Genomic DNA, 42,057 nt, shown 5'->3' with positions numbered 1-42,057 from the left:
CGGCTTGAGACACTCTTGGACATCTTGTAATGCAAACGCAAGATGGGCGTAGCCTTCGCTGAGGCCGCCGTCGTCGTTATCCCGCTCTTCTTGTGTAGTCGGCGGAAAGATGCCGATGGCGGTGGGACCAGTAATTTCCGCAATTTCCTCATTTTCGGGCAGTGCCGCGCCAGCTGGATTGCCAGCACGACTTCCGCTGAATAAGAGAAGTAGCCCGCCGAGGAGAAGGAGCCGAGTCATTAATCCTGCTCGTAGCGACATCTAACTATTAATTGGGGGGATTAAATTGGGCGACGTATCACCCCGAAATCGTCGGTTTGTCTGGTGGCACAAAATATAACTCCCTGACGATACTCGTCCGGCGACGGATCGGTGTCGTTCAAGCGCCTGGCGGGCGCAGGAGAGTTTGGCGGCATGGGTCGCGAAGCGGGATTGCTGACGACGGCGCGGGAGCAGATCCGTACGCGGCACATGAGCTACCGGACAGAGAAGACGTATCTGCACTGGATGCATCGCTTTATCCTGTTCCACAATCGGCGCCATCCGCGGGAGATGGGGGCGCCGGAAGTCGAGGCCTTTCTGACACACCTCGCGGTCGTCCGCAAGGTCTCGGCGTCCACCCAGAACCAGGCCTTGCAGGCCATCTTGTTCCTGTACCGGCGGGTGCTGGGAATTGAACTGCCCTGGCTGACCAATGTCACGCGGGCACCGCGCGCCCGGCATCTGCCGGTAGTCCTGACGCGGGCCGAGGTGGCGCGGGTGATGGCGGAGTTGCAGGGCAACCATTGGCTGATCGCCGGCCTGCTTTACGGCGGTGGCCTGCGGTTGTCGGAGGCCCTGCGGCTCCGGGTGAAAGACCTGGCGCTGGAACGTGGCGAGGTGCTGGTCCGGGACGGGAAAGGCGGCAAGGACCGGATCACGGTGGTCGCAGCCCAGCTGGTGCCGGTACTGCGTGGGCATCTCGCCCGCTTGCACGCCTGGTTCGAGAACGAGCGGCGAGCAGGCAGGCCCGGCGTGTCGCTGCCGGCTGCGCTGGCCCGGAAGTACCCGGAGGCATCCTGTCAGTGGGGCTGGCAATACCTGTTTCCGTCGGCGACCTTGTGCCCGGACCTCCTGAACGGCAAACCGGTGCGCCATCACATCCACGACAAGTCGGTACAGCGTGCCGTGCAATCAGCAGTGAGGAAGGCAGGGCTGTCGCAGCCAGCCAGCTGCCATACTTTCCGCCATTGCTTCGCCACCCACCTGCTTGAAGACGGCTACGACATCCGCACGGTGCAGGAGCTTCTCGGTCATTCGGATGTGAAGACCACGATGATCTACACCCACGTACTGGGGAAAGGCGCGAAGGGGGTGCGGAGTCCGCTGGACCGGTGACCTGAAGAGCCACCTCCGGACTTTGGGTCCGGAGATGGCGTGCTTTCCTCAGCCAGGCCGGCGCAGCATCTTTTCGATCTCGCCGGAATGCAGTTCTTCGGTGGCGATCTGCGTGCGCGCATATTCTTCGAGCATGATCGAGCGGCCCTCGGTCTGGCTGAGCAGCTTCCGGTACAGGGCCTGTGCGCTGCGCTCGTGTTCGAGACACTTGCGCAGGATTTCGCTCATGTCGTAGTCGTGGCGGTCCAGCAGCTTGCCGATGGCCAGTGAAGGCTTGCCGCCCAGATGCGTGATCATTTCGCCAACCTGCCGCGCGTGCGCCAGGGACTCGTTGGCCTGCGATTCAAACCACGAGATGACCGGAATACGGCTGTAGCCGAAGATCATGAACGAGTAGTGCGTGTAGCGGACCACGCCGGCCAGTTCGGCCTCGAGGATCCGGTCGAGGGTTGCAAGTACTTTCTTCTTGTCGATGTCCTTGTCTGCCACTGCGGTCACTCCCGGTTGATGTTCAGGCCTGATTGTACCCATATCCGGACGCCGGCACGGCAAGCGGCGGCGAATGCGATCATGTTATCGTCACGCTTCACGGACGCCGAAAATCGCATGCAACACCAAAGCACACCCCCGCCAGACCCTGACATCCTGCGCAACGCGCTGACCCGGGTGATCGACCCGGAGGTCGGCATGAATATCGTCGACCTCGGCCTCATCTATGACATCCGCGTGGCAGCGGAAGGCATCGAGATCGACCTCACGATGACCACGCCAGCCTGTCCGATGAGCTCGATGATCGCCGACCAGGTGCGCGATGTGGTCATGGCCGGGGTGCCGGCCGGCACCGAGGTCACCGTGAATCTGGTCTGGGAGCCGCCCTGGGAACCGGCGATGATGAGCGAATACGCGCGGGAGCATTTCGGCTGGCGATGAGCGCAGATCTGCCGCGCCTGTGGCGGGTGCCGCTGTTGATTCTCGGCATGGTCTCGCTGTTCGGGGGTGCGGCCGCCGGCCTGCTGCGCATCGGCTGGATGGCTCCACTGCCCGGCACCGCATCGGTACTCGATCACGGACCACTGATGATCGGTGCCTTCTTCGGTACGGTCATCAGCCTCGAGCGTGCCGTGGCACTCGGCGCACGCTGGGCCTACAGCGCACCACTGTGTGCCGGACTGGGTGGACTCGCACTGCTGGCCGGACTCGGCGATACGACAGGACCTGCACTGCTCTTTGCCGGCAGTCTGTTCATGCTGGCCGGATCGCTGGCGGTGTACCTGCGCCAGCGCGCGCTGCATACCCTGACGCTGGTACTCGGTGCGGCAGGCTGGGCCGCCGGCAATGCGCTGTGGCTGGCCGGATTTTCCATCCCCGCCGTTGCGCCGCTGTGGATGGCATTCCTGATCCTCACCATCGCCGGTGAACGCCTGGAGCTGTCGCGATTCCTGCCGCCCTCGCCGGTCGCCAGAAAGGTCTTTGCCGGGATCGTCGTGCTGCTGCTGACCGGAACGCCAGCCGCATTCAGCACATTGCCGGGCGCCGGGCTGCTGTTCCCGGCCACGCTGCTCGCGCTCGCCGCCTGGCTGCTCAAACAGGACATCGCCCGCCACACGGTGCGCCAGAAAGGGCTGACACGCTTCATCGCCGTGTGCCTGCTCTCCGGTTACGTCTGGCTCTGCATCGGCGCGCTGATCCTGCTGTCGGCCGGCGGCATCGTGGCGAACAGCGCCGCTTACGGCGCAGGGCTGCACGCGATCCTGCTCGGCTTCGTCTTCGCGATGGTCTTCGGCCATGCGCCGATCATCTTCCCGGCGATCCTCAGCGTCCGTCTGCCCTATCACCCGCTCTTCTATCTGCCGCTGGTCGTGCTGCACCTGTCGCTGGTGCTGCGCGTGGCGGGAACGCTCACAGCTGAAGCGCAGATGCGCAGCATGGGCGGCGCGCTCAATGCGGCGGCGCTGGGGCTGTTCGTATTCGGGATGGTGGTATCGGTGCTGCGGGGAGCCGCAGACTCAGGTCGTGGTGCGGGCCGCTGATTCCATCCACTTGCGGATGCGGCGGGCATCGGCAACGCGGGTGTACTTGCCGAAGGAATTGAGCAGCACGATGACGACCGAGCGGCCGTCAATCCGCGTGTGCATGACCAGGCACTGACCGGCGGCCTGCGTGTAGCCGGTCTTCTGCACGGCGATATTCCAGTCAGGCTTCGTGACCAGCGCGTTGGTGTTCCGGTATTCAAGAGCCTGCCGGCCGGCCTTTACCGTATAGCGTTCGTCGGTCGAATAGCGGCGGATCAAGGGATTGTCGGAGGCGGCCTTGACCAGTTTGACCAGGTCCCGGGCACTCGCCACATTGCGGCTCGACAAACCGGTCGGGTCGGCGAATCTCGAACTCGTCATGCCAAGCGCGCCGGCCTTGGCATTCATCGCCTTTATGAAGACGGGCAAGCCGCCCGGATAGTTGCGCCCGAGCGCCTGGGCGGCCCGGTTCTCGGATGACATGAGTGCAAGGTGCAGCAACTCGCCGCGGGTCAGGCGCGTGCCCGCGGCCAGGCGTGACGCGGAACTGAGCTCGGTCTTGCGGTCCTCCGCGCTGATCGTGATGACTTCATCGAGCGATTGCCCGCCGTCGAGCACCACGAGCGCAGTCATCAACTTGGTGATCGAGGCGATGGGCCGGACCGCGTCGTCACGCTGGGCGAACAGGACCGAGGAGTCCCTGGCATCGACCACCAGTGCGGTACTCGAACGCACATCGGGTCTGGTGCCGGAGCGGGCCGACGGCGGCGCGGCGATCGCTGCACCGAGCAGCAGGGACATGACAATCGTGGTGATCGCTCGCGCTGCAGACAGGTGTCGTGTCATTCCATAACATCCGCGGTTACCGGCACGGGCCGCATCATACGCAAAGATGCTGGTCAAAGTCTGCTCACAGCTCTCACTGTGGCAAACAAACTGGCTAGAATCAGCCATGCTCGGCAATCCGGGCCGCAACCGGGGTCCCGCAGCTTGAACGCACAGACAACTGCCATCGCCGTACTGATACTGGTCGCCGGACCCCTGTTCGCCCAGGGCATGGACTCCACGCCGGCGGAGCGGCAGTTGCGGATACTCGCCGAAATGCTTCCCGGCCACTACAGCAACGCCAACCAGGCCTACTTCGACCTGCGCCGGAAACTGCCTGAGGCGGCACGACACGGCAAACTCGAAATCAGTATCGCACCTGCTGCGGACTACAAGGGAACCGGCCGCGCATTCAGCTGGCAGGAGCGCGGTCAGCAAGCGCGGCTGGTGCTGACCGTAACAGCCGATGATCCCGTCGGCATCCATGCGGACTTCGAACTGCGCAACGGTGCCGCCTGGCAGGTGGACCCGGCGCGCAGCCTGCGCATCGTGCGCTCGGCCGGGAGCTTCACCGGCAAGGCTGCCGGCGGCGGCGGCATCCAGGTCTCGGCACGGGAACTCTGGCTGGACAGTGGCAACGGTGATCCCTACTGGCTCGAGCGCAGCCGCGAGTTCCACTGTTATGCCGATGTTCCAGGCGTGGGCGGCGGGCGCGATATTCCCTTCCAGCGCTACGACGACATCAGCCTGCACGACCAGGGCGGCGAGCACTGGTTTACCACGCGCGACGCCGACCAGCGCCAGCTCGGCCTGCGCCTGCTGCGCGTCAACTGGCATGTACTGAACGAGGCAAACGGCAACTTCAACCGGAATTCACTCGTGCTCTATGTGAGTGAGCGCTTCGCCGACGGCAGCGAGAAGGAACACAGCTATGCCTTTACCGATCCCGATGCCGACCGCATCGGCCTGAACCTGAAGTGGATGCTGGTCAACTGTGCGATGACGCCGCGCCAGCTCGCCCGCCCCGAAATGTAAGCAAGGAGTCCTGACATGCGCTTCCCGATCCCTGTCGCCCTGCTGGCGATCAGCCTCTGCAGCACCGCCATCGCCCGGCCGCTGGATCCTGAGGTTCCCGAAGATGCCGTACGCATCCAGCAGAAGATGACCTGCTCCACCAAAGAGGGCAAGGTCATCATTCACTGGTGGGAAGGTGCGATGTACTCGCACGTCCCCGGCGAAAAGGACCGGCACCTGTTCGACATCCAGGGCATGAATATCCGCCACTGCAAGAATTTTTCGGACAGCAAGCGCGGCTACGGCTTCCAGAGTTTCTCGCGCGAAGTGATGATTCATCTTGATCCGGCGACCGGCAAGATCATCGACCGCTGGAAGAATCCCTGGACCGGCGAGGAACTCGAAGTCGTGCACGTGGCCAACGATCCGGTGAACATGCGCACGCCGATATACGCGCGGGACGAGTCCGGGAAACCCTACGAGCTGCAGCTCAAGATATCAGGCAAGACCGCCATGGCACGCAGCGTGTACCCGCTGTTCTACGCCAACCCGCTGGCCGGGCAGTACCAGGACTGGATCGGCGGCAACTATCACGCCGTCGAACTGTTCGGCAATTTCTATGACACCGACGACCTGTTCGACCCCAAACGCGACACCGTAAGACAGAATCCGCTGGCCTGGTCGCGTATTTCAGCCTTCCTGCCGTGGATGAAGATGGGCAGTCGCGTCGGCGAGATCTACACCTCCACCATCGGCGGCCGCGTCGCCAGCGTGGATGAACTCGCTGAACCGTTGCGCTCGATACTTCGCGAGCGCTATCCGCAGTACCTCACGCCACCGCCCCTGGGCGATCCGCGTCCCAACGAAACCAGCTGGACGGTGTTCAAGAAGTACCTGGACGCGCAGCCCAGATAGCACCCGGCAACCGATGGAGCTGCAGGACGTGCGATGACCGGAGCAAGCCCGGCCATCGACGCCTTGACAGCGTCAGTCGGCAACAGGGAAGCTAGACCAAGGCCAGATCGCCGCTGACACGTCGAAGTCGCATGCTGAACGGCAGCAGACCGGGGTGCGTCGGAGAACGGATTCAAACAGGAGGACTGCGCTTGTATAACTTCATGCTCAACCTGCACAGCTACTTGCGCTGGGCCGTCATCATCATCGGCATCATCGCAGTGGTGATGGCCTGGGCCGGCGTCTTCTCTCGCGCGCGCTGGACCCCGCAACAGGTCAACCTTGGCCGCCTGATCACCATCGCCTTCGACACCCAGGCGCTGGTCGGCGTGCTTCTCTATGCCTGGCTCAGCCCCATTACCACGAGCGCGTTCAGGGACATGGGCGCGGCCATGAAGGACGCGGGCGTACGTTTCTACGTTGCCGAGCACTCCCTGGTGATGATCATCGCCGCGGTGCTGGTACACATCGCGGTCTTTCGAGCCCGCAAGAAGGACTCGCCGCTGCAGGCCGCCATTTTTTACACGCTGGCCATCGTCGGTGTACTCGCGCTCACACCCTGGGGCCGGGCGCTGCTGCCGGGTAGCTGAGCAGCGTCTTTCGGCCGCATCGCGCTACGACAACCTGCCGATACACGGTGCACAGGACCTGACCACGGAAAACGTCCGGGCGTTCGACGCGCTGCTTGCGTCCGCCGGCAAGTCGCCGACCTTGATCCACTGTACGTCGAGCAACCGGGTCGGTGCCCTGATCGCCTTGCGCGCCGCTACCTTGCAAGGCATGTCCGGTGACGCCGCAGTGGAACTGGGCAAGACATGGGGGCTGGGCAGTCTGGAACCCGCGGTTCGCGAACGTCTGGACCGATGACCCGCCCGACCATCGGCGGCGGTCCGAAGAAAGTACTGTACGCGCTGAAGACCGCAACGCGGACCGGCTTGCGCAGCACGGCGAAAGCCCTCAACTCGAAAAACGCCTGCAAAGCCTGCGGTCTTGGCATGGGCGGGCAACTGGGCGGCATGACCAACGAGCTGGGCGAGTATCCCAGCGTCTGCAACAAGAGCATCCAGGCGCAGTCCACCGATATCCAGCCGCCGATTCCTGTGTCGGTGCTGACCCATTCGCTGGCAGAACTGCGGGAACTCGACGGTTACGAACTGGAGCATCTCGGCCGTCTTGGCAACCCGATATACAAGGCTGCGGGCGCGGACCGGTACCGGATCGTCGACTGGGAATGGGCGCTGGACCGGGCGGCGGAGCGCCTCCGGGCAACAGATCCGCAGCGATCGTTTTTCTACTCCTCCGGGCGCTCATCCAATGAGGCAGGCTTCGTATTCCAGCTGCTGGCACGGGCTTTCGGCACCAACAATGTCAACAACTGCTCCTATTACTGCCACCAGGCCACGAGTGTCGGACTGAAAACGACGATTGGCACCGGGACCTCGACCGTCGAACTGGCCGACCTGTCGAAATGCGATCTCATTTTCGTGATCGGCGCCAACCCGTCCTCAAATCACCCGCGCTTCATTCACAAGCTGCAGGAATGCCGGGCCAGGGGTGGCGATGTCATCATGATCAATCCCGCCCGTGAGCCGGGACTGGTCCGTTTCGCACTGCCGAAGCGTCCGACATCGATGCTCAAGGGCGGCGACTGGATCGCTTCGGACTATCTGCAACCGCGCATCGGATCAGACGTGGCCCTGTTCAAGGGCATCGCCAAGGCTGTGCTGGCCGCCGGAGCGGAGGACCGGGATTTCATCAACCGCTACACCGCGGGGTTTGCGGACTTTCTGCTGGATATCGGCAGCGAATCCTGGCCGGCGATCGAGGCGCGCTGTGGCATCGCCAGAGCCGACATCGAGCGGGTCGCAGCACTCTACGCAAAGGCCGGCAATGCGGTGTTCGCCTGGGGCATGGGCATGACGCACCACCTCCATGGGGTCGACAACGTCGAGTACATTGCCAACCTGACCCTGCTCCGCGGACAGATCGGGCGACCGGGTGCCGGCCTGCTGCCACTGCGCGGCCACAGCAATGTCCAGGGAATCGGCACCATTGGCGTCAAGCCGGTGCTTTCTGCCGAGATCTTCACGCGCATCGAACAGGCGTTTGGCGTATCGCTGCCCGGCATCGCAGGCCATGACACGATGGCGGGCATGCAGGCGGCCAGCCGCGGTGAAATCGACGCGGCCGTCATCATGGGTGGCAACCTCTACGAGGCCAATCCCGACCGGACTTGGGCAGAGCAGGCGCTCGACCGGATCGGCTTCAAGCTGTTCCTGACGACCACGCTCAATCGGGGCCACGTGTCCGGCTGCGATAGCGGAGAAGTACTGGTGCTGCCGGTGACAGCCCGGGATGAGGAGTGGGAACCGACCACGCAGGAATCAATGTTCAACTATGTACGACTGAGTGATGGCGGAATAACCCGTCTCGACACAGTACGTCCCGAAGTAGACATATTGACCCGACTCGCCGAGCGACTGCTGCCCGATACGCCGATCGCATTCAGCGCTTTCCGCCAGCACCGGACACTCCGCGAAACCATCGCCCGTATCGTGCCGGGCATGGAGGACTTGGCCGACATCGATGTGGCAAAGCGCGAGTTTCATATTCGCGGCCGGCTCTTGCATGCACCGCACTTCAACACGGCTGATGGCCGTGCCCGGTTTGTCTGTCGGCCGGTACCGCCACCGTCCGATGCCACGCTGACCCTGACCACCGTGCGCAGCGAGGGACAGTTCAACACCATCATCTACGAACGGACGGACAGCTACAGGAATCACGCGGACCGATGGACCGCAATGCTGCATCCCGCCGACCTCGCTGCCCATGGGCTCGCAGATGGCGACATCGCGACGCTGGTTTCCGCGCACGGCCGGATGGAGAACCTCACTGTGCGTGCCTTCGACCTCGCTCGCGGCAGCGTCATGGCCTATTTCCCGGAAGCGAACGTACTGACAGGTACAGCCGTTGATCCGCGCAGCAAGACGCCGGCTTTCAAGTCCACGCCGGTCTGGTTTGCGCTGGTGCATTGAAGGGAACTGCCAGGCGCCGGAAGTACGGCACGCTCGAACGCCCTGGCCGACGAACTCAGCGTGAGATCCCGCGGTATGTGAGCAGCGGAATCACCTCCACCGTCACATCGCTGCGGCAGCCGGTCTCCTGCTCGATGCGTTCGGCTATGCTCGTGGCGAGCGTCTCCGGTACCTTGCCGCCAAACCGGCGTCGCAGGATGACCTCGATCTCCGCATCGTGGTCGCCGAGCAGAGTGACATGAACCGTGCTCCCGAAGGCGATGAAGCCGGGGACCACATCCAGCGTCACGACGACCGCCGCACGAATCTTCTTCTCCAGCTCCAGGTACCGCAGGCGCACGCCCCGCAGGACCAGGATCGCACCACTGCCGATGAAGTCCAGGGCAAGAACATTCAGCAGCAAGAGGTACAGGGCGTTGAGGCTGTGCTCGGGTGTTCCCAGGGCGAGGCCGATGCCGATGACAGCGGCGGGCGGCACCAGGGAAATCGCAATCTCGACGCCGATGATCGCGTCGATGATCTGTCCCCACGGCGTTTCCACGATACGGGGCTGCGCGACCAGGGCCAGTGAAGCCGCCGCGCCGGCCGACAGCGCAATCAGCGTGCTCAGCACCAGCTCGCGCGTGGTCGGCATCGCCCTGATGAGGATTTCATGGGTGATGGCGATACCGCTGACATTCCGGTCCAGGATCACGGTGATGATCGCCGCGACGCTGACGCCGATCACGAGGAGTCCGACCAGCTGCTTGGCAAATCCGCCGAGGAACACCGGCCAGTTGCGAAAGAGCACGCCGATGCACACGGCCCGGGACGGGGCCATGAACGGGGCGACGCACATGGCGCCGATCACGGCGGCCGCACTGTCGAGCAGCAGCCCGGCCGTGGCCATGACCGTTGCGGCGACAACCATGTAGAAGTAACCGGGGGTGACTTCGGCGCCGGCAATCGCGCGCTTTTCCAGCGTGGTGTGATAGTCACGAACGGCCCATACCCCGCCTTGCGGCCGGCCGTTGGCTTCGGCACGAAGAATGTCCTGCGGGGTGCCTTGGTTGTTCATCGCCTGCCTGAATCTGCCAGCCAGCATCACCAGACAAACGGGATGAGGCGCCTGGTCCGCAGTATATATGCGGCATAGGCCGGATAGCGCGATGTCAGCAGGCGCTCTTCAACGATGACACGCACGACGATTCCGGCGACAGCGGTCGACACCAGCAACCAGTTGGCGGCATCGCTGTGCGAGGCCGCGGCGGCGACCATGAAATACAGAACGGCAGCATAGATCGGGTGGCGCAGGAACCGGTACGGGCCGCTCGTCACCAGCTGGCCAACGCCCGGATCAGCGACGGCACGAAAACTGCGCAGGCCGAAAGTCAGGCGCGCCCAGATCATCAGCGCCACCGCCACGAACTGCACTGTCAGCGCGATGCCGGTGGCAAGCAGGGCATGCCGGGCGAGCAGGCCCAGTGCCGCACACACCATCAGCACATAACCCGGCAGGGAAAGTGCGGTGGAGTTCCTCAAGGGGTTACTCATTCAGCCTTTATACTGCACTCTGCACTTGGCGGGTTCACCGGGAGAAGAGTCATGGGTCTGATCGTTATCGTCCTGTTCACGGCGCTGGCGCTGTACCTGATCAGTATCTACAACCGGCTGGTAACGGTCCGCAATGGCGCGCGCAATGCCTTCGCGCAGATCGACGTACAGCTCACGCGCCGTCACGACCTGATTCCGAATCTTGTCGAGGTCGCCAAGGGCTATCTGGCGCACGAACGCAATACCCTGGAAGCCGTCATCCAGGCGCGCAACTCGGCAGTGTCCGGACTGAAAACCGCCGCGGCCGATCCGGCCAACAGCGCAGCGATCGAGGCGCTCGCCGGTGCCGAGAACCAGCTCAGCAGTGCACTCGGCCGGCTGTTCGCACTGGCCGAAGCCTACCCTGACCTCAAGGCGAACCAGACCATGATGCAGCTCTCCGAAGAGCTGACCACGACCGAGAACAAGGTCGCGTTCGCGCGCCAGGCGTACAACGACGCGGTAATGGCCTACAACAATGCGCGTGAGGTATTCCCCAACAACTTCGTGTCATCGACTTTTGACTTCAGGACCATGAAACTGCTCGAGATCGAGAACTCGGTCGCGCGCGAGGTGCCGAAAATCAGCTTCAGCTGAATGGCACCTGTGCGACCGTTGCCAGGCACATGAATTTCTGGGCCCGCCAGGCCGAAGCCCGCCAGCGCAGCCGCTGGCTTGTCGCGATATTCATCGCAGCGGTGCTGACGATCGTGCTCGCGGTCAACTTCGTCGTCCTCAGCCTGTTTGCCCTGCTCGATGCCGGCCAGCCCGTCGTGGCTGACACGCTCTGGCTGGCTCGTCATCCGCAGGCCGCCGTGACCACGACGCTCCTGGTGCTGGCGATCATCGGCATTGCCAATCTCTACAAGACCATGTCGCTGGCCGCCGGCGGCGGTGCGGTGGCGCGATCGCTGGGCGGACTGCGGGTACAGGCCGACACCAGTGATCCGCTGCAGCAGCGGCTGGTGCATGTGGTCGAGGAAATGGCGATCGCCTCCGGTGTGCCGGTGCCGGCGGTCTATGTGCTTGAGCAGGAAGAAGGCATCAATGCTTTTGCGGCGGGCCATACGCCAGCCAATGCCGCCATCGCCGTTACCCGCGGCGCGCTGCAGAACTTGAACCGTGCTGAACTGCAGGGCGTGATCGGGCACGAGTTCAGTCACATCCTCAACGGCGACATGCGGCTCAACATCCGCATCATGGGCATGCTCTTCGGGCTGCTGGTCATCGCCATCGCCGGACGCACCGTGTCCTGGTATGCGCCGCGCCAAAGCGGCAACCGGCGCGGCAGTGGCGGCTTGCTCATCCTTGCCGGCGTGCTGGTGATGGCGCTCGGCTATGTCGGTGTGTTCTTCGGTCGCCTGATCCAGGCAGCCGTCTCCCGCCAGCGCGAACTGCTGGCCGATGCCTCGGCGGTGCAGTTCACGCGCGATACCACGGGGCTGCGCGACGCGCTGCTGAAGATCGGCAGCGTCCGTGGGTCACGCATACGCCACCCCGAAGCCGAGGAAATCGCCCACATGCTGTTCGCGCCGGGCATGACGCGCTGGTTCGCCACGCATCCGCCGCTGCTGGAACGCATACGGGCACTCGACCCGACCTTCGATCCGGCGGCGTTTGACAATCTGCGACTGGAGGTGAAGCCGCAACCGCTCGGCGTCGTCGATGTGGTCAGCAATGACCGGCTGCCACGCTCCTTTTACGACAGCACGATCCCGGCGCACCGGTCCATGCCGCTGGAGCCCGCCGCACTGCCGGGACTGGTCGGCAATCCCGGCGGTCGCGAGGTGGCGCACGCGGCGACGCTGCGCGAGTCACTGGCTGACAAATTCGACGGCGATGGCGGCGACCATATCGGCCGGGCCACCGCGCTGCTCTTTGCGCTGGTGCTGGACGCAGCACCGGCCGTGCGGAGCAACCAGCTGCAGAAGATTCGTGCCAGCTTCGGTACCGGACTCGAAGCGCAGGTCCTCGGGCAGAGCGCGAGAATCGCCGGCTTGCGTACCGGCCTGCATCTGGCCCTGCTGGGCGAGATCGTACCGGTGCTGCGGCAGTTGCCGGCGACTGCGCGACGCCGGGTCCTCGACTGCCTGGGCGAGCTGTGTCGCATGGATGGCATGACCAGCGTCTTCGAGTATGCGGTCTGTACCCTGGCCCGCAGCTACATCAGCGAGTCGCTCGAACCCCGCCGCACCGCACGGACGACGAGCATCGCCGTGACCATCGCCGAATTGCAGATCCTGTTCTCCAGCCTCGCAGCACACGGGCACATGGAGCCGGAAATTGCACAGCAGGCCTACTCGGCCGGGATGGCGCACCTGGGACTGGCAAGGATTCCGCCATTCAGCCCCGTCCCCGGCTGGAGCGGTGCGCTCGACCGGGCGCTGCGCTGCCTGGATGGACTGCCGCCCGCCGACAAGGCCCGGCTTGTCGAAGCGCTGGGCATCACGGTCGTGCATGACGGCCAACTCGTGCGCACGGAAGCGGAACTGCTGCGCGCTATCTGTGCGGTGTTGCACTGTCCGCTGCCACCGCTGGTGGAGCAGAACTAGGTTCCGGTGTTGGTGTGGGTGCCGGTGCCGCGCGTCCGGCGTCGCCCGACATGCGCAGGGCCAGTGCGGCCACCGGCGGACCGAGCGTCTCGAACACGGCCACTGCCGACAGCACCAGTGCCGAAACCTGTGCGCCCAGTTCAGGCATCAGGCTGCTGGTGGTCTGCGCGAGACCGATCGCGAGCCCGGCCATCGGCACCAGCAGCAAACCCACCGCGATGGATTGACGGTGGCTGTAGCCGAAGACCAGGCCGCAGCCATATATCGACGTGGTTTTTGCCAGCGTGCGGGCCAGCACGCAGGCGGCCGCTACCGGCGCATAGGTCACCATGTCATGCAGATGCAGGTTGGCGCCGGCAAAGACGAACAGGATGATGAAGAACACATCCCCGCCGCCGCCGAACCCTACCCGCGTCAGTCGCGACTCGCCCTGCAGCCAGCGGCAGGCGATGCCCAGGGTCAGGACGGCGAAGAGGCTGGAAACCTGCAAGGCCTGCGCCAGGCCGAGCGAGAGCATCACGCCGCCGACCACCAGCGCAAACCGGAAGTGGGTCTCCTCACTGGTGGTCAGCAAGGCAATCCGCGTGATCACCCAGGCCGCCGCAATGCTGACGGCAATGGCACCGATCATCTGGTAGACCGGCAGCAGCATCGCGGTCAGCAGCGACACCTCCGAATCAGCCAGCGCAAAGGGCAAGGTCAGCGAAAAGAGCACGAAGGCCACCACGTTGTTCATCGCGACGAGGGACTCGGCCGCATCGACCGTCGGTCCCTTGGCGTGCAGCTCATGCGCAACATGCATCAGCACTGCCGGTGATGAGGAGACAGAGATGGCAGCGGCAAGCACGGCAACCACCGGCGGCGAGCCGATCCAGATCGCCAGGGCAAAGATCGCAATGAAAGTCAGGCCGCTTTCCACCAGGCTGGTCACGATGAGGGCGCGGTTTTTCAGTACGAGCCACGGGTGCAGGGCCGCCCCCAGCTGAAACAGGATGAGACCGAGCGCGATATCCACCAGCACGCGGGCACCGTTCAGCGCTTCCTGTGACAGGATGCCGATCCCGGTCGGACCGATGATCAGTCCCAGGGTCATGAAGCCGGTAATGGTGGGCAACCAGCGGATGCGAGCCGCCAGCAGTCCGCCCAGCGTGCCAAAGGCCAGCAGGATGCCGAACACCAGCAGCAGGTTCATCGAGGGCAGCGTCGATGGCAGCACGCTGATCATACCGACGGCTTCGGCCTCCATCCGCGCTACCTCCCCAGCTCGCCTTCCGGCGGCAGCTGCCGGAGCATCTCGGCGTAATAGCGTTCGCAGTCACTGAATGGCCTGAGATCGACCTCGTCACGCTGCACCTTCAGCACATCCGGCTTGTCCCAGCTGCCCGATACCCGGTAGTAGGACTCGCCAAAGGAACTCAGCGAGCGGCGGAAGATCTGCGAGATCAGCACCACCGCACCACCGATCACCGGTCCGCCGGCGACGGCGCCCAGCGCCAGGACATCCGTGACATGCGGGCGTACGACGGCGACCTGGTCGTAGGTCCGTTTCGGAAAGTTGACCTGGCCGAGGATACCCATATCGGTTACCGGACCGTCGAGCGCCATGTTGCAGGTAAAGGCCGTGCCGTTATCGAAGCGAAACTCGCCGCTCACCCGGTCGAAGGACAGTCCCTTGTCGGTGAGGTCCGAGAAATCGAGGCTCAGTCGTCGCGGCAGCGTGGCGATACTCAGCAAACCGACCAGGCGGCCGCCGCCACCCGGATCAACCGGCAGGATCTGCCCGTTCCTGAGGCTGATCACGACACGCCCGCCGGCAATGGTCAGGAAATTCTCGCTGGGACCGCCCGGCCAGAACAGGTCGAGCGCGACGGTTGCCTTCTCCCCCTCGATGACCGGATCGTAGCCGAACGCGACCAGCGTCGGTTTGATGTTGCCCGACTCCAGCTTCAGGTGGAGTTCGCTGCGTTGCTGTGTGACATCGTCGCCCACGACCACCCAGGTGCCATTGCCACTGATGCTGAAGTGATCGGCCTGCATGCCGAGTGGCTCGACCACCACACCATCGCCACGCTGGGCAAGATCCGCCTTGAGGTGGCCGAGCTTCATGTCGCCGAGAGCAAAATCGGCAACATCGGCGCGCACCGGCGGCAGGTTGCGCGGATCTGTACGGCCTTTGCCGCTGGCCGGATCCGTCTCCTGCAGCCAGAGGCGCTGCATATCGAGCTTCAGCGGCTTATCAGCGGACAGCACATCGGGTACGGTAATCAAGCCTTCGGCATCGCGGCTGCGGACACCGACTGTCCAGAGCTTGCCCGCATGTGCTGCCTTGATGGAAGCACCCCGGAACAACTGACCGAAGATCGACAAGCGATCGACATCGACGAGGATCTGGCGAATCGGGCTGCTTCCGGGCTCAGCCGCGCCGGCAGTCCCGCTCTCCGCCCCCGCAAACCAGTCCTCGAAGCGCAGACTTCGGAAACTGCCCGTAACCTCGACGCCCGGTGCGCCGGGCAGCGTGGCCAGCGGGCTGCCGCTGTGCAGGTTTCCCCGCTCAAGCCGCCATGGCGCACCCGACAACGAAGTAAAGCGCAGCGCCCAGCTGATGCCTCGCCTGATGCTTCCGCTGATGTCGATCTGGCCGCGCTCCGGAAAAAGCACCGCCATCTGCAGCGGCTCCCTGGTGTCCGCCGTCTTCTGCAGTGGTGCACCGAGCGTACTGACCAGTCCGGCCAGGTCGGACTCGATATCGACGCGAAACGGCTGCTGGTCTTTTGCCTTCGGCACCAGCGCTCGCGCTGTCCAGTTGACCGAACCATCGAGATGCTCGGCGTAGGGCAGCGAAAACGCAGCCGCCAGCTTGTCTGCCGGTGTGGCACCGCGCAGCTCCGCGACGTGGCTCAGCTCCGGCTCATCCGGGCCGGCCGGCCGCAGGGTGATGGCGACCGGCTCGTTGAGAAACCGCCCGCTCAGCTTCTCTGCCGACAGACGCGTGTCATCGAGCCGGATCACGCCATTCAGATCCGTGAACCGGTATGCGACCCCCTTGAGGCCGAGGCTCGCGCCGCTGGCCGCAAAGCTTCCGGTCACATGGAAATCCCTGGGACGGGCGATCGGCATGGTGAGTTGCACGGCGGTCGTCACCTTGCCGCGACCACTCACGCTGTTGAGCGTCGGCCCCAGCGTTTGTGCAATCGGGCTCGCGCGCAGGAAAGCGAGCACCTGCCCCAGCTGCATATCATCGGCAGTCGCCACCTGCAGCTCGGGCTTGTGCATGAGATTGGCGACCCGCACCTGGGCATCACGGAAGGGCACACCGGCAATGGTGCCGAGATTTTCCTGTGAGCTGAGACTGTTGTGATCGATCACCACGGTGGTCGCCAGGTTTTCCAGTCGCGGCCAGCCGGGCGCGTAATCCAGCACGCCGTCTTCAACGGAGAACTCGACGCGGAACTGCCCGTCGCCCTCATCGTAGGGAAAGGCGCGCAAGGGCCCCCGCCAGATCAGCTCGCCCTTTGGCACCCGGCCGGTGATGATCGACTCGTCGAGCCACTTCACCAGTGGTTTGCTGAACAACACGAGCGGCAGATGATTGACGACCGCAGGTGCCGACGAGGCCACGACCCGCGCCTTGACATCGACGTAGGGCGAACCGGACGGTGGCAACGTGACCGACAGCCGCGTACGGGTATCGATCTCGGCATTGCTGATGCGCAGTTCATCCGTGTACAGCTGCAATCCGGCCGGGGCGAACTTCCAGGCGAAAAGGCCCTGGGTACGTGTGGTGTGCAGGTCAACACGGAACAGCCAGGGCAGACGCAGCAGGCCCTCCCCGGCATCGACATCGATCTGTCCGCCGCGCTCGTTGGCCTGCAGCCTGCCGCTGACTCCGGCGAGCGCCCAGCCCGGCGCCGGCATGACCAGGCCGATATCTTTCAGCGTCGCGCGAGCCTGCCAGGTGGCGGGCTTGTCGGGGATGACTTCGGCGCCGAGCTCGAAATCCTGCACCTCGCCGAGCAGTTTTTCCGGCAACGGACCGTTGCGCAGACCGGATGAGGCCACGGAACGAAACAGCGGCCAGATATCGGCCAGGCGTATGGCCTCGGCGCGCGCCTTGTATTCGCCGGCACCGGAGGACCGCAAGGCGTAACTGATTTCCATGCTGCCGGCTTTCGAAGCCTTCTTGCCGCGCTGTGCGAGCAGCCGGTCCACATTGGCCTGCCAGCCGCTCGCCGAACGCTTCCAGCGCGCGCTCAGTCCCAGCTGACGATAGCCCGTGTCCTCGACACCGGGCGCACTCTCGATCTGCGTTTCACCCAGTTCCAGATCGAGGTTCATCTGGCGCGGCACCAGCCCGCTCATCGCCAGCTCGATCTCCAGCTGACCGCGACCGGACTTGAGCGGCACCCACTGGTTGGTGAGCAGCCGCAGGGCGCGACCGACTTCGACATCCGTCGCTGCCAGACTGAAGGACCACTCCGGTGCCGGGGAGCCTTCATCCCGTTCAGCACCCGGCAACATGGCGGCGGGCAGTGTTCCGGCAAACTCGAAACCCCGGCCCAGCTCGTCGCGACCCTCAAGCTCGCCGTCGAAACCGATGCTGTCGGGAGCCAGCCGAAGATCGAGCTTCTTCGTCATCAGGCTTGCGTCCGGCACCAGCCGCCCGGCATCGTGCAGCAGCACACCGATGTCGCGCAGTTCCAGATCGAGGCGCGGCAGTTCCCGGCTGCGAGGCTGCCGAAGCAGATCCTCGAGCGGAACGGCGTTGACCAGTACCTTGCCGTCCGGCAGACGCTCGATACGCACATCGGCCTGACGTACCGCGACCCGCCCGGGCAGCAGACGGCGCTCGGTCACCAGTTGCAGCAGGTTGATGCCCACACTGAGTTCCGCAGCGTCGAGCACGGGCTGACGGCCATCCCGCGTACGGACGTGCACATCAAGAAAGCGGATCTCCGGACCATGCAGGGGCCAGCTTGCGCTGAGTTGCGCGAACTGCACATCGAAGCCCGTAGCCTCGTTGGCAAAACGTCGTATGTCGTCCTGGTATTCAGGCGCCATTGGCAGCAACAGACGCGCGATGCCGACCAGGACGGCGAGCACGATGAGCCCGGCAGCGGCGATGGATGCCAGCCAACCCGACCAGCGACTGATGGTGCTGCGCTTCTTCAAGGCTGCACCGGCCTAAACGAGGACCACATCGAACTGGTCTGGCGCATACAGGCCTTCTGTCTGCAGACGGATCGACTTGCCGGTGCGCTCCTCGAGTTCGGCGATGCTGGCCGCCTCTTCATCCAGCAGCAGCTCGATCACATCCGGCTGCGCCAGTACGACGTATTCCTTGAAATTGAACTGGCCGTGCTGGCGCAGGATCTCGCGAAAAATCTCGTAGCACACCGTTTCCGCGGTCTTTACCTGGCCGCGGCCATCGCAGGTGGGACATGGCTTGCACATCAGCCGCTCCAGGCTTTCGCGCGTGCGCTTGCGGGTCATGGCCACCAGGCCCAGCGGCGATTCGCTGGCGATCTGCGCGCGGCCGTGGTCACCGGCCAGCGAGGCCACGAGCGCATCCATGACCTGGCGACGATGGGCCGCCTCGAGCATGTCGATGAAGTCGATGATGATGATCCCGCCCAGATTGCGCAGCCGCAACTGGCGCGCAATCGTCACCGAGGCTTCGAGATTGGTGCGGAAAATGGTCTCTTCCAGATTGCGATGACCGACATAGGCGCCCGTGTTGACGTCCACGGTGGTCAGCGCCTCGGTCTGGTCGATGATCAGGTAGCCGCCGGACTTGAGCTCCACCTTGCGCTCGAGCGCCTTGCGGATATCGTCCTCGACACCGAACAGGTCGAAGACCGGGCGCGGGCCGGTATAGAGTTCGATGCGCGGTACGAGCTCCGGCATGAAGGTGCCGGCAAACTCGACCAGCTGCCCGCAGGCCTTCGGCGCATCGATACGCACGTGCTCGGTCTGTGGTCCGGCACGGTCGCGCAGCACGCGCATTGCCAGCGGCAGGTCCTCATGCACCAGCGCCGGCACACTGGCCTGCTGTGCTCGGGTTGCAACCAGCTCCCACAGCCGGCGCAGGAACAGGAGATCGGCGCGCAGCGACTCGCTGTCCAGCCCTTCGGCCGCCGTGCGCACGATGCAGCCGCAAGTCGTACCGGAATCGGCGAGCACTTCAGTCATCACCGCCTTCAGGCGCGCACGTTCGCTTTCTTCTTCAATGCGTCCGGACACGCCCAGGCTGGTCTCGTTTGGCAGCAGCACCAGATAACGCGAGGGCAAGGTAATGAAGGTCGTCAGACGCGCACCCTTGCTGCCCAGCTGGTCTTTCGCCACCTGTACCAGAATCGTATCGCCCTCGCGCAGCAGCTGGCGGATGTTCGGTTCTTCGCTGGCCGCCGGGGCGGCACCATTCGGCGGCTGTATATCGGAAGCGTGCAGAAACCCGGTGCGCGACATGCCGATGTCGATGAACGCCGCCTGCATGCCGGGCAACACGCGCATCACCTTGCCCTTGTAGATGTTGCCGGTCAGCCCGCGACGGGACGTGCGCTCGATGAAGATCTCCTGCAGCGCGCCATTCTCGACCACTGCCGCGCGGACCTCGCGCGCCGTCACGTTGATGAGGATCTCGTCACTCACCGTCAGCAGTCCTCTCAAGCAGCGGGCCGCTGAAGGTTTCGAGCAGCCGCGCCGTTTCAAACAGCGGCAGGCCCATGACGCCCGAGTAGCTGCCCTTCAGCGCGGATATGAACAGCGCACCCAGACCCTGGATACCGTAGCCACCCGCCTTGTCGGCCGGTTCGCCACTGCGCCAGTATGCGGCTGCCTCGTTGGCGTCGATCGCGCGAAAGCTCACCTCGCTCCGGCTCAGTTCGACGCGCTCGCGCCCGGCATCGGCGATCGCGACGGCGGTCCAGACCTCATGCGTGCGACCGCCGAGACGGGTGAGCATCCGTACTGCATCCGCTTCGTCCACTGGTTTGCCGAACAGCTCGGTGCCGAGCGCCACCGCCGTGTCAGCCGCCACCACCGGGGCATTGCGCGTGCGCGGCAGTTCGAGTCCCGCGCGGGCCTTCGCCGCTGCCAGCCGGCACACCAGATCATCGGCGCCCTCGCCCGGGCGCGGCGTTTCGTCGACCGCCACGCGCAGAACCTCGCAGGCGATACCGAGCTGGGCGAGCAACTCACGCCGGCGCGGCGACCCTGACGCAAGATAGACAAAAGCCCTGGTAGTCACCACATTCAAACCCTTGCTCAGACCTTGTGATAGGGGTGGCCCTGCAGAATGGTCCACGCCCGGTACAACTGCTCGACAACGATCACGCGCACCATGCCGTGCGGAAAAGTCAGCGCCGACAGCGACCAGCTCTGGTTGGCGCGCTTGCGTACTTCATCGGCCAGGCCTTCGGGCCCGCCGATGACCAGCGCGACAGCACTTTCCTCAAGCTGCCAGCGGACCAGCTGCCGCGACAACTCTACCGAGGACCAGGGCTTGCCTCGCTCATCCAGCGTAATCACGAACTCACCCGGTTTCAGGCGTTGCAGGATGCGCTGTCCTTCCTTGGCCCTGGCGACGGCGGGGTCACCCCCCGAGGAGCGCAGCGACAACGGGATCTCGACGAGTTCCGGCTTCAGGTGCGCCGGCAAGCGCTCCAGGTAGGTATCAACGCCCGCACGAACCCAGTCATCGGGGCGGCTGCCGATTGCCAGAATTCTTGTTTTCATGCTGCGCGGGTCCGGTAGCCCCGCCTCCGGCAGGGGTGAGGATGATACACGGCGCCACGCTCCGGCTGGACTGGCAGTAAGCTGGCGGCGCTCAGGCGGTTGCTGCGCTTTCCATGTCCCAAAGGCTTTCCAGCTTGTAGAAATCACGGGCGCGGGGCTGCATGACGTGGACCACCACATCGGCCAGGTCCACGAGAACCCACTCGCCGCTACCCGTCCCTTCAACGCCCAGCGCCGGGACCCCGGCCGCATCGGCCTGCTGGACCAGCCACTCGGCAATCGACCGGACGTGGCGGTCGGAGGTGCCACTGGCCACGATCATGTAGTCCGTAATCGCGGTCTGCCGACGCACGTCCAGCACCCGGACATCGCGGGCTTTCAGTTCTTCAAGGGCTGTGGTCGCCAGACTCAGGAGCTTCTTGCTATGCACGAGATTGCACCTCCTTTGGGCGCAGATAAATACGATTGGTCTGTATGAGTTCCCGGACCCTGTCCGGAACGAGGAAACGGGGATCGCCGCCGGCGGCGACCAGGCTGCGGATCGACGAGGACGCGATCTCCAGCTGGGTTACCTGTCTCAGCAGGATGCCACCGGCCGGTGCCGCAGCAAGTGCAGTGGCCTCATGCAGCTGCCGGTCCGCATAGAGTTGCCCGAGTTCACCATCGAACTGCTGCGTCCAGCCGGGGCGCTGCACCACGACGATGTGGGCCAGATCCGGAATCTCGCGCCAGCGATGCCACGTGGGCAGCCCGAGAAAGGCATCCATGCCGAGGATCAGGACCAGCGATCTTTGCGGCTGGCTGGCACGCAGGGCGACCAGCGTATCGACCGTGTACGAGGGTCCTTCGCGGCGCAGTTCGCAGTCATCGACCACGAAGCCGGGTTGCCCGGCTATGGCCGCTTCAAGCATGTGCAGACGCAGCGGCCCCGGAGCAACAGCTGGTCCGCGATGCGGCGGCAGGCGGCTGGGGATGAATCGGACTTCGGCGAGGCCCAGACCGGTCAGGAGTTCCCAGGCGGTGCGCAGATGTCCGACATGCACCGGATCGAAAGAACCACCGAGCAGACCGACTGGCGCTGGCAAAAGTCCCATCAGCCGAGTTCGGCCGGCGACAGCGGCTCACCCGCCAGTGCCAGCGTGAGTTCAAGCAGGGCGTTCCAGGTTTCACCCCGGCGTACGCCCTTGACGATCTGGTCGGCATCGCCGGCCATGCCGAGCAGGCGGCGCAGCGACGAAGGCTTCCGGCCACGCAGCGCCCGCGCATAGACGCTGACACGCGACTTCCAGACACCGGTTGCCTGTACCGCCTGTTCTAGCGGCATGTCACCACCAGCGCGCGCACCGGCATCCACCAGCACCAGTACTTCGCGGACCAGCGCCCAAAGGACCAGTGGCGCAGCCACGCCCTCTTCGCGCAGACCGTTGAGGATGCGAACAGCGCGTGGCGTATCGCCGGCCAGCGCGGCATCGCCCAGCTGAAAGACATCAAAGCGTGCGCCGTCGGCCACCGCAGCCTGAATCTGCGCCACGCTCAATTGCGCGCCCTCCGGATACAGCAGACCGAGCTTGTCGATCTCCTGCTGTGCGGCCAGCAGATTGCCTTCCACACGGGCCGCCAGCAGCTCGGCACCTTCATCATCGCAGCTGAGCCGCAGGGCCTTCAGTCGCCGGCCGATCCAGTGCGGCAGTTCAGTCGCTGAGGGCGGATGGAGATCGACGGACACGCCGTCTTTCCTGAGGGCCTTGACCCAGGCCGAATCGGCAATCTTGCTGGTCAGCTTCGGCGTGACCACCGCGACGACGTTGCCTTCAGCCGGTCGCGCAGCCAGTTCGCGCAGGGCGCGCGAGCCTTCGTCGCCGGGCGCCGCCGTCGGCAGCCGCAGCACGATCAGCTTGCCGGCGGAAAACAGTGAGCGAACGCTGAGCGAGGCCACCAGGGCGGGCCAGTCGAAGCCACGCTCGACAGTGAAGGATTCACGTTCATCGCAGCCCTGGCGGAGCGCGGCGGTACGCAGCGCATCGAGCGCTTCATTGACCAGCAGTGGCTCGTCACCGGAAAACAGGTAACAGGCTGACAGGCTCCCGCCCGGCGGGGCAGAAAGATGTGCGCCCAACCGCTCAGCACGCAGCTGCATGCACTACCGTCACTCGCCGAGCTGTTTCCAGTCAATCGACTCCTCTTCGAGCAGAATCGGAATCCCCTCACGCACGGGATAGACCAGCCGTCCGTCGCGGGTCACCAGGGCTTCAGTGAGTTGCTCGCCAACAGGGCTCTCGGATCGGGCCCGGACATTGCCGGTTTCGATCGCCGAGTTGAGCCGCGCGAGACGCGTTCCGTCCAGCAGCTGCAGGGGCAGCTTGGTGAGCGGGCAGCAGATGATGTCCAGGAGTTTTTTGTCCATTCGATACGCCAAAACTATAGCACAGGGGTGCGCGGCTCCCGCGCACGACCCCAGGCGACATAATGCTCGGGTACCGGATCAGATCCGCCCTCTGCCCAGGGGTGACAGCGTCCGATGCGGCGCAGCCCGAGCCAGCTGCCACGCATCAGTCCGAAGCGAACAATGGCCTCGGCGGTATAGCTCGAGCAGGTCGGGAAGTAACGGCAGCGCGGACCCAGCCAGGGCGACAGGATCAGCTGGTAGCCGCGGATCAGCCCGATTGCGGCCCGGGTCGGCAGACCGTGCCGGGCTTTCAGCTCGCCGCACATACGGCTGCTGCACGGCGTATGGCACCGATCATCGAATGCAGGCCATTGCTGCGCGTCGGGCTCAGGTGCTGGTCGAGGCCGATCGCGCTGATGAAGTCCGGCGGCGTATCGAGGATCTCCTGCGCCCGCCGGCCGTTATAGATGCGCATCAGGATCGCGATCAGCCCGGAGACGATCGCCGAATCACTGACGGCCTGAAAGGCGAGCCGGTCGCCCTCGACATGCGTGACCAGCCAGACCTGCGACTGGCAGCCCTGGATCTTGTGCGCCTCGGTTTTTTCAGCCTCGGGGAATGGCGGCAACTGCCGGCCCATGTCGATGATGTACTGGTAGCGGTCCACCCAGTTGTCGAACAGCGCGAAGTCACCGATCAGCTCCTGCTGCGCCTCGGTGATCGACTGGTCCTGTTCTGCCGTACTCATCCGGCGCTCCGCCGCCAGCGCGTGCCCTCGGCGCCGTCTTCGATCAGGATGCCGGCTTCGACCAGTTCGTCGCGGATCTGGTCCGCCAGCCTGAAGTCGCGACTCGCGCGTGCCGCACGCCGTGCCGCGAGCATGGTCTCGATCTGCTCGGCCGACAGGCCATCGCTGACTTCGGTCATGAACCAGGCGTTCGGGTCGGTGCCGAGCAAGCCGAGCAACGCGGCACTCGCACGCAGACGGGCCGCGAGTGCGGCACGCTCGGCCGGGTCAGTGCTGCGATTGGCATCGCGGGCGAGGTTGAAGAGCACGGCCAGTGCCTGCGGCGTGTTCAGGTCGTCGTCGAGCGCGGCGATGAAGTCGGGATCGGGTGCGGATTCGAGCGCCTGCCAGCCTTCCACATCGCGCAGCGCGCCGTAGAGGCGATCGAGCTTGCGCTGCGCCTCGGGCAGCACCTCGCTGGTCCAGTCCAGCGGCTGCCGGTAGTGCGCCGCCAGCAGTGCGAGCCTGATCGCCTCGCCAGGCGCCTGCTCGAGCAGATTGCGCACCAGCAGCACATTGCCGAGCGACTTCGACATCTTGGTGTGGTCCACATTGACGAAACCGTTGTGCAGCCAGTACCGGGCAAACAGCGCGCCGCCGTTCGCGCAGCTGCTCTGTGCGATCTCGTTCTCGTGGTGCGGAAATATCAGGTCGTTGCCGCCACCGTGTATGTCGATGGTGGGACCGAGATGCTCGGCGACCATTGCCGAGCACTCGATGTGCCAGCCGGGCCGGCCGCGCCCCCACGGGCTGTCCCAGCCCGGCAGATCGGGCGTGGACGGCTTCCACAGCACGAAATCCCCGGCGCCTTCCTTGTAGGGCGCCACTTCCACCCGTGCGCCAGCCAGCAGCTCGCGCTGATCGCGCCGCGACAGCGCACCGTAGTCGGCATAGGAAGCGACGCGAAACAGCACATGCCCCTCCGCGGTATAGGCATGGCCACTGTCGATCAGGCCGCTGATCATGCGAATGATGCTGGCCAGATGCTCCGTGGCCCGCGGCTCGATGTCCGGCGGCAGGACGCCAAGCGCCCGCATGTCGGCATGGTAGGCCGTGGCATACCGGGCGGCGATCTCGCCGATAGGCACTCCCTCCTCGGCTGCGGCCCGGTTGATCTTGTCATCGATGTCGGTGATGTTGCGCGCGTAGGTCAGCTGATAACGCGTACGCAGCAAGCGGGCCAGCACATCGAAAACCACGGCCGGCCGCGCATTGCCGATATGCGGAAAGCTGTAAACGGTCGGGCCACAGACGTACATGGTCACCCGCCCCGGCTGCAACGGGGCAAAAGGCTCTTTTTGGCGCGTGCGCGTGTTGTACAGGCTGAGAGTCATGGGCAGGACCGTGCGGAAGGCTGGCTATAATACCAAGCTGGTCCTGTCCGCAGGATCGTCCGCCCCGAGGAATATGAGATGAATCCGGCAGCACCCTTCGCCCCGCGCAAGACCGTCGAACAGGTCGAGGAAGGCCACGACCTGGCGCCCAAATTTGACGCACAGGGCCTGATCACCGCCGTCACCACTGATTACGCCAGTGGAGAGCTGCTGATGGTCGGCTACATGAATGCCGAGGCGCTGGGCCTCACCATCAGTACCGGCGAGGCCCACTACTGGAGCCGCAGCCGCCAGGTGCTGTGGCACAAGGGCGCCACCAGCGGGCTGGTGCAGAAGGTCCGCGAACTGCTGGTGGATGACGACCAGGACTGCATCTGGCTGCGCGTCGATGTCATCGGCGGGGCCAGCTGCCACGTCGGCTATCGCAGCTGCTTCTACCGGCGCATCCCGGGAGTCGGCAAAGGTGCCGGCGATGGCCGCCCCCTGCCGCTCGAATTCACCATGACTGAAAAGGTCTTTGACCCGGAAATCGTCTACCCCGGCCAGCCGAACCCCACCCAGCTCTGACCCGCCCGCGGCGCCATGCAAACCCGGCCACTGCCAGCCGGGAGTAGCGGGCAAAATCGTTATTGCCAGCGTGCGGCAGGCAGTTCGTCGCCGAGACGGCGGGCCTGCACCAGGATCCATGTCTGACGGGCGCGGACATGGAGCGAGGGATTGCGCACGCTGAACCGTTGCGGATTGGGCAGGACGGCGGCGAGCAACGCGGCTTCGGGCTCATTCAGGGACGCGGCGGGCTTGTTGTAGTACTGCCGGGCTGCGGCTTCGACACCGAACACATGCGGGCCGAACTGGGCAAGGTTCAGGTAGAGCTCGAGGATGCGCGCCTTGGGGCAGCAGATCTCCAGCCACATCGTGAACCATGCTTCCAGGCCCTTGCGCAACCAGCTTCGAGCGGGCCACAGCCAGAGATTCTTCGCCACCTGCTGGCTGATCGTCGATGCGCCGCGCACCTGCCTGCTGCGCCCGTTTCGCTGCCAGGCCTTGCGGATGGATTCGAAATCAAAACCCGAATGGTCCAGAAACTTCTGGTCCTCGGCAGCCATCACCGCCAGTGCGGCGCGGCGGCTGATCCTTGCGCGCGGCTGCCAGTCATAACGCACCCGCGCAGCCAGGCTCCCCTGCTCCACCAGGTTCTGCAGCATGAAACTCGAGGTGAGTGGTGGCAGCCAGCGCAAGGGCAGCACCAGCAGCAGGGTCAGCAACACGAAGCCCGCCACGGCAAGCAGCAGGAAACGCAGGATCCGGTGACGAAATCTGGCGCGGGCCATGCGCAGGATTGACCGGCCGGATCAGTTGATCGCGGCCAGGCGACGACTCACGAGCCCGACCATGTCGCGGCTGATCGTCTGCATGATGAGCTGTTCTTCATTGGCCTTGCCGAGCACCTGTGTTTCGTCGAAGGGATAGTCACGGGTCAGGAAGAGTTCTTCATGGGGAACGACCTCCTTGCCGTTCACCTCCACCGAGAATGTCACCCGGTAGTAGACCTCATATTCGGCTGGCACATTGCGCGCGGTCACCGTGAGCGTGCGGCGCCCGGTCTCGTCGCTGTGTATCCTGATGACGGTACGCGCCTCAGCCGGATCTGCGGTCAGCGTGATGTCGTTCCTGCGCAGGGTACTGACCAGTTCGCGATAGAACAGGCTGTAGCGGTCGCCGGTCTGGATATAGGTCACTGCCATATCGGCGGGAAATTCCGGCGCGGTGCGGAAATGGAAACCGCAGGCCGTCAGCCACAGCAGGCTGCAGCCGAGCAGCGCACGGCTGATGCCGCGTTTCAGACGGGTCTCAGACCACCACATTGACAAGCTTCCCGGGAACCACGATCACCTTGCGAACCGGCTGTCCGGCAACAAAGCGCTGCACGTTATCGTCGGCAAGCGCTGCTGCCCGGACCTCGGCCTCGCTGGCGCCAGTCGCTACTGTAACCCGTCCGCGCACCTTGCCGTTCACCTGAACGACGATCCCGACCGTGGCAGCAACGAGCGCAGCGGGATCTGGCTGCGGCCAGGGCTCGTCGATGATCGCACCCGCATGGCCGAGTACCCGCCAGAGCCGGTGACAGATGTGCGGAACGATCGGCGAGAGCATGAGCAGCGAGAGTTCCAGCGCCTCATGGATCACGGCGCGATCGGCCGGCGTCGCCGTTTCGGCGCGCACCACGCTGTTAAGCAGCTCCATCACCGCGGCGATCGCGGTGTTGAAGGTACGCCGGCGACCGATGTCATCGCTGACTTTTGCAAGTGTCTGGTGCACCTGGCGGCGCAACGCACGCTGCGGCTCGGTGAGCGCGGCGGCATCCACCTTGCCGGCCGGACCGCCAGCCGCATGACCATGGACCGCTTTCCAGACCCGCCTGAGAAAACGTGAGGCACCCTGCACGCCTTCGTCCGACCACTCAAGCGACTGCTCGGGCGGCGCGGTAAACATCGTGAAGAGCCGCGCGGTATCCGCACCCAGCGTATCGACGAGCGCCTGCGGGTCCACGCCGTTATTGCGCGATTTCGACATCGTGCCGATGCCGCTGGTCTGCACCGGCTCACCGTCGGCAATCAGCACATGACCCGGCTGGCCGGACGCGTCTTCGCGTACTTCGACTTCGGTCGGATTGAAGTAAGCCAGTCGCCCGGTATCGGTCTTGCGGAAGTAGATGTTGTTCAGCACCATGCCCTGCGTGAGCAGACGGGCGAAGGGCTCATCGAGCTGCAGCAGGCCGAGGTCGCGCATCGCGCGGGTCCAGAAGCGCGAATAGAGCAGGTGCAGGATGGCGTGCTCGATGCCGCCGATGTACTGGTCGACCGGCAGCCAGTAGCGCACCCGCTCGTCGACCATCGCCGCATGGTTGTCAGCGCAGGCAAAACGCAGGAAATACCACGACGAATCCACGAAGGTGTCCATGGTATCGGTTTCGCGCCGCGCCGCCTGGCCGCACTTCGGGCAACTGCAGTTGACGAAATCGGCGCGCTTGTTGAGCGGGTTGCCGCTGCCGTCCGGCACACAATCCACGGGCAGCACCACCGGCAGCTGATCGTCCGGCACCGGCACATCACCGCAGGCCGGGCAATGAATGATCGGAATCGGCGTGCCCCAGTAGCGCTGGCGTGAGATTCCCCAGTCGCGCAGCCGGAACTGCACGCGTTTCTTGCCCAGTCCCTTCTTTTCCAGCGCGGCCGCAATCGCATCAACCGCCGCCTGGAAATCCAGTCCGTCGAAGGCACCGGAGTTCATCGTTATGCCGTGCTCGGCGTATTCCGGTTGCCAGGGAGCCGTGGTATCGGTGCAAGCGCCGGTCGCCGGGCGGATCACGCAACGGATCGGCAGCGCGTACTTCGTCGCAAACTCGAAGTCTCGTTCGTCATGCGCTGGCACGGCCATCACCGCGCCCTCGCCGTAGCCCATCAGCACATAGTTGGCGACCCAGACCTCGAGCTCGGCACCCGACAGCGGGTGGATCACGTGCAGACCGGTCGGCATGCCGCACTTCTCGGCGGTAGCGAGATCGGCCTCCATCACGCTGCCGCTCTTGCACTCATCGATGAAAGCCGCGAGTTGTGGCTTGTTGCGCGCCGCGGCCGTAGCCAGCGGATGCTCGGCCGCCACCGCACAGTAAGTTGCACCCAGCAGGGTATCCGCGCGGGTCGTAAATACTTTCAGCGCGCCGTCTGCGCTGGCGGCCGCACGCGCCGAGTCGGCATAAGGGAAGGCGATTTCCACGCCCTCGCTGCGGCCGATCCAGTTGGCCTGCATCAGCCGCACCCGCTCCGGCCACTCGGACAGCGTGTCCAGCGCTTCCAGCAGCTCATCGGCATAGGCGGTGATGCGCATGTAGTACATCGGGATCTCGCGCTTCTCGACCACCGCACCGGTGCGCCAGCCGCGCCCGTCGATCACCTGCTCGTTGGCGAGCACGGTCTGGTCGAGGGGATCCCAGTTCACGGTGCCGGTCTTCTGGTAGACGATGCCCTTCTCGAGCAGCTTCAGGAACAGCCACTGGTTCCAGCGGTAGTACTCCGGCTGGCAGGTGGCGAACTCGCGGTCCCAGTCGATGCCGAAGCCGAGCGAGCGCAGTTGCTTGCGCATGTAGGCGATGTTGTCCCAGGTCCATGTCGCCGGCGCCACGCCCTGGGCCATCGCCGCGTTCTCCGCCGGCAGGCCAAAGGCATCCCAGCCCATCGGCTGCAGCACGTTCCTGCCGAGCATGCGCTGGTGCCGTGCGATCACGTCGCCGATCGTGTAGTTGCGCACATGGCCCATGTGCAGCCGGCCACTCGGATAAGGGAACATCGACAGGCAATAGAACTTCTCGCGGGCAGGATCCTCCTGCGCACGAAAACTGCCCTGCTCCGCCCACCAGCGCTGGGCCTCGGCCTCGACGTCCTGGGGGTTGTAGGGGGTCTCGCTACGGGGTGCTTCGTTCACGGATACGGTGCTTGCAAGTTATCGAAAATGGCTGGCAAGGATACACCGGCACCATTCAGCTGACGCTATCGCCCCCGCACTCGAGGAACACATCTTCCACCGGATAGCCGAAGAAGGTATGGAAGCGCACCTGCGCGGTGTATTCGCGCATGACGGCCGCATCGGGATCCGCGGAAGTCTTGCCAAGAGCAGGCCGGCGGACCTTGTCATTCGATGACGGCAGGGAAGCCGAACTGGCCGCTTTCAGGCAGTGTCCGGGCTTGAAGGTAACCGCCACCACGCGCCCGGCAGGTGCAACGAGGCGTTGAAACGCACTGTCCCGGTGCCGCTGAGCCATGTCGTAGGCGTTCCTGGCCACCTTGTAGGCAAGCGGATCGCCGCGAAAGCTCTCGATGCCGTCGTCAATTACCAGGCGGCCGACGGTGATGCTGAGCAGTGGCAATACCACCACACTGACGAGCAGAAAACCCAGCGCAAGCAGCAGAATTCGCATCAGGCACCCGAGACCGGTTTTGCGTTGGCGTCGTGCGAGCGCCAGCCGGCAGTCCGGACCGGCGCCAACGAGCAGCGCCCGCTCAGGTAAACAGCACCCTCAACCGGTCAGCGCCATGCGTGAGCACGAGGACGATGAGCGCGACTGCGAGCCAGGTGTGCATGTCGAAGAACAGTGCGCGCAACACCGGGTTGCTGTCCGCAAGGGACGAAATATCGACGAAGCCGAATGCCTTCACGTCGTAGTCGTTGTACAGCGCCACACAAAAACCGAGCACCGGCTGTATCAGCAGCAAGGGATAGAAGATCCACTGCAGCACGATCGGCCAGCGCTTCCACCAGTTCGGCGGCGTGTAGAGGTTGTTCTTCTTGCGCCACCACCAGCGGATGATCATGAGCGTGAAGACCATGATCCCGACACCCGAGTGGATCGAGATGAGGATCTCTTTCACGTTCAGATCAAAGGTGGCGATCCGCCATCCGGACATCAGGTTGAAGCCGATAAACACACCGGCAATCCAGTGCAGCACCTTGGCGACAGTGTACTGGGAGGCTTTTGTTGAAGACATGGGCTGTGATCCTTGGGTCGACACTCGGAAACCTGGTGGAGAAGTTTAGTATGAATTCGGCCGGGGATGGCATCCCTGCCGCCCCTGCCGCCTAATCCGTCGATGCATTCCCGGGCCTGCGGCGGGACACGAAGGGCAACAATAACAGCAGCAGGCATGCGCCAAGTACCGGCGTATTGCCGAAGCGGACCCACGGGGTTGCACCGCTGAAGGGCTGCGCCGTTCCGGTCACGATCGCGACGCCGAACTGTTTGCCGCGCTCGATGACCCTGCCCTGCTCATCGATGATCGCCGTGATGCCGGTGTTCGTGCTGCGCAACATGTAGCGGCCGGTTTCGAGAGCGCGGAAGCGCGCCATCTGCAGGTGCTGGTGCGGCGCAATTGAATCGCCGAACCAGGCATCGTTGCTGACATTGACGAGCAACCCGGCGGCGGGCAGAAAGCTGCGCAATTCGGTGCCGAAGACGTCTTCGTAGCAGATGGTCGGCGCAAGTGCGACACCGGGCATCTGCAGGGGCAACTGGTGAGCCGGGCCCGCATCGATGTCCTGATAGGGCAGATTCATCATTCGCAACATGTTGCGAATGAAGTCCGGCACCGGGAAGTATTCGCCGAAAGGCACGAGGTGCCGCTTGTGATAGAGGCCTGCACCCTTGCCGATCATCAGCAGGGAGTTGTGGAAGGCCTTGGTGTCGAACTCGTAGGTGAGAATGCCGAGCACGATGGTCTGGTGGCGCGCCTTGGCGAGTTCGGCGAAGGCCGTGAGGTAGTCCTCGACTTCATGCGCGAGCGCCGGGATGGCGGCCTCGGGCCAGATGATGAGTTCCGGCTTGTCGAGACCGATGGTGAGCTTGCTGTACAGCGCCTGGGTGGACTCGAGTTCTTCAGCCAGCCACTTGCGGTCCTGCGTGATACCACCCTGCACCAGCGCAACCTGCAGCGGATCGCCATGCGGCGTGGTCCACTGCAGCTCGTCCAGCAACAGGGTGCCGGCGGCGATCAGGCCGATCACGAGCAGCCCGGCAAGTCGTGGGCGCAAGCTTCCGCCCGGCAACACGACGAGCGCACCGGCAATCAGCAGCACCAGCAGGGATATCCCGTGCACGCCGACCACCGGTGCCCAGACCGCGAGCGGCCCGTCGATCTGGCTGTAGCCGACGCTCAGCCAGGGAAAGCCGCCGAACAACCAGCCCCGCAGCCATTCGATGAGCGTCCATCCGGCCGGCAGGATGGCGAGACACTGCCAGGCGCGGGCGCGGCCCGGCACCAGGCTGCAGAGCAGGATCCAGACCGCGTGATAGAGCGACATGATGAGAATCAGCAGCAGCACGATGGCGCCGGCAATCGGCGGCGCCAGGCCGCCGAAATCGTGGATGCTGATGTAGAGCCAGTACGTGCCCGTGACGAAGGCACCGAAACCGAACACGAAGGCACGCCGCACACGCTCGCGGAGCGCCTGCCCATCGAGCAGCAGAAACAGTCCGGCAAACAGCAGCGGCGTAAGCCACCAGAGTGCAAAGGGAGCAAAGCCAAGCGGCAGACAGGCACCGCCGGCAAGCGCCAGCAAGAGTCCGCGACTGGTCAGCAGGCGACGGATCACCACGGGCTTGCGCTGGTATCAGGCTGCGGCAGTGTCGCCGTCTTCAGCAGCGGCCGCACGGCGCGTAACCTCGACGCTGTGGATACGGCGCCGGTCCGCCTGCAATACGCGGAACTGGAATTCACCGACGGTCACGGTTTCGCCCCGGCGTGGCAGGTGCCCCAGCGCATACATCACCAGTCCGCCAACCGTGTCGTAGTGCTCATCCTCCAGCGCAGTGCCAAAGAACTCGTTGAACTCTTCGATGCGGGTCAGCGCACGCAGGTGATAGCAGCCAGGGTCCTGCTGCTGGATCGGACCGGCCTCGGCTGCATCGAATTCATCGTCGATCTCGCCGACGATCTCCTCGAGCACGTCCTCGATGGTGATCAGCCCGGCGATGCCGCCATATTCATCGACCACCACGGCGAGGTGCTTGCGGCTCATGCGCAGCTCCTTGAGCAGCCGGTTGAGCCGTTTGCTTTCCGGAATGAAGGTCGCCGGACGCAGCCAGCGCGTGATATCGAAGGCCTGGTCGGGCGCTTCAACGAAGTAGCGCAACACGTCCTTGGCGAGCAGGATGCCAACCACTTCTTCGCGGTCGTTGCCGATCAGCGGGAACCGCGAGTGGCCACTCTCGACGATGGTCTTCAGTATTTCATCGCGCGAGGCATCACGTTCCAGCACCACCATCTGCGAGCGCGGCACCATCACATCGCGTACCTGCATCTCGGAAACCGCCAGCACACCCTCGAGCATCGCGAGTTCGTCGGCATCGAGCACCGTGCGGTCGTGCGCATCGCGCAACAGCTGGAGCAGGTCCTCGCGGGTGGCGGTATCGCCCCTGATTACCTGCCGCAGTCGGCCAAACCAGGTCCCGCCTGATCGTTCGTCGGTATCGTCGCCAGTCATGATGGCTGCATTCTACTTGGTTCCGGCACGAGCGTCGGTGACATAGGGGTCCGGAAAGCCCAGTCCCGCCAGCGCCGCGGTCTCCAGCCCCTCCATGCGCACCGTATCGGCCTCGCCGTCGTGCGTGTGGCCAAGCAGATGGAGGGTGCCATGCACGACCAGATGGGCGAGATGGGCGAGCGGCGCCTTGCCCTGCTCGGCCGCCTCGCGGACCACCACCGGCAGGCAGATCACCAGGTCGCCGAACTCTGCCGGCACATCATCCGGCAAACCGGCGGCAGCGAGATCAGGGGGTGGAAAGGCCAGCACATTGGTCGGCCCCGGTTTGTCGCGCCAGGTCTGGTTGAGCTCGGCGCCTTCATCCGCACCGACCAGCCTGATCGCCAGTTCGCCGTTGCGCCGGCTGCCGGTCGCCCGCATGGCGGCACAGACCCAGCGCTCGAAGTCGGCACCATCCGGCACCGGAGCCTCGCCCGTAGCAAGCTGCACGTCGATATCGACGCGTGGTCCCGGCGGTTCAGCCCCCACCGCGCCGCTCGTCTTCTTTCGGTGCAGCCGCCGTCTCGAAACGCTGATAGGCCTCGACGATGCGCTGCACGAGCGCATGGCGGACGACATCGCCCGCAGTGAAGTAGGTGAAATTGATCCCCACCACGCCCTGCAGGACCTGCGTTGCATGCCTGAGACCGGAAACCTGGTGCCTGGGCAGATCGATCTGGGTCAGGTCACCGGTAATCACGGCACACGAACCGAAGCCGAGCCGGGTTACCAGCATCTTCATCTGCTCGATGGAGGTGTTCTGCGCCTCGTCGAGGATCACGAAGCTCTCGTTGAGCGAGCGGCCGCGCATGAAAGCCAGCGGGGCCACTTCGATGATGTTGCGCTCGATCAGCCGTGCCACGCGGTCGAAGCCCATCATCTCGTAAAGCGCGTCGTACATCGGGCGCAGGTAGGGATCCACCTTCTGCGACATGTCGCCGGGCAGGAAGCCGAGCCGCTCGCCGGCCTCCACCGCCGGACGCACCAGCACGATGCGCCGTACGCGCTCCTCTTCCAGCGCCGCCACGGCGCTGGCCACCGCCAGATAGGTCTTGCCGGTACCGGCCGGACCGATACCGAAACACAGGTCATGGCTGCGGATCGCTTCGAGATAGGCGCGCTGATTGCTGCCGCGGGGCCGGATATGCAGGCGCCGCGTCTTCATGGTCAAACCGCCGTCATCTGCGGACCCGGCACTTTGCGCCGCCGCGTGCTCCATCAGGTTCTCCTGGATCGTCATGTGCAGGCGCTGTGCATCGACCGGCGCTGTTGCCGCCAGACGGAACAATTCGCGCAGGATACGGCTACCCGCTTCTACTGCAGCCGGCGCACCGCTGAGCCGGAAACGGTCGCCGCGATTGCTGATGAGGATATCGAGCCGCCGCTCGATCTGCCGCAGGTTTTCATCGAACTGGCCGGACAGGTTGGCGAGCGCCGCATTGTCAGGCGATTCGAGCAAAAGCTCCTGCGTTTCGGAAGCGGGTTCGGGGCTCGTTTCAGGACCAGGCATGTGTGTCGGCGGTCCTCAGGCCGCCACAGCAGAAGACACGAGCCGGCCGCGCAACGAATTGGCCATCGCTTCGGTGATCAGCAGGTCCACGAAGCGCCCGATGCGGTCCGGCGGCCCGTCAAAATTTACCCAGCGGTTGTTGCTGGTCTTGCCCGCGAGCTGGTGCGGATTCTTGCGCGATGGCCGTTCGACCAGCACTCGCTGCACGGTACCGATCATGTTACGGCTGATCGACCGTGAATGCGCGGTGATCTTCGCCTGAAGGACGGCAAGCCGGCGCAGCTTTTCTTCTTCGGGCACCGGGTCCGCGAGCGCCGCCGCCGGTGTGCCGGGCCGCGGGCTGTAGACAAAGCTGAAAGACTGGTCAAAGCCGATGGCCTCGATCAGCTGCATGGTGGCCGCGAAATCCTCGGCTGTCTCGCCGGGGAAACCAACGATCAGATCTGTCGAGATGCTGATATCCGGCCGTACTGCGCGCAGGGCACGGATCTTCTGCTCATATTCGGCAACCGTATGCCCGCGCTTCATCAGTGTGAGGATCCGGTCCGAGCCACTCTGCACCGGCAGATGCAGATGGTTGGCAAGCTTCGGCACGCGCGCATAGGCATCGATCAGGCGATCGTTGAACTCCCGCGGGTGCGAGGTGGTGAAACGGATTCGCCCGATGCCCTCGATCAGGGCGACATAGTTGATCAGCAGGGCGAGGTCTGCGAATTTCCCGTCGTGGGTGGGGCCGCGGAAACCGTTGACGTTCTGTCCGAGCAGCGTGACTTCCCGCACGCCCTGTGCCGCAAGCCCGGCGACCTCGGCAACCACATCGTCGAGCGGCCGGCTGACTTCTTCGCCGCGCGTATAAGGCACGACACAGAAGCTGCAATACTTGCTGCAGCCTTCCATGATCGACACGAAAGCCGTCGGACCGTCCGCCCGGGGCTCGGGCAGACGGTCGAATTTCTCGATCTCCGGGAAGCTCACATCGACCACGGCCCGACCGCGCGCGCGGATTTCGTCGATGAAGCCGGGCAGGCGATGCAGTGTCTGCGGGCCGAACACCATGTCGACGAAGGGTGCGCGGCTGCGAACCGCCTCGGCTTCCTGACTGGCGACGCAGCCACCGACGCCGATCAGCAAGCCGGGGCGCTGCTCCTTGAGTTCGCGCCAGACCCCGAGGTGCGAAAAAACCTTTTCCTGGGCCTTCTCGCGTATCGAGCAGGTGTTGAGCAGGAGCACGTCGGCCTCTTCAGGCCGATCGGTCGGTTCCATGCCATGACTGACGCGAAGCACGTCCAGCATGCGGCTGGAATCGTACTCGTTCATCTGGCACCCGAATGTCTTGATGTAAACCTTGCCCGGCATAGGCTGGACAGGCTATCACCTAGCGGATGAAGCCCATACTCTCCAGTTTCACCAGGATCCGGTGGGCGGCCTGGTCAGGGCTGATACCCTGCGTGTCGATCACCACTTCCGGATTCTCGGGCACCTCGTAAGGGTCTGAAATACCAGTGAATTCCTTGAGAATTCCGGCGCGCGCCTTGGCATAGAGGCCCTTGCGGTCACGCTGTTCGCAGACTTCGATCGGCGTGGACACATACACCTCGACGAAGCCACCGACCGGCTCGACGGACTGGCGCACCTTGCGCCGCGTCACCGTATAGGGCGCGATCGGCGCGCAGATGGCCACACCACCGTTCTTGGTGATCTCCGAAGCCACGTAGCCGATGCGCAGGATGTTGAGGTCGCGGTGCTCCTTGGAGAAGCCCAGCTCGCTCGACAGGTTCTTCCGTACCAGGTCGCCGTCGAGCAGCGTCACGCGACGACTGCCGTTTTCGAGCAGCTTGGAGAGCAGCGCCCGGGCCACGGCCGACTTGCCGGAGCCCGACAGGCCGGTAAAGAAGATCGTGAAGCCCTGCTTGTGGCGGGCCGGGTGGGTCTTGCGCAGTTCTTCGACCACCTTCGGGAAGGAGAACCACTCGGGAATGTCGAGCCCCTCGTTGAGGCGACGGCGGAATTCGGTACCGGAGATGTTCAGCACCTTTTCATCCTTGCCGACCTCATCAGCCGGGACGTACTGGGCGCGGTCTTCGATGTAGACCATCTCCTTGAACGGCACCATCGTGATGTCGAGTTCAGTCTCGTACTGCGCCATCAGTTCCTGCGCATCGTAGGGCCCGTAGAAGGGTTCGCCCTTCGAGTCGTTACCGGGACCGGCGTGGTCGCGGCCGACGATGAAGTGCGTGCAGCCGTAATTCTTGCGGACTATGGCGTGCCAGATCGCCTCACGCGGACCGGCCATGCGCATGGCCAGGTTCAATAGCGAGAGGGTCGTGGTCTGCTCCGGATATTGCTCGAGCACATGCTCGTAGCAACGCACTCGCGTGTAGTGATCCACGTCACCGGGCTTGGTCAGGCCGACGACCGGCTGGATCAGCAGGTTGGCCTCGCACTCGCGCGCGGCACGAAAGGTAAGCTCCTGGTGCGCACGATGCAGCGGATTGCGCGTCTGGAAGGCCACGACCTTGCGCCAGCCCAGCTTGCGGAAACGGCCACGCAGTTCAGCCGGCGAGTCGCGCCAGAGCTTGAAGTCGTAGTGGGTCGGCGGCTCGACGCCGCGCACCGTGCCGCCCACATACACGGGACCGGCCGTGTTCATGATGTAGTCCACGCCGGGATGCTTCTGATCCTCGGTGCCATAGACGGCCCAGGCTTCCTTGGCCTTGTCCGGGGTCCAGATGTCCTGGATCTGCAGCGTGGCGATCAGCACGCCCTCCTGGTCACGCAGCGCGATGGACTCGCCAACCTTGATGGTATCGGCAAAGGCCTTGCTGATATCGAGATTGATCGGTATCGACCAGATCACTCCGGACTTCAGGCGCATGTCACGCAACACATGCTCGTAGTCGTCCTTGCCAAGGAAACCTTCGAGGGGCGAGAACGCGCCGTTCAGGATCAGCTCCAGATCGCAGAGCTGCCGTTCGCTGAGATCCCAGGACTTGTATTTCTGTGCTGCCTTCTTCTCGGCTTCAGCCGCTGCTTCGCCAAGATAAAGCTGCTTGAGCTCGCCGCCGTGTGGTTCCTTGAACGCACCCATGGTCACTTATTCCTCTGAGTAAGGTTGTTATGTCGTTGTCCGGGTCTGGAAAAAAGATCGGCGCACCTAAAGTGCGCCGATCAGCATTCGTGCGGGGCATGCCCGCTTGGCGTCCGGGGTTCTAGAACGGTATGTCGTCATCGAACTCCGGTGAGTCGACTGTTGCAGCCGGGGCCTTCGCCTGGGGCTTTCGGGCCGGGCGCGAGCCCGACTCAGCACCGCCAAAACTGTCGCCCTCGTCCTGGGATCCACCGCCCATACCGCCACCGCCGCCGCGGCCACCGAGCATCTGCATCTGGTCGGCGATGATCTCGGTGCTGTAGTGGTCTTTTTGTTCCTTGTCCTGCCACTTGCGCGTACGCAGGCGGCCTTCGATATAAACCTGCGAGCCTTTTTTCAGGTATTCCGCCGAGATCTCGGCCAGCTTGCCGAACATGGCCACGCTGTGCCATTCGGTACGCTCCTGCTGCTCGCCGGTCTCCCGGTCCTTGAAACTCTCGGAGGTCGCAATGCGGAGATTGGTGACCGCCGAACCACTGGGCATATAGCGGGTTTCCGGATCCTTGCCGAGGTTGCCGATCAGGATCACCTTGTTGATGCCACGTGCCATATCGTTTCCAGCTATTGCCAACGTCGGAGGAGCCAAGAATACACGCCGGCTGGCATGCATTCGTCCATGGCCACATTGTAAGCAGGGCCACCCCAAAAGCCATCCGGATTTCTGGTCATATCCTTATGCAATGCAAGGTAGCCGCACGCCGGCCGAATCAGGGGGCCGGTTTGGGTTGCGCCCGCCCCGCCCCGTATAGTTAGCGGTTCACTCCCGACCGGCCCTGTCCCTTGGCAATGCAGTACATCAGCATCCGCGGCGCGCGGACCCACAATCTCCGCAATCTGGACCTGGACCTGCCCAGGGACCGGCTGATCATCATTACCGGCCTGTCGGGCTCCGGAAAGTCCTCGCTGGCTTTCGACACGATCTATGCCGAGGGCCAGCGCCGCTACGTGGAGTCCCTGTCGGCCTATGCCCGTCAGTTCCTGTCGATGATGGACAAGCCTGACGTGGACCATATCGAGGGCCTGTCGCCGGCCATCTCCATCGAGCAGAAGACCGCCTCCCACAACCCGCGCTCCACGGTCGGTACGGTCACCGAGATCTATGACTACCTGCGGCTGCTGTTTGCCCGCGCCGGCACCCCGCGCTGCCCGACCCACGGCCGCGACCTGCTGGCCCAGACGGTCAGCCAGATGGTGGACCAGGCGCTGGCCCTGCCCGAAGGGACGCGCCTCATGCTGCTCGCCCCGGTCGTACAGGCGCGCAAGGGCGAACACATGCAGCTGCTGGCGGAACTGCGTACCCAGGGCTATGTGCGCGCCCGCATCGATGGCGCGCTCTGCGAACTCGACGACCCACCGAAGCTCGACCTGCGTCGCAAACATACGATCGAAGTCGTCGTCGACCGCTTCAAGGTGCGCGAGGACGTCAAGCAGCGTCTTGCCGAGTCCTTCGAGACGGCGCTGAAGCTCGCTGATGGCGTGGTACGCGTAGCGCCGATGGATCCGGACACAGCGGACGCGCCGGCCGAGATGCTGTTCTCCGACCGCTTCGCCTGTCCGGTCTGCAGCTTCAGCATTGCCGAACTCGAGCCGCGGCTGTTCTCCTTCAACAACCCGGCCGGCGCCTGTCCGAGCTGCGACGGTCTGGGCGTCAAGCAGTTCTTCGATGCCGAACGCGTGGTTCGCTATCCTGATCTGAGCCTGGCCGGCGGCGCAATCCGCGGCTGGGACCGGCGCAATGCCTGGTATTTTTCGATGTTGCAGAGCCTGGCAAAGCACTACAAGTTCGACAGCGAGTTGCCCTACAGCGAATTGCCGGAACGCATCCGTGAAATCCTGCTCCACGGCAGCGGCGAAGAAAGCATCCAGTTCAGCTACACCACCGGCAACGGCGCCAGCATCCGTCGCAAGCACCCCTTCGAAGGCATTCTGCCCAATCTCGAACGCCGCTATCGCGAAACAGATTCCGGCATGGTGCGCGAAGAACTCGCCAGGTTTCTCAGCAGCCAGCCCTGTCCGGAGTGCGCGGGCACGCGCCTGAATACGGCAGCGCGCCATGTCTATGTGAGCGACAAGTCGATCGCGGCGGTGACCACGATGTCGGTGGCACATGCGCTGGAGTTCTTCCAGAACCTGCAACTCGAGGGTTGGCGCGGCGAGATCGCCGCCAAGGTGGTCAAGGAAATCCAGAATCGCCTGCGCTTTCTGGCCGACGTCGGTCTCGACTACCTGTCACTGGACCGCAGCGCTGAAACCCTGTCGGGCGGTGAAGGCCAGCGCATCCGGCTCGCGAGCCAGATCGGCTCGGGGCTCGTTGGCGTCATGTACATCCTCGATGAGCCGTCGATCGGGCTGCACCAGCGCGACAACCGGCGCCTGCTCGATACGCTGCTGCACCTGCGCGACCTCGGCAACACGGTGCTGGTGGTCGAGCACGATGAAGAAGCGATCGCCGCCGGCGATTACGTGGTCGACCTCGGACCTGGCGCCGGGGTACATGGCGGCCAGATCGTCGCCCAGGGCACGCCGGCAGAGATCATGGCCAATCCGGCCTCGATAACCGGCCAGTACCTGTCGGGACAAAAAAAGATCCCTATGCCTGCACGGCGCCAGCCGGTGGATGCGGCGCACTGGCTGGGCATCCGCGGTGCGCGTGGCAACAACCTGGACAATATCGACGTACGCATCCCGCTCGGCGTATTCACCTGCGTGACCGGTGTGTCGGGATCCGGCAAGTCCACGCTGGTCAATGACACCCTGCTGCTCTACACGGCCCAGCAACTCAACGGCAGCAGCGAAGCGCGGCACGCGCCCTGCGACGGTATCGACGGACTCGAGGCAGTGGACCGGGTGATCGACATCAGCCAGAGCCCGATCGGCCGCACCCCGCGCTCGAACCCCGCCACCTATACCGGCGTATTCACGCCGATCCGCGAACTGTTCGCCGCCACCCAGGAAGCGCGCTCACGCGGTTACAAGGCCGGCCGCTTCAGCTTCAACGTCAAGGGCGGACGCTGTGAAGCCTGCCAGGGCGACGGCGTGATCCGGGTGGAGATGCACTTCCTGCCCGATGTCTACGTGGCCTGCGATGTCTGCAAGGGCAAGCGCTACAACCGCGAGACGCTGGAGATCCGTTACAAGGGCAAGACCATCAGCGACATCCTCGACATGACCGTCGAAGATGCCCAGCCCTTCTTCGCTGCCGTGCCGATGATCGCGCCCAAGCTGCAGACGCTGCTGGATGTGGGGCTGTCCTATATCCGCCTCGGCCAGAACGCGACCACCCTGTCCGGCGGCGAGGCGCAGCGGGTGAAGCTCGCCAAGGAACTCTCCAAGCGCGCGACCGGCAACACGCTCTACATCCTCGACGAGCCGACCACCGGCCTGCACTTTCACGACATCGCGCAGCTGCTCGGCGTCCTGCAGAGATTGCGCGACCAGGGCAATACCATCGTGGTCATCGAACACAATCTCGATGTCATCAAGACCGCCGACTGGATCATCGACCTCGGGCCCGAAGGCGGCAATGGCGGCGGGAAACTGATCGCCGAGGGCACACCGGAAGACGTGGCCCGCAACAAGCGCTCATACACCGGACAGTATCTGGCTCCATTGCTGAAGAAGCGATGACCGGGGCCCATGCCACGTGCCCACTCGCAACAAGATACGAATACACCCCGTGAAAACTTATAAGTCGCATGTTATAACGACTTATCATGTACGAATATGAAAATATATCTCGTAATA

Annotated in this window: 40 protein-coding genes; 12 read left to right on the top strand and 28 right to left on the bottom strand. The window is 64.3% G+C overall.

Annotation, left to right across the window (positions count from 1 at the left end):
• Window positions 1-414: 414 nt before the first annotated feature.
• Window positions 415-1,377: an integron integrase gene (locus H6979_11770; GenBank protein ID MCP5140520.1), complete on the top strand. Its 963-nt coding sequence runs from the start codon at window positions 415-417 to the stop codon at window positions 1,375-1,377.
• 48 nt (window positions 1,378-1,425) lie between these two features.
• On the opposite strand, the gene H6979_11765 is transcribed toward H6979_11770, so the two are convergent.
• A complete protein-coding gene (locus tag H6979_11765) occupies window positions 1,426-1,908 on the bottom strand; it encodes a bacterioferritin (protein MCP5140519.1) in 483 nt (160 codons plus the stop codon).
• Between the two features lie 75 nt (window positions 1,909-1,983).
• Here H6979_11765 and H6979_11760 point away from each other — a divergent pair, with 75 nt between their 5' ends.
• Both H6979_11760 and H6979_11755 read left to right on the top strand, forming a co-directional pair.
• On the top strand, window positions 1,984-2,307 hold the full coding sequence (locus H6979_11760) for a metal-sulfur cluster assembly factor (protein ID MCP5140518.1): 324 nt from the start codon (window positions 1,984-1,986) through the stop codon (window positions 2,305-2,307).
• Window positions 2,304-3,407: a hypothetical protein gene (locus H6979_11755; protein MCP5140517.1), complete on the top strand. Its 1,104-nt coding sequence runs from the start codon at window positions 2,304-2,306 to the stop codon at window positions 3,405-3,407. Before H6979_11760 ends, H6979_11755 begins: the two co-directional genes overlap by 4 nt.
• Here H6979_11755 and pbpG read toward each other — a convergent pair.
• A complete protein-coding gene (pbpG, locus tag H6979_11750) occupies window positions 3,384-4,190 on the bottom strand; it encodes a D-alanyl-D-alanine endopeptidase (protein ID MCP5140516.1) in 807 nt (268 codons plus the stop codon). The two genes, H6979_11755 and pbpG, sit on opposite strands and share 24 nt — an antisense overlap.
• 189 nt (window positions 4,191-4,379) lie before the next feature.
• Between pbpG and H6979_11745 the strand changes: the two genes are divergently transcribed.
• The 5 genes from H6979_11745 (at window position 4,380) to H6979_11725 (ending at window position 9,217) form a co-directional block, all read left to right on the top strand.
• Entirely contained in the window at window positions 4,380-5,249 is an 870-nt protein-coding gene (locus tag H6979_11745; GenBank protein ID MCP5140515.1) for a hypothetical protein, read from the top strand.
• A 15-nt stretch (window positions 5,250-5,264) separates the two neighbouring features.
• Window positions 5,265-6,143 (top strand): DUF1838 family protein, encoded by an 879-nt coding sequence (locus H6979_11740; GenBank protein ID MCP5140514.1) that lies wholly within the window; start codon window positions 5,265-5,267, stop codon window positions 6,141-6,143.
• A gap of 191 nt (window positions 6,144-6,334) precedes the next feature.
• Window positions 6,335-6,772, top strand: a complete 438-nt coding sequence (locus H6979_11735; GenBank protein ID MCP5140513.1) for a hypothetical protein — start codon at window positions 6,335-6,337, stop codon at window positions 6,770-6,772.
• Window positions 6,723-7,049, top strand: coding sequence for a hypothetical protein (locus H6979_11730; GenBank protein ID MCP5140512.1), 327 nt, complete (start codon window positions 6,723-6,725; stop codon window positions 7,047-7,049). Before H6979_11735 ends, H6979_11730 begins: the two co-directional genes overlap by 50 nt.
• A complete protein-coding gene (locus H6979_11725; GenBank protein MCP5140511.1) occupies window positions 7,046-9,217 on the top strand; it encodes an FdhF/YdeP family oxidoreductase in 2,172 nt (723 codons plus the stop codon). The genes H6979_11730 and H6979_11725 overlap by 4 nt, the downstream gene beginning before the upstream one ends.
• A 55-nt stretch (window positions 9,218-9,272) precedes the next feature.
• On the opposite strand, the gene H6979_11720 is transcribed toward H6979_11725, so the two are convergent.
• Together H6979_11720 and H6979_11715 are read right to left on the bottom strand one after the other, a co-directional pair.
• Window positions 9,273-10,274: a DUF389 domain-containing protein gene (locus H6979_11720; protein MCP5140510.1), complete on the bottom strand. Its 1,002-nt coding sequence runs from the start codon at window positions 10,272-10,274 to the stop codon at window positions 9,273-9,275.
• Between the two features lie 26 nt (window positions 10,275-10,300).
• Window positions 10,301-10,750, bottom strand: coding sequence for a hypothetical protein (locus H6979_11715; GenBank protein ID MCP5140509.1), 450 nt, complete (start codon window positions 10,748-10,750; stop codon window positions 10,301-10,303).
• 51 nt (window positions 10,751-10,801) lie between these two features.
• On the opposite strand from H6979_11715, the gene H6979_11710 reads away from it, so the two are divergent.
• Together H6979_11710 and H6979_11705 are read left to right on the top strand one after the other, a co-directional pair.
• Window positions 10,802-11,386 carry a LemA family protein gene (locus tag H6979_11710; GenBank protein MCP5140508.1) on the top strand — a complete coding sequence of 195 codons (585 nt, stop codon included), beginning with the start codon at window positions 10,802-10,804 and terminating at the stop codon, window positions 11,384-11,386.
• A 29-nt stretch (window positions 11,387-11,415) separates the two neighbouring features.
• Window positions 11,416-13,341 carry a M48 family metallopeptidase gene (locus H6979_11705; protein ID MCP5140507.1) on the top strand — a complete coding sequence of 642 codons (1,926 nt, stop codon included), beginning with the start codon at window positions 11,416-11,418 and terminating at the stop codon, window positions 13,339-13,341.
• Here H6979_11705 and H6979_11700 read toward each other — a convergent pair.
• The 12 genes from H6979_11700 to H6979_11645 form a co-directional block, all read right to left on the bottom strand.
• Entirely contained in the window at window positions 13,289-14,587 is a 1,299-nt protein-coding gene (locus H6979_11700) for a cation:proton antiporter (protein ID MCP5140506.1), read from the bottom strand. The two genes, H6979_11705 and H6979_11700, sit on opposite strands and share 53 nt — an antisense overlap.
• Window positions 14,588-14,592: 5 nt before the next feature.
• A complete protein-coding gene (locus H6979_11695) occupies window positions 14,593-18,510 on the bottom strand; it encodes a TIGR02099 family protein (protein MCP5140505.1) in 3,918 nt (1,305 codons plus the stop codon).
• Between the two features lie 12 nt (window positions 18,511-18,522).
• Window positions 18,523-19,989: a ribonuclease G gene (gene rng / locus H6979_11690; protein MCP5140504.1), complete on the bottom strand. Its 1,467-nt coding sequence runs from the start codon at window positions 19,987-19,989 to the stop codon at window positions 18,523-18,525.
• Window positions 19,982-20,587, bottom strand: coding sequence for a septum formation inhibitor Maf (gene maf, locus H6979_11685; protein ID MCP5140503.1), 606 nt, complete (start codon window positions 20,585-20,587; stop codon window positions 19,982-19,984). Before maf ends, rng begins: the two co-directional genes overlap by 8 nt.
• 17 nt (window positions 20,588-20,604) lie before the next feature.
• Window positions 20,605-21,075 carry a 23S rRNA (pseudouridine(1915)-N(3))-methyltransferase RlmH gene (gene rlmH / locus H6979_11680; protein ID MCP5140502.1) on the bottom strand — a complete coding sequence of 157 codons (471 nt, stop codon included), beginning with the start codon at window positions 21,073-21,075 and terminating at the stop codon, window positions 20,605-20,607.
• A gap of 91 nt (window positions 21,076-21,166) precedes the next feature.
• Entirely contained in the window at window positions 21,167-21,505 is a 339-nt protein-coding gene (gene rsfS / locus H6979_11675) for a ribosome silencing factor (protein MCP5140501.1), read from the bottom strand.
• On the bottom strand, window positions 21,498-22,169 hold the full coding sequence (gene nadD, locus H6979_11670; GenBank protein ID MCP5140500.1) for a nicotinate-nucleotide adenylyltransferase: 672 nt from the start codon (window positions 22,167-22,169) through the stop codon (window positions 21,498-21,500). Before nadD ends, rsfS begins: the two co-directional genes overlap by 8 nt.
• The gene (locus tag H6979_11665) at window positions 22,169-23,212 is read right to left on the bottom strand and encodes a DNA polymerase III subunit delta (GenBank protein ID MCP5140499.1); all 1,044 of its coding nucleotides are present in this window, start codon (window positions 23,210-23,212) and stop codon (window positions 22,169-22,171) included. The genes nadD and H6979_11665 overlap by 1 nt, the downstream gene beginning before the upstream one ends.
• 9 nt (window positions 23,213-23,221) lie before the next feature.
• Complete coding sequence (locus H6979_11660) at window positions 23,222-23,479, bottom strand: Trm112 family protein (protein ID MCP5140498.1); 258 nt, start codon at window positions 23,477-23,479, stop codon at window positions 23,222-23,224.
• A gap of 14 nt (window positions 23,480-23,493) precedes the next feature.
• Window positions 23,494-23,787, bottom strand: a complete 294-nt coding sequence (gene yidD / locus H6979_11655; protein MCP5140497.1) for a membrane protein insertion efficiency factor YidD — start codon at window positions 23,785-23,787, stop codon at window positions 23,494-23,496.
• Window positions 23,772-24,209 carry a SufE family protein gene (locus H6979_11650; protein MCP5140496.1) on the bottom strand — a complete coding sequence of 146 codons (438 nt, stop codon included), beginning with the start codon at window positions 24,207-24,209 and terminating at the stop codon, window positions 23,772-23,774. The genes yidD and H6979_11650 overlap by 16 nt, the downstream gene beginning before the upstream one ends.
• A complete protein-coding gene (locus H6979_11645; GenBank protein ID MCP5140495.1) occupies window positions 24,206-25,582 on the bottom strand; it encodes a cysteine--tRNA ligase in 1,377 nt (458 codons plus the stop codon). Before H6979_11645 ends, H6979_11650 begins: the two co-directional genes overlap by 4 nt.
• Before the next feature lie 78 nt (window positions 25,583-25,660).
• Between H6979_11645 and hisI the strand changes: the two genes are divergently transcribed.
• Window positions 25,661-26,149 (top strand): phosphoribosyl-AMP cyclohydrolase, encoded by a 489-nt coding sequence (hisI, locus tag H6979_11640; GenBank protein ID MCP5140494.1) that lies wholly within the window; start codon window positions 25,661-25,663, stop codon window positions 26,147-26,149.
• A gap of 59 nt (window positions 26,150-26,208) precedes the next feature.
• On the opposite strand, the gene mtgA is transcribed toward hisI, so the two are convergent.
• The 12 genes from mtgA to ssb form a co-directional block, all read right to left on the bottom strand.
• Complete coding sequence (mtgA, locus tag H6979_11635) at window positions 26,209-26,913, bottom strand: monofunctional biosynthetic peptidoglycan transglycosylase (protein MCP5140493.1); 705 nt, start codon at window positions 26,911-26,913, stop codon at window positions 26,209-26,211.
• A gap of 21 nt (window positions 26,914-26,934) precedes the next feature.
• Entirely contained in the window at window positions 26,935-27,447 is a 513-nt protein-coding gene (locus H6979_11630; protein ID MCP5140492.1) for a hypothetical protein, read from the bottom strand.
• On the bottom strand, window positions 27,434-30,064 hold the full coding sequence (locus H6979_11625) for a leucine--tRNA ligase (protein ID MCP5140491.1): 2,631 nt from the start codon (window positions 30,062-30,064) through the stop codon (window positions 27,434-27,436). Before H6979_11625 ends, H6979_11630 begins: the two co-directional genes overlap by 14 nt.
• Before the next feature lie 55 nt (window positions 30,065-30,119).
• Window positions 30,120-30,557 carry a hypothetical protein gene (locus H6979_11620; protein MCP5140490.1) on the bottom strand — a complete coding sequence of 146 codons (438 nt, stop codon included), beginning with the start codon at window positions 30,555-30,557 and terminating at the stop codon, window positions 30,120-30,122.
• Between the two features lie 82 nt (window positions 30,558-30,639).
• Window positions 30,640-31,125, bottom strand: a complete 486-nt coding sequence (locus H6979_11615; GenBank protein ID MCP5140489.1) for a cytochrome b/b6 domain-containing protein — start codon at window positions 31,123-31,125, stop codon at window positions 30,640-30,642.
• Window positions 31,126-31,216: 91 nt separating this feature from the next.
• On the bottom strand, window positions 31,217-32,725 hold the full coding sequence (lnt, locus tag H6979_11610; protein ID MCP5140488.1) for an apolipoprotein N-acyltransferase: 1,509 nt from the start codon (window positions 32,723-32,725) through the stop codon (window positions 31,217-31,219).
• Window positions 32,726-32,743: 18 nt separating this feature from the next.
• Entirely contained in the window at window positions 32,744-33,616 is an 873-nt protein-coding gene (locus H6979_11605; protein MCP5140487.1) for a CBS domain-containing protein, read from the bottom strand.
• 12 nt (window positions 33,617-33,628) lie between these two features.
• Window positions 33,629-34,222, bottom strand: a complete 594-nt coding sequence (gene ybeY / locus H6979_11600) for an rRNA maturation RNase YbeY (protein MCP5140486.1) — start codon at window positions 34,220-34,222, stop codon at window positions 33,629-33,631.
• Complete coding sequence (locus H6979_11595; protein ID MCP5140485.1) at window positions 34,134-35,165, bottom strand: PhoH family protein; 1,032 nt, start codon at window positions 35,163-35,165, stop codon at window positions 34,134-34,136. Before H6979_11595 ends, ybeY begins: the two co-directional genes overlap by 89 nt.
• A 15-nt stretch (window positions 35,166-35,180) precedes the next feature.
• The gene (miaB, locus tag H6979_11590) at window positions 35,181-36,521 is read right to left on the bottom strand and encodes a tRNA (N6-isopentenyl adenosine(37)-C2)-methylthiotransferase MiaB (protein ID MCP5140484.1); all 1,341 of its coding nucleotides are present in this window, start codon (window positions 36,519-36,521) and stop codon (window positions 35,181-35,183) included.
• 19 nt (window positions 36,522-36,540) lie between these two features.
• The gene (locus tag H6979_11585; GenBank protein ID MCP5140483.1) at window positions 36,541-38,253 is read right to left on the bottom strand and encodes a bifunctional sulfate adenylyltransferase/adenylylsulfate kinase; all 1,713 of its coding nucleotides are present in this window, start codon (window positions 38,251-38,253) and stop codon (window positions 36,541-36,543) included.
• Between the two features lie 121 nt (window positions 38,254-38,374).
• Window positions 38,375-38,863 (bottom strand): single-stranded DNA-binding protein, encoded by a 489-nt coding sequence (gene ssb, locus H6979_11580; GenBank protein ID MCP5140482.1) that lies wholly within the window; start codon window positions 38,861-38,863, stop codon window positions 38,375-38,377.
• Between the two features lie 236 nt (window positions 38,864-39,099).
• On the opposite strand from ssb, the gene uvrA reads away from it, so the two are divergent.
• Entirely contained in the window at window positions 39,100-41,940 is a 2,841-nt protein-coding gene (uvrA, locus tag H6979_11575) for an excinuclease ABC subunit UvrA (GenBank protein MCP5140481.1), read from the top strand.
• The last annotated feature ends 117 nt before the right edge of the window (window positions 41,941-42,057 follow it).

The organism is Chromatiales bacterium (assembly GCA_024234935.1).
GTDB lineage: Bacteria > Pseudomonadota > Gammaproteobacteria > Steroidobacterales.
The sequence above is the reverse complement of the archived record's forward strand: the minus strand, read 5'-3'. Positions and strand labels throughout refer to the sequence as shown.

What these genes read in the sequence shown, in the direction of transcription:
- H6979_11765 (MCP5140519.1), bottom strand. Translation starts at nt 1,908, where the DNA reads ATGGGTACAATCAGGCCTGAACATCAACCGGGAGTGACCGCAGTGGCA.
- H6979_11705 (MCP5140507.1), top strand. Translation starts at nt 11,416, where the DNA reads ATGAATTTCTGGGCCCGCCAGGCCGAAGCCCGCCAGCGCAGCCGCTGG.
- uvrA (MCP5140481.1), top strand. Translation starts at nt 39,100, where the DNA reads ATGCAGTACATCAGCATCCGCGGCGCGCGGACCCACAATCTCCGCAAT.
- H6979_11700 (MCP5140506.1), bottom strand. Translation starts at nt 14,587, where the DNA reads ATGGAGGCCGAAGCCGTCGGTATGATCAGCGTGCTGCCATCGACGCTG.
- H6979_11725 (MCP5140511.1), top strand. Translation starts at nt 7,046, where the DNA reads ATGACCCGCCCGACCATCGGCGGCGGTCCGAAGAAAGTACTGTACGCG.
- H6979_11615 (MCP5140489.1), bottom strand. Translation starts at nt 31,125, where the DNA reads ATGTCTTCAACAAAAGCCTCCCAGTACACTGTCGCCAAGGTGCTGCAC.
- H6979_11740 (MCP5140514.1), top strand. Translation starts at nt 5,265, where the DNA reads ATGCGCTTCCCGATCCCTGTCGCCCTGCTGGCGATCAGCCTCTGCAGC.
- miaB (MCP5140484.1), bottom strand. Translation starts at nt 36,521, where the DNA reads ATGCCGGGCAAGGTTTACATCAAGACATTCGGGTGCCAGATGAACGAG.
- H6979_11630 (MCP5140492.1), bottom strand. Translation starts at nt 27,447, where the DNA reads ATGTGGTGGTCTGAGACCCGTCTGAAACGCGGCATCAGCCGTGCGCTG.
- ssb (MCP5140482.1), bottom strand. Translation starts at nt 38,863, where the DNA reads ATGGCACGTGGCATCAACAAGGTGATCCTGATCGGCAACCTCGGCAAG.
- H6979_11585 (MCP5140483.1), bottom strand. Translation starts at nt 38,253, where the DNA reads ATGGGTGCGTTCAAGGAACCACACGGCGGCGAGCTCAAGCAGCTTTAT.
- H6979_11760 (MCP5140518.1), top strand. Translation starts at nt 1,984, where the DNA reads ATGCAACACCAAAGCACACCCCCGCCAGACCCTGACATCCTGCGCAAC.
- H6979_11605 (MCP5140487.1), bottom strand. Translation starts at nt 33,616, where the DNA reads ATGACTGGCGACGATACCGACGAACGATCAGGCGGGACCTGGTTTGGC.
- H6979_11645 (MCP5140495.1), bottom strand. Translation starts at nt 25,582, where the DNA reads ATGACTCTCAGCCTGTACAACACGCGCACGCGCCAAAAAGAGCCTTTT.
- H6979_11710 (MCP5140508.1), top strand. Translation starts at nt 10,802, where the DNA reads ATGGGTCTGATCGTTATCGTCCTGTTCACGGCGCTGGCGCTGTACCTG.
- H6979_11770 (MCP5140520.1), top strand. Translation starts at nt 415, where the DNA reads ATGGGTCGCGAAGCGGGATTGCTGACGACGGCGCGGGAGCAGATCCGT.
- hisI (MCP5140494.1), top strand. Translation starts at nt 25,661, where the DNA reads ATGAATCCGGCAGCACCCTTCGCCCCGCGCAAGACCGTCGAACAGGTC.
- rlmH (MCP5140502.1), bottom strand. Translation starts at nt 21,075, where the DNA reads ATGAAAACAAGAATTCTGGCAATCGGCAGCCGCCCCGATGACTGGGTT.
- H6979_11755 (MCP5140517.1), top strand. Translation starts at nt 2,304, where the DNA reads ATGAGCGCAGATCTGCCGCGCCTGTGGCGGGTGCCGCTGTTGATTCTC.
- pbpG (MCP5140516.1), bottom strand. Translation starts at nt 4,190, where the DNA reads ATGTCCCTGCTGCTCGGTGCAGCGATCGCCGCGCCGCCGTCGGCCCGC.
- H6979_11720 (MCP5140510.1), bottom strand. Translation starts at nt 10,274, where the DNA reads ATGAACAACCAAGGCACCCCGCAGGACATTCTTCGTGCCGAAGCCAAC.
- yidD (MCP5140497.1), bottom strand. Translation starts at nt 23,787, where the DNA reads ATGTGCGGCGAGCTGAAAGCCCGGCACGGTCTGCCGACCCGGGCCGCA.
- mtgA (MCP5140493.1), bottom strand. Translation starts at nt 26,913, where the DNA reads ATGGCCCGCGCCAGATTTCGTCACCGGATCCTGCGTTTCCTGCTGCTT.
- ybeY (MCP5140486.1), bottom strand. Translation starts at nt 34,222, where the DNA reads ATGCGCTCGTGCAGCGCATCGTCGAGGCCTATCAGCGTTTCGAGACGG.
- H6979_11660 (MCP5140498.1), bottom strand. Translation starts at nt 23,479, where the DNA reads ATGGACAAAAAACTCCTGGACATCATCTGCTGCCCGCTCACCAAGCTG.
- H6979_11715 (MCP5140509.1), bottom strand. Translation starts at nt 10,750, where the DNA reads ATGAGTAACCCCTTGAGGAACTCCACCGCACTTTCCCTGCCGGGTTAT.
- H6979_11620 (MCP5140490.1), bottom strand. Translation starts at nt 30,557, where the DNA reads ATGCGAATTCTGCTGCTTGCGCTGGGTTTTCTGCTCGTCAGTGTGGTG.
- nadD (MCP5140500.1), bottom strand. Translation starts at nt 22,169, where the DNA reads ATGGGACTTTTGCCAGCGCCAGTCGGTCTGCTCGGTGGTTCTTTCGAT.
- H6979_11650 (MCP5140496.1), bottom strand. Translation starts at nt 24,209, where the DNA reads ATGAGTACGGCAGAACAGGACCAGTCGATCACCGAGGCGCAGCAGGAG.
- H6979_11595 (MCP5140485.1), bottom strand. Translation starts at nt 35,165, where the DNA reads ATGCCTGGTCCTGAAACGAGCCCCGAACCCGCTTCCGAAACGCAGGAG.
- H6979_11665 (MCP5140499.1), bottom strand. Translation starts at nt 23,212, where the DNA reads ATGCAGCTGCGTGCTGAGCGGTTGGGCGCACATCTTTCTGCCCCGCCG.